The 57,671-nt window shown below is 38.4% G+C and carries 37 protein-coding genes (1 of these 37 running past the window's edge); 22 read left to right on the plus strand and 15 right to left on the minus strand.

The window, feature by feature from the left end; all coding sequences use genetic code 11:
- The coding region (locus C7H19_RS07300; RefSeq protein ID WP_146136497.1) for an RNA-guided endonuclease InsQ/TnpB family protein at nucleotides 1-578 on the minus strand (578 nt) is incomplete at its 3' end.
- Nucleotides 579-889: 311 nt separating this feature from the next.
- Between C7H19_RS07300 and alaS the strand changes: the two genes are divergently transcribed.
- The 4 genes from alaS (at nucleotide 890) to C7H19_RS07320 (ending at nucleotide 6,021) form a co-directional block, all read left to right on the plus strand.
- Nucleotides 890-3,520 carry an alanine--tRNA ligase gene (gene alaS / locus C7H19_RS07305; RefSeq protein ID WP_106456431.1) on the plus strand — a complete coding sequence of 877 codons (2,631 nt, stop codon included), beginning with the start codon at nucleotides 890-892 and terminating at the stop codon, nucleotides 3,518-3,520.
- A 223-nt stretch (nucleotides 3,521-3,743) separates the two neighbouring features.
- Nucleotides 3,744-4,064: a WGxxGxxG family protein gene (locus C7H19_RS07310; protein ID WP_106456240.1), complete on the plus strand. Its 321-nt coding sequence runs from the start codon at nucleotides 3,744-3,746 to the stop codon at nucleotides 4,062-4,064.
- A 58-nt stretch (nucleotides 4,065-4,122) separates the two neighbouring features.
- Nucleotides 4,123-4,842 (plus strand): SRPBCC family protein, encoded by a 720-nt coding sequence (locus tag C7H19_RS07315; RefSeq protein WP_106456241.1) that lies wholly within the window; start codon nucleotides 4,123-4,125, stop codon nucleotides 4,840-4,842.
- A 3-nt stretch (nucleotides 4,843-4,845) separates the two neighbouring features.
- A complete protein-coding gene (locus C7H19_RS07320; protein ID WP_106456242.1) occupies nucleotides 4,846-6,021 on the plus strand; it encodes a zinc-dependent alcohol dehydrogenase in 1,176 nt (391 codons plus the stop codon).
- A 97-nt stretch (nucleotides 6,022-6,118) separates the two neighbouring features.
- On the opposite strand, the gene petG is transcribed toward C7H19_RS07320, so the two are convergent.
- Entirely contained in the window at nucleotides 6,119-6,235 is a 117-nt protein-coding gene (gene petG, locus C7H19_RS07325; RefSeq protein WP_106456432.1) for a cytochrome b6-f complex subunit V, read from the minus strand.
- A 271-nt stretch (nucleotides 6,236-6,506) separates the two neighbouring features.
- Between petG and C7H19_RS07330 the strand changes: the two genes are divergently transcribed.
- Nucleotides 6,507-6,824, plus strand: coding sequence for a c-type cytochrome (locus C7H19_RS07330; RefSeq protein ID WP_106456433.1), 318 nt, complete (start codon nucleotides 6,507-6,509; stop codon nucleotides 6,822-6,824).
- A gap of 75 nt (nucleotides 6,825-6,899) precedes the next feature.
- Complete coding sequence (locus C7H19_RS07335) at nucleotides 6,900-8,036, plus strand: geranylgeranyl reductase family protein (protein ID WP_106456243.1); 1,137 nt, start codon at nucleotides 6,900-6,902, stop codon at nucleotides 8,034-8,036.
- Between the two features lie 155 nt (nucleotides 8,037-8,191).
- Here C7H19_RS07335 and C7H19_RS26205 read toward each other — a convergent pair whose 3' ends face one another.
- Together C7H19_RS26205 and C7H19_RS07345 are read right to left on the minus strand one after the other, a co-directional pair.
- On the minus strand, nucleotides 8,192-9,328 hold the full coding sequence (locus tag C7H19_RS26205) for a hypothetical protein (RefSeq protein WP_219907609.1): 1,137 nt from the start codon (nucleotides 9,326-9,328) through the stop codon (nucleotides 8,192-8,194).
- A 178-nt stretch (nucleotides 9,329-9,506) separates the two neighbouring features.
- Nucleotides 9,507-10,880, minus strand: coding sequence for a flavin monoamine oxidase family protein (locus C7H19_RS07345; protein ID WP_106456244.1), 1,374 nt, complete (start codon nucleotides 10,878-10,880; stop codon nucleotides 9,507-9,509).
- Nucleotides 10,881-11,174: 294 nt separating this feature from the next.
- Between C7H19_RS07345 and C7H19_RS07350 the strand changes: the two genes are divergently transcribed.
- The 3 genes from C7H19_RS07350 (at nucleotide 11,175) to C7H19_RS07415 (ending at nucleotide 33,222) form a co-directional block, all read left to right on the plus strand.
- Nucleotides 11,175-12,587: a sugar porter family MFS transporter gene (locus tag C7H19_RS07350; protein WP_106456245.1), complete on the plus strand. Its 1,413-nt coding sequence runs from the start codon at nucleotides 11,175-11,177 to the stop codon at nucleotides 12,585-12,587.
- Nucleotides 12,588-13,230: 643 nt separating this feature from the next.
- A complete protein-coding gene (locus tag C7H19_RS26675; protein ID WP_146136498.1) occupies nucleotides 13,231-31,611 on the plus strand; it encodes an SBBP repeat-containing protein in 18,381 nt (6,126 codons plus the stop codon).
- A gap of 534 nt (nucleotides 31,612-32,145) precedes the next feature.
- A complete protein-coding gene (locus C7H19_RS07415; protein ID WP_106456246.1) occupies nucleotides 32,146-33,222 on the plus strand; it encodes an AOC03_06830 family ribosome hibernation factor in 1,077 nt (358 codons plus the stop codon).
- 8 nt (nucleotides 33,223-33,230) lie between these two features.
- On the opposite strand, the gene C7H19_RS07420 is transcribed toward C7H19_RS07415, so the two are convergent.
- Nucleotides 33,231-34,148: a transglutaminase family protein gene (locus C7H19_RS07420; RefSeq protein WP_106456247.1), complete on the minus strand. Its 918-nt coding sequence runs from the start codon at nucleotides 34,146-34,148 to the stop codon at nucleotides 33,231-33,233.
- Between the two features lie 259 nt (nucleotides 34,149-34,407).
- On the opposite strand from C7H19_RS07420, the gene gltS reads away from it, so the two are divergent.
- Complete coding sequence (gltS, locus tag C7H19_RS07425; protein WP_106456248.1) at nucleotides 34,408-35,616, plus strand: sodium/glutamate symporter; 1,209 nt, start codon at nucleotides 34,408-34,410, stop codon at nucleotides 35,614-35,616.
- Nucleotides 35,617-35,632: 16 nt separating this feature from the next.
- Here the strand turns inward: gltS and C7H19_RS07430 are convergent, their stop codons facing one another.
- Both C7H19_RS07430 and C7H19_RS07435 read right to left on the minus strand, forming a co-directional pair.
- On the minus strand, nucleotides 35,633-36,538 hold the full coding sequence (locus C7H19_RS07430) for a sulfotransferase family protein (RefSeq protein ID WP_106456249.1): 906 nt from the start codon (nucleotides 36,536-36,538) through the stop codon (nucleotides 35,633-35,635).
- A gap of 26 nt (nucleotides 36,539-36,564) precedes the next feature.
- On the minus strand, nucleotides 36,565-37,533 hold the full coding sequence (locus C7H19_RS07435; RefSeq protein ID WP_106456250.1) for a glycosyltransferase: 969 nt from the start codon (nucleotides 37,531-37,533) through the stop codon (nucleotides 36,565-36,567).
- A gap of 94 nt (nucleotides 37,534-37,627) precedes the next feature.
- Between C7H19_RS07435 and C7H19_RS07440 the strand changes: the two genes are divergently transcribed.
- Both C7H19_RS07440 and C7H19_RS07445 read left to right on the plus strand, forming a co-directional pair.
- Nucleotides 37,628-38,521: a glycosyltransferase family 2 protein gene (locus C7H19_RS07440; protein WP_106456251.1), complete on the plus strand. Its 894-nt coding sequence runs from the start codon at nucleotides 37,628-37,630 to the stop codon at nucleotides 38,519-38,521.
- An 11-nt stretch (nucleotides 38,522-38,532) separates the two neighbouring features.
- Nucleotides 38,533-40,089: a GMC oxidoreductase gene (locus tag C7H19_RS07445; protein WP_106456252.1), complete on the plus strand. Its 1,557-nt coding sequence runs from the start codon at nucleotides 38,533-38,535 to the stop codon at nucleotides 40,087-40,089.
- A gap of 4 nt (nucleotides 40,090-40,093) precedes the next feature.
- On the opposite strand, the gene C7H19_RS07450 is transcribed toward C7H19_RS07445, so the two are convergent.
- On the minus strand, nucleotides 40,094-41,545 hold the full coding sequence (locus C7H19_RS07450) for a lipopolysaccharide biosynthesis protein (protein ID WP_106456253.1): 1,452 nt from the start codon (nucleotides 41,543-41,545) through the stop codon (nucleotides 40,094-40,096).
- Nucleotides 41,546-41,575: 30 nt separating this feature from the next.
- Complete coding sequence (locus C7H19_RS07455) at nucleotides 41,576-42,838, minus strand: mannosyltransferase family protein (RefSeq protein WP_219907610.1); 1,263 nt, start codon at nucleotides 42,836-42,838, stop codon at nucleotides 41,576-41,578.
- Nucleotides 42,839-43,183: 345 nt separating this feature from the next.
- On the opposite strand from C7H19_RS07455, the gene C7H19_RS07460 reads away from it, so the two are divergent.
- Nucleotides 43,184-44,041: an exosortase-dependent surface protein XDP2 gene (locus tag C7H19_RS07460; RefSeq protein ID WP_106456254.1), complete on the plus strand. Its 858-nt coding sequence runs from the start codon at nucleotides 43,184-43,186 to the stop codon at nucleotides 44,039-44,041.
- A 149-nt stretch (nucleotides 44,042-44,190) separates the two neighbouring features.
- Here the strand turns inward: C7H19_RS07460 and C7H19_RS07465 are convergent, their stop codons facing one another.
- Entirely contained in the window at nucleotides 44,191-46,428 is a 2,238-nt protein-coding gene (locus C7H19_RS07465) for a glycoside hydrolase (protein WP_106456255.1), read from the minus strand.
- Between the two features lie 364 nt (nucleotides 46,429-46,792).
- Between C7H19_RS07465 and C7H19_RS07470 the strand changes: the two genes are divergently transcribed.
- Genes C7H19_RS07470 through C7H19_RS07480 form a run of 3 tightly spaced genes read left to right on the plus strand, consistent with a single transcriptional unit; the run spans nucleotide 46,793 to nucleotide 48,405 of the window.
- Entirely contained in the window at nucleotides 46,793-47,086 is a 294-nt protein-coding gene (locus C7H19_RS07470; RefSeq protein WP_106456256.1) for a hypothetical protein, read from the plus strand.
- 53 nt (nucleotides 47,087-47,139) lie between these two features.
- Nucleotides 47,140-47,994: a M48 family metallopeptidase gene (locus C7H19_RS07475; protein WP_106456257.1), complete on the plus strand. Its 855-nt coding sequence runs from the start codon at nucleotides 47,140-47,142 to the stop codon at nucleotides 47,992-47,994.
- A 9-nt stretch (nucleotides 47,995-48,003) separates the two neighbouring features.
- Nucleotides 48,004-48,405, plus strand: a complete 402-nt coding sequence (locus C7H19_RS07480) for a DUF2721 domain-containing protein (protein ID WP_106456258.1) — start codon at nucleotides 48,004-48,006, stop codon at nucleotides 48,403-48,405.
- A gap of 110 nt (nucleotides 48,406-48,515) precedes the next feature.
- On the opposite strand, the gene C7H19_RS07485 is transcribed toward C7H19_RS07480, so the two are convergent.
- The gene (locus tag C7H19_RS07485) at nucleotides 48,516-48,839 is read right to left on the minus strand and encodes a small RNA NsiR4-regulated ssr1528 family protein (protein ID WP_106456259.1); all 324 of its coding nucleotides are present in this window, start codon (nucleotides 48,837-48,839) and stop codon (nucleotides 48,516-48,518) included.
- Nucleotides 48,840-48,926: 87 nt separating this feature from the next.
- On the opposite strand from C7H19_RS07485, the gene C7H19_RS07490 reads away from it, so the two are divergent.
- Genes C7H19_RS07490 through C7H19_RS07505 form a run of 4 tightly spaced genes read left to right on the plus strand, consistent with a single transcriptional unit; the run spans nucleotide 48,927 to nucleotide 51,954 of the window.
- Nucleotides 48,927-49,346, plus strand: coding sequence for a BlaI/MecI/CopY family transcriptional regulator (locus C7H19_RS07490; protein ID WP_106456260.1), 420 nt, complete (start codon nucleotides 48,927-48,929; stop codon nucleotides 49,344-49,346).
- Between the two features lies 1 nt (nucleotide 49,347).
- Nucleotides 49,348-50,199, plus strand: a complete 852-nt coding sequence (locus C7H19_RS07495; protein WP_106456261.1) for a M56 family metallopeptidase — start codon at nucleotides 49,348-49,350, stop codon at nucleotides 50,197-50,199.
- 1 nt (nucleotide 50,200) lies between these two features.
- Nucleotides 50,201-50,671, plus strand: a complete 471-nt coding sequence (bcp, locus tag C7H19_RS07500) for a thioredoxin-dependent thiol peroxidase (RefSeq protein WP_106456262.1) — start codon at nucleotides 50,201-50,203, stop codon at nucleotides 50,669-50,671.
- A complete protein-coding gene (locus C7H19_RS07505) occupies nucleotides 50,671-51,954 on the plus strand; it encodes an MFS transporter (protein WP_106456263.1) in 1,284 nt (427 codons plus the stop codon). The genes bcp and C7H19_RS07505 overlap by 1 nt, the downstream gene beginning before the upstream one ends.
- A 4-nt stretch (nucleotides 51,955-51,958) precedes the next feature.
- On the opposite strand, the gene C7H19_RS07510 is transcribed toward C7H19_RS07505, so the two are convergent.
- Complete coding sequence (locus tag C7H19_RS07510) at nucleotides 51,959-52,336, minus strand: phage holin family protein (RefSeq protein ID WP_106456264.1); 378 nt, start codon at nucleotides 52,334-52,336, stop codon at nucleotides 51,959-51,961.
- 208 nt (nucleotides 52,337-52,544) lie between these two features.
- Here C7H19_RS07510 and C7H19_RS07515 point away from each other — a divergent pair, with 208 nt between their 5' ends.
- Nucleotides 52,545-52,718 (plus strand): YqaE/Pmp3 family membrane protein, encoded by a 174-nt coding sequence (locus tag C7H19_RS07515; protein WP_106456265.1) that lies wholly within the window; start codon nucleotides 52,545-52,547, stop codon nucleotides 52,716-52,718.
- Between the two features lie 54 nt (nucleotides 52,719-52,772).
- Here C7H19_RS07515 and C7H19_RS07520 read toward each other — a convergent pair whose 3' ends face one another.
- Entirely contained in the window at nucleotides 52,773-53,606 is an 834-nt protein-coding gene (locus tag C7H19_RS07520) for a histidine kinase (protein ID WP_106456436.1), read from the minus strand.
- Nucleotides 53,607-53,718: 112 nt separating this feature from the next.
- Nucleotides 53,719-54,684, minus strand: a complete 966-nt coding sequence (locus C7H19_RS07525) for an ADP-ribosylglycohydrolase family protein (protein ID WP_106456266.1) — start codon at nucleotides 54,682-54,684, stop codon at nucleotides 53,719-53,721.
- A gap of 353 nt (nucleotides 54,685-55,037) precedes the next feature.
- On the opposite strand from C7H19_RS07525, the gene C7H19_RS07530 reads away from it, so the two are divergent.
- Nucleotides 55,038-57,242: a DUF2828 family protein gene (locus tag C7H19_RS07530; protein ID WP_106456267.1), complete on the plus strand. Its 2,205-nt coding sequence runs from the start codon at nucleotides 55,038-55,040 to the stop codon at nucleotides 57,240-57,242.
- A 139-nt stretch (nucleotides 57,243-57,381) separates the two neighbouring features.
- On the opposite strand, the gene C7H19_RS07535 is transcribed toward C7H19_RS07530, so the two are convergent.
- Nucleotides 57,382-57,671, minus strand: the 3' end of a protein-coding gene (locus tag C7H19_RS07535; protein ID WP_245927366.1) for an ATP-dependent 6-phosphofructokinase. The gene runs 928 nt beyond the window's last position; 290 of the gene's 1,218 nt are visible here — the last part of the coding sequence; its start codon lies off the right edge, out of view; its stop codon occupies nucleotides 57,382-57,384.

Here is a 57,671-nt window from a genome sequence, read left to right on the forward strand (position 1 = left end):
AACGATTCTAAGCCAACGTCTAAACCGATAGCTTTTCCTGTTGGTTCAGTATCGATTTTTAAGTCAACTGATAGAATAAATTGGCAATAGTACCCATCAGCTTTACGGACTAATCTAACTCGCTTAATTGACTCAACTGGATAAAAGTGCAAGTCATGTGAGCCAACAAGCCTAAGCCGTCCGATACTTTTTTTATCAGTAAAGGTGATAGCTTTTCGAGTTTGCTTATCCAGTTGCCAGCCAGTCGTTTTATATTCAACTGATCTACAATTCTTTTTAAAAACTGGATATCCTTTCTTGCCTGGAACTTTCTTCTTGCAGTTATCATAAAACCTAGAAATAGCTGACCATGCTCTTTCTGCACTTGATTGTCTAGCTTGAGAGTTTAGTCTGTTAGCAAAGTCAAAGTCGTGAGCTAATACACGACAATATTTATTAAGGTCATACTTGTTGATTTCTTTGTTGTCCATCCAATATAGTAAACACTTATTTTGGATGAACTGAGCCGTCCTGATCGCCTCGTCTATTGCTGTGTATTGATGTTTTTTTGCTCTGACTTTAAACTCTAAGACTAACATTTATGCTAACCTCCTCAGCATAGACTTAGTTTAGCACAAAACTATTTAAGTAGCACGATCTTAAAAGATATTGCTACGCTGTTAATATGTTGGTCGGGTTTCAACGAATCCGTCAATTTTAGTTAGTATCTTTATAGAAAAATTTGACGGGGGTATTCACCCGACATTCTAGATAAATCTTACAGTCAGTACACTTTTCTCTAGCATATACCTAAAAATCAACTTAGATTCACAATCCGTTGTGACTCGCGGTAAACTCCTTAAAAATGCCAGAATAAGAAGAGACGATCGCTAATTATATGGAAACTCCTATGTCATTAAACGCCCCATCCCTAAGCGGAGACGAAATACGCCAAAAATTCTTAGACTTTTTTAGCAAACGACAACATCAAATCTTACCCAGTGCCTCACTCGTACCAGAAGACCCGACCGTATTACTCACTATAGCGGGAATGCTGCCCTTTAAACCCATTTTCCTCGGACAGAAAAAAGCCGACTATCCTCGCGCTACCACATCTCAAAAGTGTATCCGTACTAATGATATTGAAAATGTTGGACGCACTGCTAGACATCATACCTTTTTCGAGATGTTGGGTAATTTTAGCTTTGGAGACTATTTTAAAGAACAAGCGATCGCATGGGCGTGGGAACTTTCTACCAAAACCTTTGGACTACCCCCAGAACGCATTATAGTTAGTGTGTTTGAAAACGACGATGATGCTTTTGCCATTTGGCGAGATAAAATCGGTATAAGCGCCCATCGAATACAACGTATGGGTGAAGATGATAACTTTTGGGTATCTGGTCCGACGGGTCCTTGTGGCCCATGTTCGGAATTATACTATGATTTCCATCCCGAACTCGGAGACGAAAAAATCGATCTAGAAGATGATAGTCGTTTTATTGAGTTCTATAACTTGGTTTTCATGCAGTATAACCGAGATATCGACGGTAATTTAACTCCTTTGGCTAATCAAAATATTGATACAGGAATGGGGTTAGAACGGATGGCGCAAATCCTCCAAAAAGTCCCGAATAACTACGAAACTGATCTTATTTACCCGATTATCCAAACAGCAGCCGAAATAGCAGGAATAGACTACAGCAAAGCTGACGAAAAAACCAAAATATCATTAAAAGTCATTGGGGATCATGTTCGTTCAGTAGTTCATATGCTCGCTGATGGAATTACAGCCTCTAACTTCGGACGGGGTTATATTTTGCGTCGTCTCATTCGTCGCGTCATCCGTCATGGTCGCTTACTGGGAATAGAAGGGGTTTTTACACCAAAAGTTGCCGAAACAGCGATCGCACTTGCCGAGAAAATCTATCCAAATGTTAGAGCAAAAGAGATTAATATTATCGCAGACTTGCAACGGGAAGAAGAAGCTTTCTTAAAAACCCTCGAACGTGGGGAAAAACTTCTCGCAGAAATTATCGAGAAAAGCCAAAATAAACAGATTTCTGGTGTAGATGCTTTTACCCTTTATGATACCTTTGGTTTTCCATTGGAACTGACCCAAGAAATCGCTTCAGAACAGGGTATAACGGTCGATACGGTAGCCTTCGACGAAGAAATGAAAAAACAGCAGGAAAGATCAAAAGCGGCTCACGAGACGATAGATTTGACCGTACAAGGCAGCTTGGATCAACTAGCAGAACATATTCAAGCAACCGAATTTTTAGGTTATGACACAGCACAAACTCAAGCTAGAATTGAAGTCCTCTTAGTAGAAGGAAAAACGGTAGAATCAGCCGAAGCGGGAGAAAAAGTCCAAGTTATCTTAAATAAAACCCCATTTTATGCCGAATCTGGCGGGCAAATCGGCGATAAAGGTTATTTGACGGGAGATAATCTCTTAATTCGAGTTGAAGATGTAAAAAAAGAATCTAGCTTTTTTGTGCATTTTGGACGTATTGAAAGAGGAACTGTAACTCAAGGTGATATCGTTAGCGCACAAATAGATCGCGCTTGTCGTCGTCGCTTACAAGCCCATCATACCGCAACACATCTATTACAAGCCGCACTAAAAAAAATTGTTGATGAGTCGATTTCTCAAGCAGGTTCTTTAGTCGATTTTGACCGTCTAAGATTTGATTTTAACTGTTCGCGTCCCGTTACCGCACAAGAATTACAACAAATCGAAGAACAGATTAATACATGGATTGCTGAAGCTTATGATACCCATATTTCTACTATGGCACTAGAGGACGCAAAAGCCAAAGGTGCAGTAGCTATGTTTGGTGAAAAGTATAGCGCGGAAGTTCGGGTAATTGATGTTCCTGGTGTATCGATGGAGTTGTGTGGGGGAACTCACGTCAAAAATACCGCCGAAATTGGACTATTTAAGATTATGTCAGAAGCGGGTATATCTTCGGGTGTACGACGCATTGAAGCAGTTGCAGGGCCAGCTATTTTAGAATATCTCAATGTACGCGAAGTAGTAGTGAAAGATTTGTGCGATCGCTTTAAAGTCAAACCCGAAGAAATCAGCGATCGAATTACTACTTTACAGTCTGAACTCAAAACCACACAAAAGCAAGCCGAAACCTTGAAACAAGAATTAGCGATCGCACTTTCAGAACAACTTTTAGAACAAGCTGAAACAGTGGGAGAATTTAAAGTATTAGTCTCTCAAATAGATGGGGCTGATGCTAATTCTCTCATGAGTGCTGCCGAAAGATTACAACAAAAAATCGGCGAAGGTGGCGTAATTTTAGGATCTGCTGTAGACGGTAAAGTTAGTTTAGTCGCTGCATTTAGTCCAAAAATAGTCAAAGACAAAAAATTACAAGCAGGTAAATTTATTGGTGAAATCGCTAAAATTTGTGGTGGTGGTGGCGGTGGTCGTCCTAATTTAGCACAAGCCGGCGGACGCGATCCAAGTAAATTAAAAGAAGCTTTAACAACTGCCAAAAAACAGTTATTAGAAAGCTTGTAGAATTACCTAATATTGTAGGGGAACGGGTTCAGTATGAAAGTTGATATGACTGTTTTACTGTTTACTGTTTACTAAACCAAACCCCTACTTTCCCATCAAAAATTCTCATCTAAAAGAACTACACACTAATCAAACTAAAGTGAGAGCCATAATTCCAGACGATCGCTCAAACTAAGGAATAAGTGCAAAACGACTAACTAAATTTTAGATGAGGTAAGCGATCATGAAATCTTCAAAATTATCCAAATCTTTACGCATCGGTGTAGTTGCAACTGCTATTTCTACTTTACCGATGATTATGCCTGTATCTGCTCAAACTTCCCCTACTGTACCCGATAGCAATACACCAGGGGCGACAAACGATACCACCACAGATACCACGACTACAAACACCTATCGTGACGATGATGGTTTTGACTGGGGTTGGTTAGGTTTACTGGGTCTAATTGGTTTAGCAGGACTCAAACGCAAACCCGAAGATAACACCTCTCGCCGTGATTATACAACCGATCCCACCACAACGACTCGTACTGATTATCGATAGACTATTTTCCGATAAAAAAAATAGTTCGTATGCGAAATAAATTAAGGAGTCTTTAATAATGGAAATTACGACCAATAAAGACAATTTCCCCGTACCAGAAAAAGTGGGACAAATGGGTGAGACTGAGCGCTGGAGTTCTTTAATTACGGGTGGTAGTCTTGTACTACTCGGATTAAAACAAGGTTCTCTAAGAGGTGCATTAATGGCCTTGGCAGGTGGTGGCTTAGTTTATCATGGTACTGCGGGACAAAAAGGCATCAAAGATCAAATTACTGATTCTAATGAGTCTGGAAGTATTAAAGTTGAAAAAACTGTAACCATCTTTAATAAATCGCCAGAAGAACTTTATCAAGTGTGGCGTAACTTTGAAAACCTACCCAATTTTATGAAATATCTAAAATCGGTACAGGTTATTGATGGAACTCGTTCCCACTGGGTAGCAGATGCACCACTTGATCAGAGCGTCGAATGGGATGCCGAAATGATTCAAGATCGGCCAAATGAACTAATTGCCTGGTCTTCAGTAGAAGGCGCGGACGTTGAAAACTCAGGGTTTGTTCGCTTTCAAAAAGGGCCACAAGGTCGAGGAACTGAAGTCAAAGTTGTTATGGAATATAATCCCCCAGGTGGTGTTATTGGTGCAAACTTGGCAAAATTATTCGGCAAAGAACCTGAACAGTTAATTGGTGCTTCATTAAGACATTTCAAAATGTTGATGGAAGCGGGTGAAATAGCCACAACCGAGGGACAACCTTCGGGTCGCCAAGGAGACAAATAAACAATGAAAGCTGTATGCTGGCATGGCGCGATGGATATGCGGGTGGAAACTGTACCCGATCCAACCATTCTTAACCCACGAGATGCCATTATTAAGATTACATCTACCGCAATTTGTGGCTCAGATCTACACATCTATGATGGCTTTATTCCATCCATGAAAGCTGGTGATATTATGGGTCACGAGTTTATGGGTGAAGTGGTAGAAGTGGGGCCGAAGGTAAACAACCTGAAAAAAGGCGATCGCGTCGTGGTTCCTTTTCCCATCTCTTGTGGACAATGTTTCTTTTGTAACCGAGATTTATGGTCATTGTGCGATAATTCTAATCCTGCTAGTAATGCTGGTGTAATTGAAAAGCTCTATGGCCATTCTCCGGCGGCACTCTTTGGCTATTCTCACTTTTTCGGGGGATATGCGGGTGGACAAGCTGAGTATGCACGTGTACCCTTTGCTGATGTTGGCCCGATTAAAGTTCCTGATGGACTCACTGACGATCAAGTGCTATTCTTGAGTGATATTTTGCCTACGGGTTATATGGCAGCCGAAAACTGCAATATTCAGCCCGGAGATATTGTAGCCATTTGGGGTTGCGGCCCAGTGGGTCAGTTTGCCATTAAGAGTGCATTTTTACTCGGTGCAGAAAGGGTTATTGCTATCGATCGTTTTCCCGAACGTCTCAAAATGGCTCAGGAAATGAGCGGAGCAGAAATCCTAAACTATGAAGAAATAGACGTGGGAGAAGCTTTAAGGGAAATGACCGGAGGACGCGGACCGGATGCTTGTCTTGATGCCGTAGGTCTCGAAGCTCATGGCATGGGTCTAGAAGGATTATATGATAAAGTGATGCAAGCTGTACGCATGGAAACCGATCGCCCTAATGTGTTGCGTCAAGCGATCGTCGCCTGTCGTAAGGGTGGAACCGTTTCCTTAGCGGGGGTTTATGGCGGGTTTATCGACAAAGTACCAATGGGTGCAGCGTTTAATAAAGGTTTAACCCTGAAAATGGGACAGACGCACGTTCATAAATATTTGCGTCCTTTATTAGAAAAAATCCAAAACGGCGATATCGATCCGTCTTATATTATTTCCCATCGTCTACCTCTTGAAGATGCCCCAAGAGCCTATGACATCTTTAAAAATAAAAAAGAAAACTGTACAAAAGTCGTTCTTAAACCTTGACAAAACATTAAAGACGTGCTAAAGAGGGTTTTTGAGAAACGAAATATTGTAAATGACCCACACTGAAGACAGAACCGCCAGTGTGGGATAATTTTAATTAATCGATTCCGAGTCGCTTGCCTCGCTTGTACTGCATATATGCAGCAAAGAATAAGCCAGTCAGGGTAATAAAGATTAAGCCTAAAGCAATCCCCAGGGTTAAGGGTTCAATCATGATCGTGTCTCCTTGTTGCTCAAACATCAGTCCTGTATTTTATCCTACTGGACAACGCCCCCAAAACAAAAATTTAAAGTAACGATTTTGAGATAAATCTACACAAAAATATGATCTTTGAGACAAAACTGTAACATCAAATTAATGAAACTAGATTTTTACGCCCTTATCGTTGCAAAATGTAAAGAGATCATGATTAAACGTTAAATAATCTGTGGATAGTCAGCTAACTGGATCTAAAATAGTACTGCATCGTCTTCTTTTGGGGGTGATGACAGCTTTGTTACTCACCTTTACCATTGCTTTAGTTTTATATTTCCATCAAATTTCCGATCCTTATATTCGAGAAGTATTATCTTTATCTGGAGATATAGAGCGAGGTTCCGACATTTTTCAGATTAACTGTGCTGTTTGTCATGGGATCAAAGCTGATGGTAGTGTTGGCCCTAGTCTACACCACGTCTCAAAACGAAAATCGAGAGTTAGTCTGATTAATCAAGTCGTTAGCGGGAAAACGCCACCGATGCCTAAATTTCAGCCCACTTCTCAAGATATGACAGATTTATTAAGTTACTTGGAAAATTTATAAATCCTCAAATGGGATCTGGAAAAAAGATCGCAACTGTGCCTATAATTATCCAGAACTTTGTCACAAAAGTACCCCATGTTAGATTGTATTATTATTGGTGCTGGCCCTGCTGGAGCAACCGCAGCATATCACTTAGCTAAAAAAGGACGTTCTGTAATCGTTTTAGATAAAGCAAGTCTACCCCGTCATAAACCTTGTGGTGGCGGTGTTTCACCTGCAATTAAAAAATGGTTTGACTTTGATTTTACGCCCGTTATTAGTAATACAATCAATACAGTTCGCTACACTTGGAAACATGGCGATCCCGTTGATGCCGATTTGAGTATGCTAGATCCCATGTGGATGGTAAAACGAGATGAGTTTGATCAATTTTTGTGTCAGCAAGCTCAATCAGTAGGCGCACAGATCAAAGATAATACAGAAGTAACAGCGATCGCTTTTCAAGGTGATCACTGGCAAGTTACCACCCCCAACGAAATCTATCAAACAAAATATCTCATTGCTGCCGATGGAGTAAAAGGAAAAACCGCGCAATGGTTAGGGTTTCCTTCAAGAGAAAATAGTATAGGGGCAACACTAGAAGTTAAAACCGCTATACCTGAAACTAAACTGCATACGGCTTCTTTTGATTTTGGTTCCCTCAAAAATGGCTATATTTGGAACTTTCCTAAAGCGGATGGTTATACAATTAGCGCAGCACATTTTAAAGGAAAAGTCAAGACTGAAGAACTTAAAAAACAACTTTTTAATTATGCGTCGGCATCGGGTATCGATACATCTAACGCGCAATATTACGAATATCCTCTAGCAGTTTGGACAGAAAAACCAATCCTACACACGCGTCAAGCATTAGTAGCCGGTGAAGCAGCAGGAATTTTAGATCCTCTGATTGGAGAAGGGATCAGACCGTCTATTCTAACAGGAGTGAGAGCCGCCGAAGCGATCGATCAAGCTTTAGCTGGAGATGCAAAAGCCTTAGCTAGATACACCGATATTATTGATGCTGACTGGGGCGTAGATATGGTTTTAGCGCAACGTCTAGCAGGATTATTCTATCAGTTTACCCAGATTGCCTACAAAGTTGGGGTCAAGCGTCCCGCAGCCGGGCAAATTATGGGTAAAATTCTGTGTGGAAAACTACGATATAGTGATGTCGTCGAACAAGCCATGCAAAGACTAAAAAAATCTTTAATACCCGGTTTTGGTCGATAACAAAGGGCTGTGGAGGCGACTGGCGAACCGCCTATAAGCCCTAGTTGTAAAAAACGCCAGTGAAGACGGGGTAAGACACAGGAGCAACCCAAGCACTTGGAAAGTGAAATAGAAATCTCGTGACTGAGCGTCATGAGAGGTTCAAGATAACTAGCTTATCCAGCCTCTTCTTTAGCTTTTTTTTCAAAGACATTAATTCCTGCTCCTTCTAACTCTACTATTCCATCAGGGGCGATCGCTACGATTTTTCCAGACAAGACAGCTATCCAACTAGAAAAACTCTCCATTTTTTCGACTTGTTTGGTTAGGTTTTTCCGAGCAATTTGAGCTTTAACAACGATGCCGTTTTCTCCAGTTATTTGAAGATTAACGGTTTTTCCTATATTAGATATTTCTGGCTTTTCGCTAAATTTGATAGTGAGTTCGGGGGTTTTACCATTGAGCATGATGATTTGCTCCTCAACTTGGGTTGTGATTGACTGCTCGGACTTTTTAAATGATTTAGAAGCTTGCTCCGGCTTTTGGGCGGTTTCTTCTAGGGGAACCTTACAAGGTTTGCGATAATGAGGGATCTTCTCAGTCGGAGAAGCGAGATCCTCTTTCCACAAAAAACAGTTTCTTACAGAGTCAAACTTAAATAATCCTTGTATAAAATACCGTTTCCCTTGTTCAGTCGCTTTAGGATTAAACCTAAAAGGCTTATAATCCTCGCGCTTCATGAGAATGGGCAGGTGAGTCGCCTTGTATTTACCCGTTGGATCATTGGCGATGTAATTTCGATATACCGTGATCACTGGGGCTTTTGATTGAGGGACAAATTGCCACACTCCCTTAAGCGTAAATTGGTTGACTTTTTCGGTTGGTGGTAGATCTTTTCTCCAAGCGATAATCTGCCATCCTTGTAAGGCTAAAGGATGTTGAGGTGACATAAATGTTTTTGGGTAAACCTTGAGATAGATTGACCCTTCTTTGTGTTCCTCTAAAAACCGCATGAAGGAACGAAACTGCTTTGGTTCCACCCATCCTCTATATTCTTGAGATGAGTCTTCGGCCGCACCACGTGCCTTTGGCAAGGTAATGACGAGTCTTTTATCCACCAGCTTAACTGTATCCGCTTCGATCATGCCGATCGCCTGAAAAAATACAGGTTGTTCTTCTCCCGTTGTTTCGGGTTCAGATGCAGTTTGGGGCGGGGCTTCATCTTGGGGCTTTGTAACTATTTCCTCTTTGGGTTCTACCTGAACAGGTTCAACTGCTTTCTGTTTTTTAACTGAGACAATTTTCAATGACATTGTTGTCCATTGGTCATGGGTGAAGTTAATTCTATTGAATTCTACTGAATTAATGAGATCTTAGCTGACAACTCCCTCTGTTAGCTCAGGTTTTTCATAATTTTTCAAAACTGAGGTTTCACGATCGCATTTCCATTTCCTCAATTGGTGCTTCAACGCACTCAGATGTTATTGTCGCTTACAGGAAACTCATAATCGCTTTAGCCGCCGCTTCGCCCGTCCGTACTGCACCGTCGAAAAAACCAGGCCAACGCTCGGCCATCTCTGTACCTGCCCAGTAAATACGTCCTACTGGGGCTGTAAGGGCTTCACCGAAGCTTGTCCATACACCCGGTGGCATAAAGGCTGCATATCCTCCACCTGCCCAAGGATCGCTAGGCCAGTCAACTTCATCATAGGTAGATGGGGACAAAGCCTCATCACCGAAATAGATTGCTAAATCGGAAAGGACAGCCGCACGACGATCGCTATCACTCATTGATCGCCAATCTCTATAGCGATCGCCTACGACAAAAGTGGCAATTACTCCCACCCCAGTTTCGGGATCAGAACTATCGGCACAAAGTTCTATCCATTTACAGTTACCTAGACCAATTCCTGCAAGTCCCTTATCTCGCCAGAATGGACGATCGTAAGAAATCAAAATTTTAGCACAGCATCCCATCGGGACTCGTTGGGTGAGTTGTTCTCGTAAAGGTGGCATCGGCGGATCGTAGATAATTCGACCTGCAAGATGTGGCGGCATCGCAACAATAGTAAACTTTGCAGTAAAGCGGCTTTTGAGTGTTTCAACTTCGACCCCTGCTTGATCGTGACAAATGCGTAAGACTGGTTCTCTTAAACGAATTCGAGTCCCCAACTCAGTAGCGATCTTTTCTGGTATTTGCCCGGCCCCACCATGCAGCAGTTCTGCTTCAGGATGTTCCGACTGCGGGGCACAGTTATTTCCCCAGAGAACGTGCAACAACGAGACTTGACTAGGTTCTGCTGGCCCAAGGTAGCCAACTGCGCGACTCATGTATGAAAAGTACCAGCGTCCGAAAGCGGTAAGAGTGTTTTCCTCGATCCATTGGATGAATGTTTGGCTGTCTAGTTTTTGATTTTGGCGATCGCGGCGTGGGTGTCCAGATGGCAACTCTTTTGTTAGTGTCTCAAAACGCTCCCAAGCATCCATTGCATCGCGCCATTCTTCCTCACTGATACTAGGGGGCTCACCTTCGGGGAAGCCTTGGAAAAAACCATCGAACTCGTAGCGTTTTCCATCGAATATCAGCACTTTTCGTCCTTCGGCTGGAGAGGGAAAGCGACGCACTCCATACTCGTCGAGTAGAGCGAGGAAACGATCTTGAGTCGGGCCAACCCATTGACCACCCCTGTCGATCCACTGCTTGGATGGTAGATACTGACCGTACATCCGTCCCCCAAAGCGATCTTGTGCTTCGATGACCAAAACATTGTGACCCGATCGATGTATATTACGTGCTGCAACGAGTCCAGCTAGTCCCGCACCGACGACTATGCAATCATAAACAATTGGGTTTGAAATTGACATAATTAAAGTTTTTATTGTTAACTTTTAAATTTTAAAAAAATATAATTAATGACGAGCGTGGAATTGTCAGATTAACTTTTTAGGTAGGTAAAACGATTGTAGTATACCTAAAAATTACATCAAATAACAATAATTATTGTAAAGAACGATTTGTAAAGCTTTACTTGCAAATTAATCAGTCAACGCTAATATTAAATAATTAATTGATCTCTTATTGTTAGATAATTTTAATAAAACAAATAGTAATAGCACGAATCACAGTAAATATTAATGGAATAAAAAGGACATAAAAACGTGAGTTATAATTATCAAAAACAAGCAGACACAAGTAAAGTTAATATTTCTTTTATTATTTTGATTGCTGGTGCGGCTGCTTTGGGAGGCTTTTTATTCGGTTTTGATACCGCTATTGTTAACGGTGCAGTCCAAGCTATACAGGTCGCATTTCAGGCTAGTCCTCTCTTAGTTGGCTTGGCCATTTCGGGTGCTTTGCTCGGCTCGGCGATCGGTGCTTTCTTCGCTGGACAACTGGCCGATCGCTTCGGACGAATCAAAGTTATGTTAATAGCGGCGATTTTTTTTGCTCTAAGTTCTGTTGGCTCTGGTTTCCCCTTTACCATCTATGATTTTATCGCTTGGCGTTTGCTAGGAGGATTAGGGGTAGGTCTTGCCAGTGTCATCGCACCCGCTTATATTGCCGAATGCTCTCCGGCTGATCTACGAGGAAGATTAGGCTCACTTCAGCAGTTGGCGATCGTGGTGGGAATTTTTGTGGCTTTGCTCTGTAGCTTTTTTATTACGGTGGCGGCGGGTTCAGCAGAAAACCCTTGGCTATTAGGTATTCCTGCCTGGCGTTGGATGTTTTTAACAGAAGCTCTGCCATCTGTACTATATGGAATAGCGGCTCTGAACATTCCCGAATCACCTCGCTACTTAATCGCGCAGGGTCGAGACTCTGAAGCTGAGGCTGTTTTGAGCAAGATTGAAGGCGGAGATCTTGGAGCTAGAGTAGAAGAGATTCGACAAACAACGCTAATGGGTCACAAACCCCGATTTTCCGATCTTTTGAGCAGAAGAAGCGGACTATTACCGATCGTCTGGGTGGGTATGGGGTTATCTGCCCTACAACAGTTTGTCGGTATTAATGTGATCTTTTATTACAGTAGTGTTTTATGGCGCTCGGTCGGATTTTCTGAAGAGGATTCCCTTATTATTACGGTGATTACAGGTGTTATTAACATTTTTACGACCTTAATTGCGATCGCCTATGTCGATAAGTTTGGTCGCAAACCCTTACTTCTCATTGGCTCAATTGGCATGACGATTACTTTGGGAACACTGGCGGTGATGTTTGGCAATGCGCCCCTCGATGCTAATGGTAATCCAAATTTGACGGGATCTAATGGAATAATCGCACTAATAGCGGCTAATCTCTTTGTTTTTTGCTATGGTTTCTCTTGGGGTCCAGTCGTTTGGGTCATGTTGGGTGAAATGTTTAATAACAAGATCCGAGCAGTTGCCCTTTCTGTTGCGGCCGCCGTTCAATGGGTCGCAAATTTTCTTATCTCTACCTCTTTCCCTCCCCTACTTGCAACTTTTGGGCTAGGTGCTGCCTATGGACTTTATACGATCGCGGCGGCAATATCGATATTTTTTGTCGTTTTGTTGGTTAAAGAAACTAAAGGTAAAACCCTAGAACAAATGTAAATCTTTAAGGGATCGTAACAAATCGAACTTTGATTCATTAATCTCTTTTCTGTAATTGAGCAAATATTTTCCGATTGATATGCAATTATTATTAATCTTAGCTAAAATTATCCAATAATACGATTAAGTATTATAAAAAAACCGTGTAATTACGGTTGACAAAATTTGTTTAAACTTATCATATCTTTTTACAAAAGTAGAGACGCTTTAAAAGCACGCCTCTACATGGCTAACTAAAATATGACTTTTTCCAGACTTTTCCAGACTTTTCCAGACTTTTTTAAGTGAGCAACCAAGTATATTATTGATCACAGCAATATGGTGCGACTAATACCAAATCCGTTATGAATATCCCTCTAAAAATGTTGTAGGGGCTTGGTTGCCAAGCCCTCATCTAGAAAGGGTTTGGAGACCAAACCCCTACACCTCGTCAATCATAGTCTTATTAAATCGGATTTGGTATAATCTTCGCTTTGATGCCAAAGAGAAAACTTATATTAAATTTTATTGGCAAACCTAGACAAAGATTTTTCATCTATGCTTTAATGAGCTTTACTATTATTAGAATACACAATTGAACAATTAATAGTCTTAAGCCAATTGTGTGCCGATTTTATTATCCAAGGAAAGGGATGAGGGGACAATGAGCAAAGCGAATCAGGTTGACTACAATTTTTGGATGACGGAAACTGACTTAGCACCTTCTACCTTAAAAGAAGCTTTTTTAAGCGTACAAGAACAATTACAAATCTTTGCTAACTCCTCAAATTTTGAGGAAACAATAAAAACAAGTTTTGGCAATAATTTTCAACAAGCAGAAATTGAGAGTATTCATCAAGCTTGGCAAACAAATGATTTTCGAGAAATACCAACGATTGCGATCGCTAATTCTACGCAATTAGGAGGTGCAAAAGGAGTTTATATAAGCGAAACCGATCAGATTTTTTTGGCTAGGGAATTTATTAACTCCGCCTCTCTTGAAGAAATTGCTAGTGTTTTATTAGAAGAAATTGGTCACGGTATTGATCATAAAATTAATCTTGCAGATACTCAAGGAGATGAGGGAGAACTTTTTGCAGCTTTAATACAAGGTAAAACTTTAGATCAAGCAACCTTAGATCGCTTAAAACAAGAAGATGATACCGCAACAGTTAGTTTAAATGGACAGATTTACAAAATTGAACAGTCGGCAGGAAATTGGGATCTAAATGCTTTAAAAGCGACTTTAACGGGTTTAGATAATTCTTTAGCTAAATTACAAGAGTCTTTGAGTAATCAACTTCTCAATAATAGCTTTTTAAATGATCTAATTGGCGATCGTTTAAACACCAATCAAGGGATAGCATTACTCGATAATATTCGTGGAGTAATTCGTAACGTACTAAATACTACAACATTAGTTACACCGCAACAGTTATGTACAAATCTTAATACAGCACTACTTAATAAAGGTTTACAGGGAATAAATTTTACATTTACTTCCCAAAATAGTACAGAAGCTCGTTATAGTTTAAATCTCAACTCTACTATTTCTAATACTTTTAATATAGATACAGATTTAGGACTACCTAGACTAGGTTTCAATCTTAATGGTTCAGTTAAAGCGGATGTCGTTTTTAACAGTATACTCAATTTTGGCATAAATTTACAAAATGATAGTTTTTTCTTAGATACGAGTAATCCTGATGAACTTAAAGTTAGTGTAAATGTTAGTAATCAAAATGCTTTATCAGGACAATTAGGATTTTTATCATTAAATGCTTTGGATTCTGGAGCGAATAAAGCTTTCAAAACTAGCTTAGATTTTAAATTAGATTTAACAGATAGTGATAATCGTTTAAATCTTTCTGAATTAAATGGTGCCAGTTTCAATCCTAGCTTATTTGGTAATATTAACATCAATCCTAACATCAAATTAGGAAGTAATTCTCTTTCTTATTTACCAAAATTCAATACAGATCTATCTTTTAATAGTAGCTATAATTTCTCAACTCAACAGTATAATAGTTCAGGTTTACAATTTAATAACGTGGGAATAGATTTATCTTCTATTCTAGGTCCCATCAATAGTTATGTTAGTAAAATTAAAGCATTTACCGATCCATTTAAACCCATTCTTGATTTTCTTAATAAACCTTTACCCGTTTTAGATAAATTTGGTCTGCAATATACAATTCTTGATCTGATTCCTGTTCTAGCAGCAGCATCAGGGCGCAAAGTAACGATTAACACAGATTTTATTAAAAGTTTAAATACGATAAATCAAATTATCAACACCTTAAATAGTATTGGTAATACAGGAATAGTTAGTTTAGGACAATTTAATGTTAATGCTAGTAATTTCGATATTAATAGCTTGAATGGTTTAAATACCAGTGGTTTTATTAACGGTGTAAACCAAGCACAAAATTTATTTGGTAATGCTACTCAAAACAACCCATCTACAGTTAATATTTTTGCTGGTGCAACAGGGGGAGTATCTTTTGATCCAGTTATCCTAAAAAATCCTACTTCTGCCTTTGGTTTACTGCTAGGAAATCCCAATGTAGATTTATTTAATTTTACCTTACCTGGTTATACAGTTAGTGGGGGAGGTTTATTAACTTTTCCCATTTGGGCAACTCCACCTGTTAGCATAGGTTTTGGCGGCGAGATTAGTGCATCCATATCTCCTACTATCTACGGTTATGATGCTACAGGTTTACTAAAATATGCGAATACGGGAAACTATGAAAACATCTTTGATGGACTATATCTAAATAGCATTAATAAACCAGGATTCTATCTAGATTCTAAATTATTTGTCGATATCAACGCAGGAATTAGAGGTATCGCCAGTGTGGGAGGTGAAGCTTATATAAAAGGAGATTTGGATTTCATAATTAACGATCCTAACCTAGATGGTAAAATTCGTTGGTTAGAATTCAAAGATAACTTTAATAAAGGTTTGTCTTCCGTTTTTAATGTATCTGGTGGAGTTTCTGCGGGAGCAAATATTTATATAGAATACCTCTCCTTTAATCCAGGTAGTTGGTTATCAGGAGATGTATTTGAGCGTGAAAATATAGTTAGTTTCGGCCCTATTCCAATTCCAGGGTTAGAGTTTGCAACTGGGCCAAAACCCACCAATCCACCACCACCACCGCCAAACTTAGCTTTTTTGGGTAGTGGCGTATTAAAACTTAATGTAGGAATATTAGCGATCGCCCGAACCAATCAAAAAGAAGATGTAGGAGAAAATTACGAACTCAGTGGCAATAGCGCACAAGTCACAGTTAAAGGAGCAATCCAAGGACAATATACCGAAACTTTTGCCGGTGTCAATCAAGTAGTTGGAAATAGTGGACTTGGGAACGATCGTCTAATTGCCACTAATTTAGCTGTTTCAGTGAATTTTAGAGGAGGATTTGGGGACGATGTTCTTAGTGGTGGCTCTGCCAATGATACCCTTAGTGGTGAGGATGGTAACGATACCTTAACTGGAAATGCTGGCAATGATTACCTTTCTGGGGGAGATGGCAATAATTTATTAGAAGGAGGGGATGGCAATGATACCCTTAATGCAGCAGGTGGAACAGATACCCTAAGAGGCGGCAATGGAAATGATAACTTAATAGCTGGAATCGGCTATGATAGCCTTTCTGGTGGACTAGGAGACGATACCTTAGATGGTGGAAATGATACCGATACCCTACAAGGTGATGATGGCAATGATAGCTTAATTGGTGGCTCTGGCGATGACCAGTTATTCGGCGGTGTTGGAAATGATACCCTTTTGGGAAGTTTTGGAAATGATAATCTTTCTGGAGGCGATGGAAATGATACCCTAGAAGGCGGTTTAGGGAATGATACTCTATCTAGTGGTCTTGGTAATAATCTTCTTAAAGGTGACGAGGATAATGATTTACTAATTTCAGATTCTGGTATAGATAGTCTAGAAGGTGGTACAGGAGATGATACACTAATTGCGGGAAATGCAGGAAATCTCTTACAAGGCGGTTTTGGAAATGATAGTCTAATTGGTGGTAGCGGGAACGATACCCTTAGAGGAAATGAAGGCGACGACATCCTAACTGGTGGTGAAGGTATTAACTCTCTAGACGGGGGAGATGGCAACGATAGTTTAGTTGGTGGTAATAATAATGACACCCTTATTGGCGGCACAGATAATGATTATTTAGTTGGTGGTGAAGGGATTAACTCTCTAGATGGGGGAGATGGCAACGATTATTTAGTTGGTGGTAATAATGATGATACCCTTATTGGCGGCTTTGGTGATGATGTTCTCATCAGTAATGATGGACTTAATCTTCTAATTGCTGGAGACGGAAACGATAATTTAGTCGGTAATAATAATAAAGATACTCTCATAGGAGATGCGGGGAATGATACCCTCATTGGGCAAGGAGGAAATGATTCCTTAGTAGGTGGTACTGGTACAGACTATCTAAGCGGAGATGATGGCATAGATAACCTCAGTGGAGGTTCAGATAATGATACCCTCATTGGTGGCAGTGGTGACGATAATCTATTAGGGGATGATGGAGACGATAACCTATTAGGTGGAATAGGACAAGATAAATTAACAGGAAGTACAGGTAATGATTACTTAGCAGGAGACGAGGGTAATGATACTCTTGAAGGGGGTACAGGTTTTAATACTTTACAAGGTGGTATAGGAAACGATGTTCTCATTGGTGGAGATTTATCCGATACCTTGCTAGGTGGTTCAGAAAATGACTCATTAAAAGGAGAGGGGGGAAGTGATCAACTTTATGGTGGGTTTGATCAAGATACTATAGAAGGTGGTCTAGGTAGTGATCAACTTTATGGAGAAGAAGGGAATGATTACCTATTGGGTGGTGCAGACAACGATACCTTAGAGGGTAGTTTTGGAAATGACACCCTTTTTGGAGACGCAGGAGATGATAAGCTTTTCGGCGGTGATTTAGACGATAAATTAGAAGGTGGTGATGGTAACGATGAACTCAAAGGAGATGCCGGCAATGATACAGTATTAGGCAATTTAGGACAAGATACTATATATGGTGGTGCTGATAGCGATTCTTTAGTTGGTGGAAATGAAAATGATACCCTGTATGGCGGTAATAATACGACTGATGCCGATGGTAATGATACACTAATTGGGGGCTCAGGGCTTGATTTTCTGGATGGGGATTTAGGAGATGATTCTCTGCAAGGGGAAGCCGATAACGATATCCTAGAAGGTGATGAAGGTAATGATACCCTAGAAGGCGGTTTAGGCGCGGATGATTTAAAAGGTGGTAAAGGAAATGATCTCCTCAGAGGGCATACAATTGTACTTAATACCCAAACTCCTAACGGTGACGGCAATGATAATTTAGATGGGGGTGAAGGTGACGATGAACTTTGGGGAAGTGACGGCAATGATACCCTCATTGGTGACGCAGGCAACGATACTTTAGTCGGTGATGATACAGATAATCCGATCGCTTCGACTTTAAAAGGAGGAAATGACAGCTTAGAAGCTGGCGCGGGTAATGATTATCTCTATGGTGGAATAGGAGATGATGTTCTTAAAGCTGGTTCAGGGTTCGATCGACTTTATGGCGGTATTGGGAATGATACTCTGTATGGTTATAAAGGGGAACCAGAAGATCCCGAAAAAGACGGGGTAGTGTATGTTTTAGCTCCTGGCTCTGGTACAGATACTATATATAATTTTGATGGCAAAAAAGATGTCATTTTTCTCACAGGTGGATTAAGTTTTAGTTTTATTGAGATAGCACAAGATATTAAACCCGATGGCAAAATCTTTACAAAAATTATTGATCTCGATACCCAACAGATCTTAGCCGAATTTATTGAGATTACTAAAGATCAAATTAATCGTTCTAATATTGATGAACAGAATGTATCCCCGGATAGGCTAGAATTTCAGAGTAAAAAGCCTATTTATGCTAGAGAAGAAACAATTAGTTTAGTCGATGCTCAGGTACGAGATCCTAATGGTGCTGATGACCTTGAAAAAATCGACTTTTGGTTAAAAAATCCTGATGGAACTTGGCGAGATTTCCGAGATGTGGGGATAACTGGCGTTAAGTTTGGAAATGCCGACTGGGGAGATTTTGATAACGATGGCGATTTAGATATCTTAGTAACAGGTTATAGTTCAGCCCAAAGAGCAGATGGACAAGGGGATCAAATATTTGATTTAGTTCCTGTCAGTAAATTATACCGTTTTGATAAGCCTAGTAATCAATTTATCGAAGTTTTGGATCTCAGCAATGTACAAGCTTCTTTTGATTTAGTACAAGGAGGACTTCCAGCGATCGCTCAATTGTTTAATAGTACAGTGATCTGGAAAGATATTAATAATGATGGACTCTTAGATATCTTGCAAACGGGAAGCATTCAAAAAGGATGGAATGCAATTCTTAATATTTATTTACAAACTAGCACAGGTAACTTTACTGCTCCCCAACAACTCCAACTACAGCAAACCGCCAGTACAGAAGTCAATTGGTTCAGACTAAATGCCGATAATACCCTCGATTTGACGATGGGAAGAGGTATATTTCTTCTCAATAACACTAATAATGTTTTTAGTATTACTCAGCGCTTATCCAATGCTTTTAAGCAACAATTAGGTTCTAATCAAGATGATATTTCTAACGACCTAACAAGAGATCAAGCAGGAAATCTTTATATTACGGGCTATACAGAAGGTTCTCTAGATGATGATACTACTAATCCTAATCAAGGTGAAAATGATGCTTTCATTGCCAAATATGCACCAGATGGTACTTTATTGTGGAAGCATCAGCTTGGTACTAATAATAGCGATTCTGCGAATAGTATTACTACAGATGGGGCAGGAAATCTTTATATTACGGGCTACACAGAAGGTTCTCTAGATGATGATACTACTAATTTTAATCAAGGTGGTAGTGATGCTTTCATTGCCAAATATGCACCAGATGGTACTTTATTGTGGAAGCATCAGCTTGGCACTAATACTTACGATTTTGCTAGTAGTATTACTACAGATGGGGCAGGAAATCTTTATATTACGGGCTCCACTTTCGGTTCTCTAGATGATGATACTACTAATCTTAATCAAGGTGGTAGTGATGCTTTCATTGCCAAATATTCACCCAATGGGACTTTATTGTGGAAGCATCAGCTTGGCACTGATTATGACGATTTTGCTAGTAGTATTACTACAGATGGGGCAGGAAATCTTTATATTACGGGCAACACTTACGGTTCTCTAGATGATGATACTACTAATCCTAATCAAGGTGGTAGTGATGCTTTCATTGCCAAATATGGCCCCAATGGTAATTTATTGTGGAAGCATCAGCTTGGCACTGATTATGACGATTCTGCTAACAGTATTACTACAGATGGAGCGGGAAATCTTTATATCACCGGCAATACTCGCGGTTCTCTAGATGATGATACTACTAATCCTAATCAAGGTGGTAGTGATGTTTTCATTGCCAAATATGCACCAGATGGGACTTTATTGTGGACTCGTCAGCTTGGCACTGATGGTAACGATTATGCGAATAGTATTACTACAGATGCAGTGGGAAATCTGTATATTACGGGCAACACTTACGGTTCTCTAGGTGGTCCTAATCAAGGTAATCTTGATGCTTTCATCGCCAAATATGCACCAGATGGGACATTATTGTGGATTCGTCAGTATGGCACTGATAATTACGATTATGCTAGTAGTATTATTGTAAATGAAGCGAACAATCTTTATATTACGGGCTACACTGAGGGTTCTCTAGATGGTACTAATCAAGGTGGTAGTGATGCTTTCCTCCTCAAGATAGATTTAGGAACAGTAACCTCTTCAGAATGGACAGATTTGAACGGCGATGGCATACAAGATCGTTTGCTACAAACGACTTATGATAATCAAAACAGAGGTTATACTCGCATCTATCAAAATGACAATGGTACTCTTACTCTTCTTAATACTAATTTAGCACGAGTTTTGGATGGGTCTGCCGTCTGGGGCGACTACGACAAAGATGGTCAACAAGATGATATTCTGCTAACAGGAATAGATAACACTACTCAACTGACAATTACCAAAATATATACATTCAATAATACGACTAATGCTTTTAAAGAAATTCCTTTAAAACTAGCCATTGATGCTAACAATAACGGAATACTTGACGGAACAGAGGCAAATAATTTAACGACCATTACAGGTATTTTTAAAGGCGATATTGTCTGGGCAGATTTTGACAAAGATGGTAAATTAGATATTCTATTAACAGGATTTGGCGATCAAACTCGCCGTACTGCTGATGGCTCAAGAGTTCCCGTTCCTATTACTAAACTTTATCGCTTAGTCGATGCTAATCAAGGGATTTATTTTGATGCCAATATCGGCTTAAGCGGTGTTGCAAATAGTTCGGTAGAAGCAAAAGATTATGATAATGATGGTGATTTAGATTTACTGATTACTGGTGAAGATATTTTTGTCAGACCCGAATCTGAGGGAAATGTTTCGATTCCTGAACTGGAGGGAGGAAATCCCACAACAACCATTTATCGGAATGATTCTTTTAATAATTCAGGTCAGTTTACAGGCTTTAAATTCACTAATCCTATCTTTGATGTTAATGAAAACGATCGCCGTTGGGCAGAATTTGTTTATCAATTCCAAAGTAGTAGTCTACAACCCGGAGTTTATGAACTCAAAGGCATTGCTTCAGATCATGGTACATCAGGAATAGAATTAGTACCAGGCTATGGTGAGGATAGTAATAGTTATGTCGCCGTTTTTGATGGAAATGATTATATACAAATAGGTGATAAACCAGAACTTGTTCTTACTAATAATTTTACCCTAGAAGCCCGAATCAAGCCTAACAGTAATGCTAACTATTCTACAGAATTTGGCGGCATAATCCTTAACAAAGAAGACGAATATGAATTTGCCATTTTTGGAGACGGAACTCTGGGATTAGCTTTTGCAAATACTGTTCCAGGCTTTAATTGGATTTATACTAATTATTTTGTTCCTACTAATAAATTTACTCAGATCACTATTACCTATGAATCAGGTATTATTAAAACTTATGCAGATGGTGTTTTAGTTCATACCTATAATGGCTCTGGAACGGTGGGTGATATTGGCCCACAGTGGAATGATTTTCGTATTGGTGGGAGACAAAGCAATCCTGGCGAATACCTTTTTCAAGGTCAAATAGATGAAGTGCGGGTTTGGAATACAGTAAGAACTTCTGAACAAATCGTGGAAGCTTATGACACCAACCTAGTAGGAAATGAAGCGGGATTAGTCGGCTATTGGAACTTTGATCAAAATCCTTCTAGTCTAGTTGAAGATGTTAGCAATAATAACAATAGTGGTAGTTTAATAGGATCAACATTAGCCCGTACTTTTATCGGTACACAAAAGCAAAATATCTTCGTTATTGGAGATAAAGACCAAAATTTCTATAATGAAACTATTATTATTCAAGACTTTAACCCTAATCTAGATCTAATCTTGCTTTATGGCAATCAAGATGACTATTCACTGAGTAAGGAAGGGGAAAATACTCGCATTACTCATAATAATTCATCTTTAAACATCCTGATTGTCGGAGTCATTTTGAAGGACAAGGATTTAAGCACTGATTTAATTCAAGGTGTGGTAATTTTTGCCTCTGCTCAACAAGATAATACTGAAACCGTTAGCTTTGTCGTTACTGAGCAAGGGGGTAATGGCGATGATTATTTAGATCCTAATACTAATCTAGATCCTGGACAAACTTCACCAGATACTAGCAAAGATGGTACTATTGTTGACCAAACTCAATTAATCGAAAGTGCCGACGGACTACTCAAAATACTACCCGATGTATTTGGTGCTTTAGCTGGAGGAAGTGGAAACGATACCTTAATCGGTAGTCAAAATAAAACAGAGCGTTTAGCACCAAATGTATTTGTTACCTATCTTGACGGTGGTGCGGGTAATGATGTGCTTAAAGGTAGCAAACTTAATAGCCAAACAGACTTACTATTAGGTTGGGAAGGAGACGACAAACTAGACGGTTTATTAGGACGCAATTACCTTTCTGGTGGTAGTGGAAATGATACTTTAATCGGTAATATTAATAGTGACACTTTAGAAGGTGGTGCAGGCAACGATACAATTAATGGCGGGGGAAACAATGACGGTGATACTGTTGTATATAGTAATTCTCCAGCAGGGGTGAAAGTTAATCTCAGTTTAGCAATAGCTTCTAACGATGGTTATGGTGGAAAAGATACCTTTGTTGCCGCAAGTATTGAAAACATAATCGGTTCTAACTTCAACGATTCTTTAATAGGAGACACACAAAATAATCAAATTTTTGGTAATGCAGGAAATGATACTATCAATGGTGATTTAGGCAATGACCTTCTTAACGGTGATAGTGGTAATGATAAACTGCAAGGAGGCAATGGGTTTGATACTCTGATTGGTGGTGGGGGCAAAGATACTCTTATCGGTGGTATGGGAGTAGATACCTACTTGCTGTATGCACCTTTACTAACTCTCGAACAAGCTTTTACAGCCTTGGGAGGGGATGTCAAAAATCGGGGTACTATAACAGCTAATGGGATCACTGTTTCTTGGGAAACTTTCCGACTGTGGGCAGATAAGAGCCGTTGGAACGGTCAAGTACAGTGGCAGAAATACCAAGAAATCGGACTAGAACCCGATGAACAACAGTATAACAAAATCGGTAGTAACCCGAAACAAGGCTGGCTAAGACAGACGATCGCTGGAACTCAAATCATCGAGGAAAATAGTGAAGAAGATACTTTAATATTCTATGCTGATGCGCCTCTTTCTAGAACAGGGTTAAATACTGGAAGAGTCGGCTTTTTGCAAACAGGCAATGATTTAATTATCGACATCAATAAAGACGGAGTGGCTGAAACTGACCAAGATTTAACGATCAAAGACTTCTTTAATGGTAATCAAGGCGGTGCGGGTAGTATTAGCACCCTGCGTTTGTTAGGATTAGAAGCAACTTACTACAAAAATAAGAATTTTATCGATCCCGTTCTCAATCGCATCGATCGTAATATAGATTTTAATTGGGGAAATGGTGCGCCTAACCCCCTAGGAAATAAAACCGACGAATTTTCTATTATTTGGCAAGGATACATTAAGCCTACTGTAACAGGCGTTTATGACATTAAGCTAGACAAAGATTTAGATGCCAATGCACGCTTATTTATCGAAAGTTGGAAAGTTATCGGTAGTGTGCGACAAAAAATCTTAAAAGAAATAGTTGGGGGTGAGGGTTTTGTTTCCCTCGATGCTGGACAAGAACATTTTTTGCGTCTTGAGTATACTGAAAATACTGGAGATGCCAAAGTTCAACTCATGTGGAAATTGAACACGGAACCTGTAGCAGCTTATCGCCCCATTGCTGAAGAACAATTACTGTCGCCTCAAACAATTACGGCTGCTGATATTCTTAATACTAATAAAGACTTAAGTGCAAATTTCCGAGTCGATTTTGGCCAGTTAGAAAGTAAAGGTTGGCGTAGTTCATCTACTTGGGGAGACTTTAACAACGATCGCAAATTAGACTTTTTACTAATTGGACAAGATGATTATGGTAATGGAATCGCCAGAGTTTATCGTAATACGGGGACAGGATTTACCCAAATAAATTTAGGTGGCTTTGAGCGGTTTGATACAGCAATCTGGATCGACTACAACAATGATGGTTATTTAGATATTTTAGCCACAGGAGTTAACAAAAATTCTCAAAATCAAGCGGAGTATCGAGTTAAAGTTCTCTTAAATCAACAAGGACCAAATTTTGTTGAATTAATTTCTAATCGTTTATCCGAGGTATACGAAAATTCAATCCAAGCGACTGCTACTGATTTAGATAATGATGGCAAATTGGATATTATTATTACTAAAGACAATCAAATTAAATTGCTTTTTGGTAATGGGAATAACCAAACCTTAAATTCTGTAGTTGTTGATGCGAGTATTACTACAGTTGATTTGAATGGAGATGGTTATAAAGAAATTATTTTAACAAGTAAAAATAACAATCAACAAGGACAACAAGGAGGAGCTTTATATGGACAATTAACTACTTCTGATAATTCCATCAATGGAAAATATTATGAAGAAATAAATTTATCAAGTTTAATTTCTATTTTAACGGATGGTTTAGTATATGAAATTAGTTTAAAATCTAATGATTTTGATGCTTATTTAGAAATTATTGATCCTAGTAAAAATAATAGTGTTGTTGCCTTTGATGATGATAGTGGTGAAGGATTAAATTCTTTCCTGAATTTTACCTATACTTCTAATAGTTTTAATAATTTTATTATTCGAGTGACAACCTATAGATCTGATGAAACTGGAAATTTTGAATTGAAGGTAAAACCTGTTATCAATAACATTGCGGTTTTCCAAAATAGCAATAGTGGTCAAACATTCACACAATTAACTCAACAGCAATTAGGGATAACTGGCTTAGATGCTGTTGCGATCGCGGACTATGATTTAGATGGAAAATCGGATCTATTAATTACGGGGCAAGATATCACCAGAACCTATATAAACAACAGTAGTAATAACGATATTGTATTCACGGAAGCCAAAGGTTATCGACGCAAAGAAACTTTAACTAATAACAAACTTAATCCTTTACGGACTGGTTCTTATTATTTCGCTTACCAATTAGCTACTTTAGTTAGTAATCCAGATCAAGAACAGTTAATAGAGATTCGTCTTAATAGCACCGTTTTTGATCCCTATTTACAAATAGTTATACCTAATAACGTTAATCCTAATCAATTTGAACTCATTACCTATGATGACAGTAATGGAGGAGGTTCAAACTCATTAATTAGCTTTAACTATACCCCTGATTTTAGAGATGCTCAAGTCTGGGTTACTACTTATAATCCTAATAAGACGGGTAAATTTGAATTAGCTGTAACGGGTGTAGGTTTACCAGGTAGTATAAATGGTTCTGCCGCTTGGGGCGATTTTAATAATGATGGGGATCTAGACGTTGTATTAACAGGCACTAACGCAGAAGGCAACTTTTCTAAAGTTTTTCTTAATCCTGCCATCGGCAATACTCAAAGCAAAATTTTTGTAGAACAGTCTACCCTTCTTCCTGGATTACAAAACGGATCAGCCACTTGGGGCGACTATGATAATGATGGAGATTTAGATTTATTTCTCACTGGTGGGTTAGGTAGTAGTGGTCAACCTTTTGCTCAACTCTACACTAATAATACTTATAACAATGGTTCAGGAACAGCTAATCAACGTCCTCCTAAACCAACAGGATTAACTCAAACGGGGACTGGAAAAGGCATTACTTTAGCTTGGGATAGTATTATTTCTGCTACTGAACCCCAGACTACCTACAATATTAGAATTGGTACAACTTCAGAAGGAATTGACGTACTTTCTCCCCTTGCAGATAATTTGGGGAATAGAAAAGTTGCCGACATCGGTAATGCAGGATATGAGCCCAGTAAAATTGTGCATTTAGCCAAAGGTATAACGTACTACTGGAGCGTGCAGTCCATTGATAATGGTTTTTTAGGCTCACCTTTTGCCACAGAAAAACAGTTTACCACTAATCCTTTTAGCACAACTTTACAGCAACAACTCGGTACAACGTCGCTCGATCAGGCTTATGATCTAACAAGAGATCAATCAGGACATCTTTATATCACAGGACGCACTAAAGGTTCTCTAGGTGGTATCAATGAAGGTGGTTTTGATGCTTTTATTGCCAAATATGCAAACGATGGTACTTTATTGTGGACACGTCAGCTTGGTACTCCTAGTGATGATTCTGCTAATAGTATTACTAGCGATGGTGCAGGAAATCTTTATATTGCGGGCGAGACTAAAGGTTCTCTAGAGAATAATACTAATCAAGATAATTCCGATGCTTTCATTGCCAAATATGCAAACGATGGTAGTTTATTGTGGACACGTCAACTTGGTACTCCTAGTGATGATTCTGCTAATAGTATTATTAGCGATGGTGCAGGAAATCTTTATATTGCGGGCGAGACTAAAGGTTCTCTAGAGGATACGAGTAAAGGACTTACCGATGCTTTTATTGCCAAATATGCAAACGATGGCTCTTTATTGTGGAAGCGTCAGCTTGGTACTCCTGGTGATGATTTTGCGAGAAGTATTACTAGCGATGGTGCAGGAAATCTTTATATTGCGGGCGAGACTAAAGGTTCTCTAGAGAATAATACTACTCAAGATAATTCCGATGCTTTCATTGCCAAATATGCAAACGATGGGTCATTATTGTGGACGCGTCAGCTTGGTACTGCTAGTGATGATACTACGAGAAGTATAAAGAGCGATGGTGCGGGAAATCTTTATATTGCGGTCAATACGAAAGGTTCTTTAGGGGGTACTAATCAAGGACTTACCGATGTTTTCGTTGCCAAATATGCAATAGATGGTACATTATTGTGGTCTCATCAGCTTGGCACTCCTAGTGATGATTTTGCCAATAGTATTATTACAGATGAAGCAGGAAATCTTTATCTCACGGGTTCCACTGACGGTTCTTTAGCAAGTCCCAATAAAGGTCAGCGCGATGCTTTCGTTGCCAAATATGCACCAGATGGAAAATTATTATGGACTCGTCAGCTTGGCACTTCTAACGCTGACGCATCTAGAGATATTGTCAGCGACGGTGCGGGTAGTCTCTTTATTGCGGGCTTCACCGACGGCTCTCTAGGCGGTACAACTAAAGGTAATACTGATGCTTTTCTACTACAAATTATTGGCCCCGATTTAGTAGCCCCTGTTCTCGTTACTAATAACACCATTACAGCAGATTATGATCATGATGGTAGACTCGATAAAGCCGTTTTAGCAGGAAATACCCTAACTATTTCTCGTGGTACGGGCAGTGGTTTTGAAGCCTATGCCGATCAAATTCCTCTCAATGGGACTTATAATACTCTCACCCATAGTGATGTTGATGAAGATGGGGATTTAGATATTATCCTACTTAACACCAGTAATGGAGCCTCTCAAACCCTCCATAATGAAGCAGCCCGAAGCAATCAAGCACCTCTTACCCCTATCTTGGCGCAAAGCTTTGTTAATGGATCTAATGTTATCTTTACTTGGTCACCAGGCAGCGATAACCTAACTGCATCAGATGCTTTAACCTACAGATTAACCTACAGAACAAGCACTAATGTTAATCAAACTATTCTTATTTCACCCAATCCAGCTTTAGTCCCGTCCCAAACTAGCCAAGTTAACCAAAAATCTATTAATACCGATGGTAAATTTACATGGACGTTAAATAATCTCGCTCCAGGTACTTATGACTGGAGTATTCAAACTTTAGATGGTAGTCTCTTTGCTTCTCCAAGTTTCACAGAGCAATCATTTACTATTCTTCCCCCTCCTCCTGTTCTTCCAAACATTAACTTTAACAGTACATCCTTCAACATCACCGAAGGGGATTTAGGAGATAAATTATTAGAAGTAACACTAATTCTTTCTCAAGCTAGTCTCGAAACCGTTACAGTAGACTTCAGTGCGTATAAAGATACAACTGATACAGCTTCAGAAAATATAGATTTTCAACCTTTAATTGGTACAGTTACCTTTGCACCAGGTCAAACCAGCAAGACTTTTACTATACCCATCAAAGGCGATATATTACCTGAATCGACGGAAACCTTTACTATCTCTTTACAAAGCCCTAGTAATGCTTTAATTAACACTAATAAGGCTAAAGTTTCTATTCAAAGTGAATCTAATGATGGGGTTGTTCTTCTCCCAGATTTACGGTTAACTAATTTGGTTAGTTCTAGTTACGCTATACAACTACAAACTATTGATTTATCTTGGACAGTTCGTAATATCGGACTTGGTGGTAACAATTCATCCCAGTATCCTACTTATATTTATCTTTCTGATGATAATCAATTAAGTGCGGACGATCGCCAACTCGATTTAATTTGGCCATCTCTACCGAATCCTAACGAAACTCAAACCTTAAGTTTACCGGTTACGATTCCAAATAATCTTAGTGGTATTAAATATCTTTTGGTGTCTGCGAATCCGACGCAAGATCCCCAAGAAACCGATAGCAGTAATAACATCCTCTCACAACCGATAACGATCGTACCTCGTCTTTTACCAGATTTGACCTTTGGTCAAGTTAGCGCACCCATCTCCGCTACCGTACCTGCTACTATTCAAGTTATAGCCAATATCAGCAATCTTGGACAAGGAACAGCCCTAGCGGGTTGGAAAATACAGGTTTACCTATCAAAAGATAATACACTGGATCAAGATACTCTACTCGCTACTACCGAATCTAATTTACCGCTCCTCAGTGGCTTTGAGACCAGTGTGACGATACAAGTTCCCCTTCCGCCATCAGGTTTCAATACTTCTAACTTGCTCTTGGTGGCTGTTCCTGCTGGTACTGATACGGATGCCGATACACGAAACAATACCATAACCAAAGCGATCTCACTCCAGTTTCCGACTCCCCAAGTTTCTCTATCCCTCACTCCTACTTCGACACCCGAAAATAGCACAACAAATACCCTGGTCTATACTTTCACCCGCAATGGCTCTTTAACTAATCCTCTTACTGTTAACTTTAATGTAGGTGGTACAGCCCAATTTAATACAGATTACACTCAAACTGGCGCTGCTTCTTTTTCTACAACTACTGGTAGCATTACTTTTGCGGCTAACTCAGCTACGGCTATTCTCACTCTTACCCCCAAAGACGACGCTATTTCAGAAGCCAATGAAACGGTAAGTATTACCTTAAAAAATAATAGCCTTTACGATCGCCTTACTACTACTTCTGTAATTGGCACAATTTCTAACGATGATTATGGCATACCATTAAATGACAATTTTATCAATGCTACAGTCTTAAATAATTCAACCTTAATGGTATTGGGTGCAAATGTCAAAGCAACTAAAGAATCAGGGGAAACAGGGCTATTTAATGATCTTACAGTTAACTCGGTCTGGTGGTACTGGACAGCCCCCACTACTAAACAAGTCACTTTTTCCACGAATGGTAGTAATTTCGATACGATTTTAGGAGTATTTACAGGAACAACATTAGCTAACTTAACTCCTGTTGCTCAAAATGATGATGGTGGTGATGGAGTACAAAGCATAGTTACCTTTAATGCAGTGGCAGGAACTCGTTATGCGATCGCTGTCGATGGAGCAGGTGGCAGTACTGGTGATATAGTGCTTAATCTACCTTTACTATATAGTCTACCGAGTTTGAGTATAGCTGATCTTAATGTAATAGAAGGAAATAATACTACTCAGGCTCAGTTGACAGTTACCTTAGATCAGGCTTCGCAACAAACAGTTACAGTAAAATACACGACTAACAACGGTACAGCCATTTCGGGTTCTGATTATACCTCTAAGTCTGGCCTTCTTACATTTAACCCAGGAGAAACCAGCAAAACTTTTACTATTCCTATTCTTGGGGATACCTTACTAGAAACAGAGGAAACTTTTACCGTCACCTTATCCGATGCTACTAACGCGAATATTGGTTTAGTTAATGCGGAAGTGAGTATCGCCGATAATGACAGCATTTCTGGTAACGATACACTAATTGGAACTTCAGAAAACGATACTCTTAATGGCGGTGCAGGAGATGATGTCCTTACGGGAGGGGAAGGCAATGATAAACTGGTTGGTGGCAATGGAAGCGATCGTCTGATTGAAATAGGAGATGTTAACTTTATTCTGACGAATAGTAGTTTAACAGGTAAAGGGACGGATACTTTAAGCACTATTGAAGAAGCTCAATTAACGGGAGGGATCAGCAACAACACCCTAGATGCTTTTGGGTTTAGCGGAAAAGTCACCCTAGAAGGAGGACTAGGCATAGATATTTTAATTGGTGGAGCTAATGATGATACTTATATTGTTGATAGTACCACTGATACGATTACTGAGTCAGCAGGCAGAGGCAATGATACGGTTAATTCTTCTGTGACTTTCAGCTTGGCTAACTTGGCTAATGTAGAGAATATTAACCTTTTGGGTACAGAGCCTCTCAGTGCGATCGGTAATAATAGTCAAAATAAACTGATAGGTAATTTAGGTAACAACCGACTCACGGGCGCACAGGGTAATGATATTTTAGATGGCTCTGGTGGTACAGATACTCTAGTTGAGTCAGGTAATGTCAATTTTGTTCTAACTAATGTACAACTCACTGGTAACGGCACAGATACTTTAATCAATATTGAACAAGCTCAACTTACAGGTGGTGCAGGAAATAATACTCTAAATGCTTCTAATTTTAGCGGGTCAGTAACTCTACAAGGAGGAGCAGGAATAGATACTTTAATTGGTGGAACTAATGATGATACTTATATTGTTGATAGTACCACTGATACGATTACTGAGTCAGCAGGTAAAGGTAATGATAGTATTATCTCCAGCGTTACTTTTAGTCTTGTTAACCTCGCCAATGTGGAAAATATAACCTTAACAGGAAATAGTTCCATCAAAGCTACAGGTAATAATAACAATAACCTTCTAGTCGGTAATTCTGGTAATAATACACTGATTGGCAATGGAGGTGATGATATTTTAGTAGGAATGACAGGTAATGATACCCTGACTGGTGGTTCTGGTAAAGATAATTTTGTCTTTAATGCTCCGAGTGAAAGAATTGATACCATTACTGATTTTAATGTGGCTAATGATACCATCAGCATTGCTTCTAATGGTTTCGAGGGTCAGTTATCGGTAGGTAGCTACATTACTACGGCTCAGTTTACGATCGGTACAACTGCCACAACGACCAACCATCGATTTATCTATAATTCTACTAATGGTGCTTTATTCTTTGACCAAGATGGTAGTAATAATGCTAACGCACCCATTCAATTTGCAACTCTTAATTCTGGATTAGCTATGTCTAATTTAGATATATTTGTATTAGTTTAATGGGATTATGTTTGGCGAAGTGGGTAGTTTAGCAAAAATGTTAAATTTTAATAACTAACCCTCTTCTGTCACCAAGAAGGAAACCTTGATCATTTCTCAATTTTATACCAATTCACTTTTCCAATGCTACAGGTTTTGATCCTCCCGCCTGCGGTTGGGGGGATCGCTAATCAGGATCTGTAGCCAAATTTTTTAGAATTGGTTTTAGAACTCTTATGTAGTGCGCGATCGCTTGATTATTTTCTAATTTAAAAAAAACAAGCTAGAAAAAAATCAAATTACTTGAAGCTAATTATACTTTTTCTTAAAAATTTTATACAGTTTTTCTCTATTTTCCAATTCTATTATTTAATTAAATAAATACCAAATCTATTATTAATAGAAAATAAGCAATTAATTGTTACTTTTTGTTGTACTATGTATCTTTATTAATAAGGTTTGTAGCGATAATTTATTAATACTTGACTTAGCTAGTCGTCGTCCTTTAGTGTAATAGTCTGCGCTCTATTAACAAAGTTAATTAGGTAAATATTTATGATTAATCGTCAAGAACTGAAACAATTACAATCTTTGACCAGTGTACCTGCTCTCTCTATTTTATTGCCGACACATCGCACTTCACCTGATAATAAACAAGATCCAATCCTCGTAAAAAATTTAGTAAACGAGGCAACAGAACGGCTAAGGGAAGAATTTTCTAATCGTGAGTTAGCACCATTACTTAATAATTTAGACAAACTGGTTAACGAGATCGATTATCCTCACACTCTTGATGGGTTAGCCCTGTATGTTAGCCACGATTTCGCCAAACTCTATTACTTACCTTTTTCTGTACCTGCGCGGGTTATTATCGATCAGACTTTTGCTACACGCGATTTGGTCTATGGAATGCACCGATCGCTACGTTATTGGGTCTTATTACTCTCTCAAGCGTCTACTCGCTTATTAGCTGGAACCGCAGAAACATTAGAAGAAGTTCAAGATAAAAACTTTCCAATGGAAATGACAGGGCCTGGAGGTACTGCACCCCTTCCCTATCATGCTGATTCTAGCTATCTAGACGATCGCCATCGTCGTTTTTTTCAACAGGTTGATAGTGCATTGACCTACTATGATGATCAAGAGTTTTTACCGTTGGTTGTAGGAGGAGTTGATCGACAAGTCTCTTTCTTTCAAGAGGTTACACAATATCCTCAATCGATCACAGGTATCATAACCGGAAATTTCGATAAAGCGACCCTCCCTGAATTAGCCCCGCAGGTGTGGTCAGCAATACAACCCGTTCGGGAAACGCAACGACAAGATGCACTTCAGGAATTAGAGAACGCGGTAAACGCTCAAATGGTCGTTTCTACTATTGGGGAAGTGTGGCGATTAGCTAATGAAGGGCGCGGAAAATTGCTTTTAGTTGAAAAAAACTATCATGTACCAGCGATCGTCACGGAAGATCAGCACCTTCAGTTAGTCGATGAACCAGGGGGAACCGAGGTAATGGATGATGCAGTCGATGAAATTATAGAAGCTGTTTTAGCCAAAGGAGGAAATGTTGTTATGGTAGACGATGGGTCATTATCGCTCTATCAACAAATTGCTCTAATTTTGCGCTACTGATACCCAATCTATAACGCTACTGACTTTGATTCAAACTCAGGTAGATTGGCAAGTTTGCGAATCAAGACTTTTACATTCATCCCTAAATAGTCTTGAGTCTCACCAAACCAAAAACCAGATAGAGGCATCACTTGGCTAGGATGACGAGCGATCGCTACTGGAATCAAATCAAAACCCGTTGTAATCTGATTCGTTGGGTCATAATTCCGCCATCCTGCACCAGGTAGATAGACTTGAAGCCAAGCATGGGTTGCACCTGAACCAATCATACCGACCTCACCGCCATCTAATGCCCCGTCATAAAGATAACCACTGACAAAGCGACAGGCTAACCCCAGTCGTCGCAAGGATTCAATCATCAGCCAGGCATAATCCCGGCAGGTTCCCGACTTTAAGCGCAGGGTTTCCCCCGGTGATTGAGTTCCTTCTGTTTCTCGTGATTGATAACTCAAGGTGTTCTTGATCGTATCCATCATCCTTTGCAACACGTCGAGGGTATGATCTTGGTCACCTGCAACAAAGTATTTAGCCCATGTAGCAACACTGCTATCGGGATCTTCAGCATGAGGACGCATGAACACGGAAAGATCGCTCCACTCATCGGGTGTGTACTGCACTGGAATTTCTAAAGCACGAGGATCTAAGGGAAATTCTGCGATCGCTTTTAAGCCAAAATGTTCAGCCCGTAACCGACAAGTGACGATTAACTCTTTAGCTGGTTCGCTGAATTCCAGTTCCGCTACATTGTTAGAAAGTGTATCCATAATCCATCGAATTTTACAAGGTACATTAGTTTCTACCAAGTAACTCAAAATCCGCTCACGATGAGTGGCACTGGGCAAAAAGACGGCGCGATGTTTCCCGAAAGTCACTGGATTACGATAGCTGTATGTGGTGATATGTTCAAGGTCATAAATAACGCTCATCGTTACTGTCCCTTATATTTTCTGTACCCATTGAAATTTTACATCCGAGGTATTAAAACGACTTTTAAACGCTTACAAAAATTAATTTAAAGTCGCCAAGTATTAACTTTAACAAGGTTTTTGTTGGTTTTATGCTTATTAAATATATACATTTCTTATAACTTACATCGTCAGAATAGAGAAATTTATTGATTCAATAACGCCTAAAATAGTTACTCTAAAAATGGTATTGAAAAACTAGAGGATAAAATTTTAGATTATGGATATCCGTCAATTCAACATACGCCAAACGATTATTGTGGCTATTTTAGTTTTGTATTTCGGTAAATACTTAACCAAACGGATTAAGTTTTTACAGAACTTTAATATCCCTGATGCTGTCTCAGGCGGTGTATTAGCCTCATTAATTCTTTGGTTCTGTTATGCTGTGTTTAAGTTTCAGATAGAATTCGATCTCGATATCCGCAATGCCCTCTTAATTATCTTCTTTACAACCATTGGACTTTCTTCTAAGCTGGAAACGCTGTTGCAAGGTGGAAAACCTCTACTAATTTTGTTGACTACTGCTGTAATCTATCTCTTTTTGCAAAATCTGACGGGGATAGGGATTGCTGCATTGATGGGTTTAGATTTGCCAATTGGCTTGATCTCAGGGTCGGTGTCTCTCAGTGGTGGACTCGGAACGGTGATCGCTTGGTCGCCGATTTTTAGGGACACATACGGAATTACTAATGCTTCAGAAATTGGGATTGCTAGTGCTACATTAGGTTTGGTTTTAGGTGGTATTGTTGGTGGCCCAGTCGCTAAATTATTGATTGTCAGGAATCAACTTGAATCGAACTATCAAGAAAAAGAACTAACCATCGGAATCAAGCACGGACAAAAGAATGTAACGATTGATTACAATACTATGCTAAATTCCTTTTTAGTGATAGGTTTTGCGATCGGTTTGGGAATTGAGCTTAATTATATAGTCGCTGCGATCGGTTTAAGATTACCAGATTTTGTGACCTGTTTATTGGCAGGGATATTCTTGACTAATACAACGCCTTATATTTTCAGACGCTTTCCTTGGCCTGCTAATACGCCTTCTCTTGCTTTAATTTCTGATGTCAGTCTTGGTTTGTTTCTAGCGATGTCGTTGATGAGTTTGCAGTTATGGACATTGGCAGGTATGGGCGGCCCGATCGCTGTTTTGCTGTTGGTACAATTTATAGTTAGTACGCTTTATACGATTTTTGTTGTCTTTCCCGTCATGGGCAGAACTTATAATGCGGCGGTCATTTCGGCAGGATATTCGGGGTTAACTTTGGGCGCGACACCAACAGCGATCGCTAATATGACTGCTGTTACCGAACGATTTGGGGCTTCTCCTCAAGCGTTTATTATTGTGCCTTTAGTGGGAGCTTTTTTTATCGATCTTGCCAATGCCTTTGTTATTCAGAAGTTTCTAAATTTTCTGAATTAATCATAGTTATAAAAAATTATTTCAGCCAATGAGATAAATCTCTTTGAATTAAATCTTGCAATGAAAGAATATCTTCTCGATAGGTTTCAATCAGTTGTAAGCGAATTTCTGGAGACATTTGCGGTTTTTCTAAATTATTATTTTGAATCGAAAAATATAAGTAATCGCGCAATTTTTCTGGTAACAATGGTCGAATGGCTTGCCGAATCGGTTTTGAAAGGCGAATCAGTTTTTGCACAGATGTGTTTTTTGGAAAACCTGTCACTTGATATTTAGTAGATGTATCAGGAACAAAATTACTATCAACGTCTAAAAACTGAAAGATAGATGATAAAGTTTTTTGAGGATGATTCTGGAAATCTTCATAAAGATGAATTTGTATTTGTTCTCGATCAAAAAGTTGGAAATATTTTTTAAGATATCGATAATAAAATCCTTTATATTGATAAAAAAATAGAGGAGATTCGCCAGCTTGTATCCGTTCTGGCTCTGCATCTAAAGCTAACTTAAAACATTGAATAGTTTCTTGTCCGTCACGTATGGCATGAAGAAAATTAGAATAAGCTCGCTCTACGGGATGACGAAGAATAGCAATTAGTTTAACATTCGGAATATGATGTTTAATGCGGGTAGGTGCGAAAAAACTAAATAAATACATAACTGAAGCTTCACCGATCGCTACTTCATCTTTAACGTTTTGAAATAGTGCTTGATAGCTAGTTAAATCCTGAATCCATTCATTAAGATTATTCTTTAGCCAAGGAATTTCAGGTGCATTAACCGAATTATTCTCAGTAGGGGAAGCAAAAAACCTAGGCTCTTTAATCGGACTCATATAAATCTGAGGATGCTGTTTAAGGTAATGATAAAGAGAGGTAGTCCCTGATTTTGTCGCACCGATGATTAAAAAATTGGGTAACATTTTCTGATACTGTTTATTAAAAAAACTCAAGTGTTGACAGGGCTATGGGAATAACGATCGCGGTGAAATTCAAACTTTGATAATTTTTCCATCGCATTACCGCCCCCAACCCCATAGCCGATCCCTTGTCCAATACCATCGACAACCAATCCCAGAATTAAGGTTAATAATAATTTTAGGGATAATAGAGATTGTAGCTGACGTTCTTGTAAGTGTTGCCAGATTCGACTTAAACGCATGAGAGGGATAAGCGGTGAGGCTACCACATAAAGTAATCTTTTTGAGAGAGACCACTGCTCATTAACACAGCGAGCGCCAGCAAAAAGTCTTCCGCAATAAAATTGTACCCGAAGCCAAACCAACAATTGTCCAAAATTGGTATGAGAAGCTTTTGCTAATGGTTCTAAATAAAGTTGATACCCTTTTGCTCGTAAATCCCAGTGTAAGATAGTTTCTGCTTCCATCATGGCTTCTAATTGGCTACCATAAATTAGTAGGATTTCCCGTTTGTAGCTACTATTATGCCCTGGAAGAAAGTCCACTATTCCCGCAGAAGTTGGCTCTAACCAAGGAGCATAAGCAATCAGCATATCTGCCCAACTCACCGAACTTTCTGGATTTCCATTGCGTAAAACAGGTCCTACTACCGCCCAAGGTTGTTGATGAGCTTGGATCAAATGTTCTGCCCAATCGGGATCAGGAAAGCAATGATCCTCTGCTAATGCGACAATTGGGGAAGTCGCTTGATGTATTCCGGCGGCGTATGCTGAAGCGAGCGAGTGCATATCTGGAATAGCGATCGTTTTTATTTGATAGAATTCTCTAAATTGCTCTACTTGCGGTGCTATTTCATTGACAGAGGGAGCAACAATAATAATTTCTAAGCTTTCTTTAACCGTTTGTTTTCGTAAATAGCTTAAGGTTTTAGCGATCGTCTCATAGGTGTCAGGAGTTGGTAAAATAACTGACATTTTAGATAAATTTTGCTCAAGCATAGGATTAAATCCGATCAAAATCTTGTTTAATGGTAAGACATAAACTATATTTTTAGACAAATAATTTTATTTCCCAGTAAATTATGCTGTAATAATGGAATTTATCGATTTTTCTATCATTATTGCTACCTACAATCGTCCAATCCAACTAACAAGTTGTCTAGAGGCGTTGACCCAAATTGACTACAGGGAATTTGAAGTGATTGTTGTCGATGATGGTAGCTCTGAATCTTTACAACCAATTATTTTACCTTTCCAATCACGATTAAAATTAACCCTAATTGAACAAAAAAATCAAGGCCCTGCGGCGGCGCGTAATGCTGGTGCGAAAATTGCTACAGGAGATTATATTGTATTTACAGATGATGATTGTATTCCTCAGTCAACTTGGTTAACTGCATTGGCAAAAAGCTTACAAGTTAATCCTAATAATCTTGTTGGTGGCAAAATCTTAAATGCTTTGCCTGATAATCCCTATGCGAGTACATCTCAAGGAATTATTGATGTGGTGTATGACTACTATCATACAGTTTCAAAACCATTACGTTTTTTTGCTTCTAATAACTTTGCCCTTTCCCGTGAGGCTTTCAACGATTTAGGCGGATTTAACGAGACATTTTGGGCTTCAGAAGATCGGGAATTTTGCGATCGCTGGCTTCAAGCGGGTTATTCTCTTACTTATATTCCTGAAGCAATTATTTTTCATGCCCATGACTTAAATTTAAGCAGTTTTTGGCAACAACATTTTAATTATGGACGAGGAGCCTATCGATTTTACCAAATTCGGGCCAAACGAGGCTCAGAGGGGTTGAAAGTTGAACCGCAGTTTTATCGAAATCTTGTACTCTATCCTTTTTCTTTTCCTTCGGTGAATCAGTTTTTTGTGTCATTTTGGCTAAACCTATTTATTGCTCAATTAGCTAATTTATTCGGTTATTTCTGGGAAAAAAGACAATTTATAACCAAAAAATCTAAATTATTCTATTAGAGTCATCGAATATGCTCATTAATGGAGAAACCCTCAAAGCAAGAGAAACCTTAACCGCCGACGTTTGTATTGTTGGTGCTGGTGCGGCTGGTTTAACACTAGCACAAGCTTTTGATGCTGCATCCTTCTCAGTATTATTGCTTGAAAGTGGTAGCTTTCGGACTGACTCAGTAACTCAAACTCTAGCTGATGGAACAACCGAGGGCGAATCATATCCCTTCACAGAAGCACGCGCCCGTTGTTTTGGCGGTTCGACTACGCGCTGGAGTGGTGTTTGCATACCTCTAGATCGATCGGATTTTCAGAGACGAGAATGGATGCCTTACAGTGGTTGGGCTTTTGAGTTATCCCATTTAGAGCCTTACTATCAACAGGCACAAACTATTTTAGGTTTATCAGAGGACATCCCGCAAGCATTGAAAACATCGCCCTTTCACGTTCCACCTCTTGAAACCAAAATTATGCAGTTTAGTCGCCCCCTCGATCTGGGACGCAAATATAAACAACAGATTATACAGTCGCGTAATATAACTTTAGTCACCCATGCAAATGTCTCTCAACTGATACCAGATGCAGAGGGAAAGCGCATCGAACGGTTAAAAGTACAGGGACTTTCTGGAAATAAATTTGAGGTGGAGTCTCGCACAGTTATTTTAGCCACCGGTGGTATTGAAAATGCGCGGTTGTTACTCGCGTCTAATACTCACTATCCCGAAGGTTTGGGCAACAGCTACGATTTAGTAGGGCGTTTTTTTATGGAACACTACTTTAAGGTTGTTGGTATTTTGCCGCTTCATCAACGCCAACAGGATGCAAGATTTTTTACTAATCTTAGTCCTTTGGGTCAAACCTATACTCAAGGTACATTTGGTTTAACAGACGATCTGCGTCATCAGCAACAACTTTTTAATCTGCATATCCGTTTCTATCGCTACAATCTACTTGAAGATACAAAGGCTGTCATTGCCGCTAAACAATTGCAAAAAAGTCTACGTGACGATCGTAATCTTAATCTAATCCCATCACAATTGAAACAATTATTACATGATCACTCTTTCGTATTACCGCGCTATTTTTTCTGGCATTTTTGGAATAAGTTAAATCCTTCAGCTTATTTCGATCATGTGCGATTATTGGCTTCTGTTGAGCAAGAACCTGATCCTAATAATCGGATTACCCTGTCATCAAAACTTGATTATTTGGGGCAACCCCAGGCACATTTAACCTTAAATTTTAGTAAGAAAATGTGGCAAAGTGTCGATCGTTCACTCGAATATATTAATAAAACATTGCTTGAGCGAGGCTTTGAGCGATTACAATACGATGCTGCTCGTCTTAAACATCTTACTCCATATAATAAGATCGGTTTGCATCATATGGGAACTACTCGTATGCACCATGATCCACGTCACGGCGTTGTTGATTCTAACTGTAAAGTTCATAATTTGGCTAATCTATATATTGCTGGAAGTTCTGTATTTCCAACTGGAGGATCGGCTAATCCAACGTTTACGATCGTTGCTTTAGCATTGCGTTTAGCTAATCATATTCACCGTATTTATTCGTGATTTCTTACTTCATACTTGGTCGTAATAACGTAGCAAAAGCCCAGATTTGCTTAAATAAAGTGGGAAATAATTTTGCTAGTGTCAAGCTATAAACAACTATTCCAATCATTGAGCAGATTACTAATCTACCTGAAGGGTTAAGATAATAAGTTAGTATTTTTTGAGTGAATAACAGAGTTAAAACCATAATTGAAGTGCAAATAACAGGGGCGAGGAACTGAGCTAAATAGGTTTTAAATTTAATTGAAATTAATTGACTTAAAAGCCATTGACTAAAGGGAAAAACAAGGTAATCACTAATTACATACGCCACAGCTACCGCCCTTATTCCCCACTGCACCGCAACACCACAAGCTATCAGGTTAAATATAGCATTGATTAAACCCAATTTAAAATTTAATAAAGGTTGACCCAATGCCATAAAAGCCGAGCGTTGATAAAAAGAAATAGAGCGAAGTATTCCCGCAAATGATAAAATTTGCATGATTGGTATAGCATTATGCCATTTTTCACCAAATAAAGTAATGACTAATTCTGGAGCAAGAATAATCACCGCAAAAAATACAGGAAATGCGAATATACTGGTTAATTGAGTAGCACGATAAAAAGCCTCTATAAAGCGTTTAGAATCACTTTGTAAACGGGAAAAAGTCGGTAAAGCAACTTGATTTAGAGTACCAATTAATAATTGTGTCATTACCTGTAAAATACGATGAGCGATCGCATAATATCCTAACGCGACTTCCCCTAAAAAATAACCAATTAATAAATTATCGGTGCGTTGATTAAAAAAATTAACTAATTGAAATCCTAATAAATTTAAACTAAAATTCATTAAATCTGCTAGATGTGACCAAGAAAATTGTAGTTTAGGTCGCCAATCACTCGCATTCCATAATACGAAAACACCCACAATTTCATAAGATAATTGTTGTCCAACTATACTCCAAACCCCATAACCTAAAAACGACATAACAACGCCGATAATTCCACCAATTGTAATTCCTAATAAAGTACGCATTGCAGTTACTTTAAAAGCAAAATTACGTTTTAATAAGGCGATCTGGATTTGAATCAAAGAATTAATAAAAAAAAGAATAGAAAAACATTGAAGAATAGGTGCTAACTGAGATATCTTAAAGTAATTCGCTATTTGATTAGCAGTAAGCCAACTAATAATAGTCAGGATAATTCCGAGAATAATTTGTGTCCAAAAAGCTGTATTAATATGTTGTTCGTCGATATTTTCTCGTTGAATTAATACTTGTGCAAAGCCTTGTTCTAAAAAGATTTGCATAAAGTTAATAAAAACATTTGCCAAAGCGACTAAACCAAAAGCTTCGGGGGTTAATAAACGAGCTAAAATTAAAAATACAATTAATGAGCCAGTTTGACCCCCCCAATTTTGAATAGCTGACCAAAATATCCCTTGAATAGTTTGTTTTTTAAGGCTCATTTTGATAATTTTTTAACTCGAAAAAACGTTTTACCCTGCCCAGAGTTGCTGAGAAAATCTCACCGCCAGACTAGCAAGTAAAAAGCCAAAAAGTATGAGTACTGGATATCCCCAACGCGGATATTGTTCTAGCAATAAACCGAGGGCAATGCTAACCGAAATGATTGCATAAGTATAACGTTCCGCAGAAGTAGCACGACCGCTACTAAAAATAATCCCAAAACTGCAAAAGCCATAAGTAGCGAGTAAATTAAGTTGAGCGCGAAAGTGCCAAATTAAATAAACACCGCCTAAAATTGTTACTGTATTAATTAGAGGACTACCTGCTAAAAGCCACAGGATAATCGCCAAAATGCAATAACCAAACTGAGTTTTATTTTGTCCTAACTTTAAATGCGATCGCCACAGCAAATAAGCCCCTAAGCAAATAAGCAGAACAATAATTATATGCAAAGGATCTACTATCTTACCAGCCTTCCAATTCCGAGAACCTACTAACACTTGCATGAACATTTTTAACCAATCTTGACCCCAAAAATCTTGGGCAGGTTGCCAGGCTTTTTGTGCTTTTAGAAAGGCTAAAGGTTCTCCAAATTTCATACCACAGTATAGGCTATATAGAAATAGTCCCCCTCCAGAACACAAACTGGCAATATAAGCAATAAGCGATCGTTTTTCTCGCCAAGATACAATGAGAAATGTAAACATAATTGCTAAACCCGGAAGACGAGTAGCTGTCGCTAATGCTCCCCAAATTGCTGCCCAAAAATGTTGTTTTTTTTGAAAAGCTCGTAACGCCGCCGTACTGAAAAGTAAAAATAAACCCTCGGTATAAATAACAGTACCAAATAATGAATAAGGACACCAAACTAAAACAGCCGTTGCCCAGCGAGCCGCCTTGATGCTATAAAGTTCTTTAACCCAATTATAAACCAGCAATACTGCGCCCAAAAAGGCTAAATTATTAATCAAAAATCCCGCTATTTCAAACGGTAAACCTAAAAACATTACTGCTTTAATTAATAAAGGAAGTAAAGGGAAAAAAGCCACTAAATATTCATTTCGTGAAAAGTCGTAACTATATCCGTTAATCACAATATTTCGATATAAATCGCTATCCCATGCCGCAAAAGTTCCCCATCCGAAAGTAGGCGCAATTCCTTCGGGTGGTGCAGGTGATACGAGAACACTTATCATCATAGCCAGCACGATTACTAGCCGACTTGACAACCACATTGTTACAGCAAAAGCGTAACCTTCAATTAATGGATTTGTATGTTTATTAATTATCATTATTGTGACTGAGATCTCATTAAATTATAGCTGAACATTTGGCTATAGTCCGATGAGCTTTTGTTGAAAACGAGTCTGTACAAACTCTTGAGAAAGAATTATACAATCTACTTCAGCCCGCAATATTTCTTAAAAAAACAAAATATAGCTTAATTGGATGATCTTAAAGTAACAGTCAATTCATCCTAATCACACCTGTTTTACTTCTCATTAAAATTTGATGACAACAATAATAACTTTTACATTAAGTCTAACTCTTGTGGAAATAACTTATACATGATCTATAACATAGGTCTGCAACAATAAAATCAACTCTTAGATAAAACTATGATATTAAGCAATCTCATGAACAAATTTTCTGTCTTAAACCTCTCTTTTAGTGCATTAGCTTTTGGCTTTGGAATGAATGCTGCGCCTGCTTTTGCCGCCAGTTTCACTGGGTATACTTCTTCCCCGACGGGTCATACCCTTTCTCCTAATGTTGGTGTTGTCAGTGGTGTAACGGATGCGACCAAAGCTGATATACGGCTAGATTCAGTAACAAAAGGTTCCACAACTTATACTAATTTCTTTTACGTTACTGGAGCCACAATTATTACTAATGATAATGCTACTTTAGGTCCAGGAAGCTCCGATCGCGGTGATCAAACAGCACTCGATCCATTTTTGACTCAAGGTCCTGTTGCAGAAACACCTAATGCAAGTCAGGTTGTCCAAAGCTTAGGTAATAATAACTTGAATAGTATCATTGACACAGAAGATAATTTAGGCACTTCCATTTTTGATGTTTATTTTTCTAACCCAACTGACACTTTTGCTTTTTGGGAAAGAGGAAAAAATAGCAGGCTTAAAGTTACAGCGATCGTAGCGGGCTCGGCTGGTAATCTAAATCCCACTTTAGGTGGTTCTTTTACAATTACCCAGAGTCTTTGGGCAAATACTGGTATCATGACAACTTTATCAATTGATACAACAGAAATCGGGGGAGCGCAAGAATTAGGTACTTATGGTCTGACTTATGATAGTGCTATTGTTGGACTTCGTTTAGAAAGTACAGACGGTTTTAATGGCCCTGACTACAAAGTTGTTGGTATCAATGCGGTTCCTGAACCTCTAACAATTTTGGGTGCAGGTACAGCCGTTGCTTTTGGTGGCTTTTTCAAACGTAAACTTGCTAAAAGTAATGAAAATAAGAAAGCTTAATTAACATAGTACTATTTTTCTTTTTTTCATTTCTAGAAGGAGAAAGGCGATGGACGATTATAGAGTCAAAAATCGCTTTTTTTTTGTAAAATCTTTTTCCATTGTTCTTTTCCCCTTCGGATTTTTTCAAAGATCAACTTTTATTACATTTAGGGCATTTGCAAAGTAATTAACTGATTTTCCAGCAAAACGTCACGAAACTGTCCATAATCGGCTAATATAGCGATCATGTGTAAATGTGTATCGGGTTCTATTTGTAAATCTGCCCAAGGTACAGCGATTTCTAAGCATTGATTTAAGGCGACTAACGTCCGACTAGCGCGTGGATGCCACACCTGATAGCCTTGCGCTTCTTCTAGCCAAACCGACTCAGTAACTAAATTAATTCCTAAATGATGATGAAAATAATAATTTAGTGGGGCTTTTTCGGGTAAATCTGATAAAGGTGCGGGGCTATTAGTGCGACAATTTCCGGGATAGTACCACAATAAATGTAACTCTCTGGGTAAATCTTTTCTAGGTTGTACGCCCTTTTTAAAATCTAAACGCAGATAAAAATTGAGGTGATCCCAACCGTAAAACATTCGCTGCACTAAACTCGCTCTGTGCATTGTACCTTTTGCACCACCAATATCATAACGTCCCGCTTTATCCCAGTCTTGTTCGTCGCCAAAACCATCAATAATGGGATGAATATAACTCGATGGACGATGAGCGGGTTTTTTGTAATGATCTTCTAAAGGATGGCGTAAATAGGGCGGTATTGGTTCATTTAATGCCTGATAGATGGCGGCGATATGTTCTCGAAATAGTTGATCAAACATGGCATCTTGGTTAGAAGTATGTCCCTCACCAAACCACCAAAACCAGTCAGAACCCTCGGCTGCATACAAAGCTTCCCAAACTTCGGGGTTATTTTCTTGTGTTGCTTCGGGATGGGTGGCTAAAACTTCTCTTGCGATCGTCAGATAATCCCATGCTTTATTCTTGACAGGATCGCCGATCCATGTATTAAAACTGGCATCGATCCAAGATCCACTATGTAATTGTTTATTAGATAAAGTTTTTGTCGGTGGAAACTGATCGATAAATTCAGAAACGGTAACTAACTTAATATCTTGGTGATGACTCAAACGGCGATAGAGTTCTTCTAAAAAGAATAGACCATCTTTGGGGTAATGTTCCCAGCAGTTTTCGCCATCTAATGCGATCGTTACTAACCAAGGTTCATTTAAGCTTGTTCCTTCCCTTTGACGGTGTAATAGAGAACGATAAATGGCTTCTAAGTGTCCTATTAGATCCATTGCAGCATGATGACTATCCATCGAACCATAGGTAAACCCAATAAGATCCGACAAACGATGATCCCGAAAGACGATCGCTAAATCTCCATTTTGGGTTGAGAGTCGATAAGGACGATAGAGATATTCTGGATCATAAACGTTACCCGTTTCATCTCGATGGAAAAAGTGATTTAAGCTAGATCCTAATACGCCTTCATCAGAACAGATCCAGTTAAAACCCTGTTTAGCAATATAGGGCAAAATTTCGGGGCTAACAGACTGTTCAGATGGCCATAACCCACGTGGGGTACAATCAAAGCGAGAGGTATAAATATCCCAAGCTTTTTGTAAATGAAGAGAAATATCTTGAGGCCATTGAAAGTGTAGCTGAGGTAGAGTCATTTTGGGAATGGCGATTCGTCCCGCATTTGTATCAGCTAATAGGGGTAAAATGGGATGGGTATAGGGACTGGTGGTAATTTCAATCTGTCCGCTTTGTTGCATCTGTTGATGAGTCGGAAGGATGCGGCGTATGATTTGACGCTGTTTGGAGATGATACGCTGGCGATCGCTTAATGTAAAGTCTTTGCCTTTTTGTAACCAAACGGCAATTTCTGGATCGTCCCAAAAAATCGGATCGATCCATGCTAAATTATGCCATGCGAGTAAATCACTGTAATCTTGTTGTGTCCAATTTTCTAAACACCAGGCGACTCCATAATCTTTTCGTTGATCGTAAAGTTGGCTATAACGAGGATGTGGCGCAATAAGTGTATGATGATTTGCATCGAAAAAATGTTCAATAATATAATGTTTCTGCGCGAGATTTAACCGATCTTCTGGTGTTAAAGTCAGTGCCATATAGGGATCAATGGCTGTCCCTTTGGCGTAGTCTTCGAGTTGTAAAATGAGCGAAGGAACGAGATTAATCGTTTGGTGTAGATTTGGATAGCGCTCTTTAATCAGAATTAAATCTAAATAATCTTTTGTTCCGTGTAGTCTAACCCAAGGAAGGCGATATTGTCCTGATGCTGCTGCTTCTCTTGATTTATATAGAGGTTGGTGTTGATGCCAAATAAAAGCCACGTACAAAGGATGAGCCATATGATTCCGTTAAACACAAAAAGCTTAGATTTATCCTACCGCTTATAGGCATTTATCGTATGTAATCTGTTTTCGTTCGTCATTTAACTGGTATAATTCCATACAATATAAAATTTAGGAAAGTTTAGTTTACTTTAATTGATAAATAACTTTAATTAATGTTACCTAAACATTAACCCTCAAACCTGCTCTGTTCCTCATTTTTCGATTTATTCTTAATACCACGTTACGGATGTTTACCAAGAATTTTAATGTTTATTTAAGATTTTTGACATTTTTGGCCAATTGTCTTTCTGATAGATATCTTATAAACAAGCGAACCTCCTAAAAATCTTTAGGACAATTCATCCGTACTAACTTGGTGATGAACATGGTTATCAGTCTGCTTCGTTCCCTCCTATTTTCGACAGTTCTTAGTTTTGTTGTTCCTATTTTTGCAGTTGGTGGCGTTTTTGCCACTTTATGTACTGTAAGTTATGTTCCAGGTATTGCCAGTGTTGGGCAAATCGGTGCATCTTCTATTGTCGGTTTTCTCTCAGTTTTTGGGAGTGGCTATCCTATTCAAGGCATCCTCATTATCGGTGGAACTTTTGCCGTTGCAGGTAGTTTATTCGATTTATTTAATTTTTACGTTAATCAAGGTAGTAGAGGACATTAGAAACGAACTTTTTTTAAAATAGAGAAAATAAAATCTATTCGTTTCGATTATTTATGTCACAGCGCTCGTCGCCCTGGTGGGCTTTTTGGTACTCTAAGGGATCGTATCTTCTAGTCATTCTACTGGTGGCAGTCACGATTATTCTCTCTACACCTCAAATCAGTCAAGGGCGTTCTTGGTTCGATTTATTACGTCAAAGCATCCAAGTTATTCAACTGTCTAACTTATCCGATAATCAAGAAGTTCAATTCGGACAACAAATTAATCAGACACTTCTCAAACAGGGCAAAGTAAAAATTTCTCGAAATGAGGCCATAAATCGTTACATTACGAAAATTGGTCAAAGATTAGCCCAAAGTAGCGATCGTCCTAACATTCCTTATAGGTTTCAAGTCGTTAATAATAACAGTATTAACGCTTTTGCCACAATGGGGGGTTTTGTATATGTGCATACTGGACTAATCAAAAAAGTATCGAATGAAGCAGAATTAGCCAGCGTCATCGCCCATGAAATTGGTCATATTGTGGGCCGACACGCCATCGAAAATATGAAAAAAACAGCCATTACTCAAGGTTTATTAACGGCTGCTGGACTCGATAGCCAATCTTTTGTTCAATTAGGGGTACAACTGGTTTATAACCTGCCTAACAGCCGAAGTGCGGAACTTGAAGCCGATCAAATTGGACTACAAAACTTAGAACAAGCTGGCTATGCACCGATTGGAATGTTAAGCTTTATGGAAAAACTGCTCAAATATAGTAGTGCAGCCCCCGAATTTTTAAGCACTCATCCCGCAACAGGCGATCGTATTGAAGCCTTAAAAGCGTCAATTGATCCAGCAACAGCAAATAAAGGCGATGGACTCAACGAAAAAGCATACTCTACTAAAATTAGAGCTTTATTATAGGTAAAAAAAATGTCTCGGATAGCTGATCTTACATTAACAACCCCAGCATTACTGTTTCCAGCTATCTCGCTTTTATTGCTGGCTTATACCAATCGTTTTTTAGTAATAGCCCAATTAATTAGAGAATTGAATAAACGGTCTAAAGATGTTCAAGCAGACTTAACCCGTAGACAAATTCGCAATCTTAGAATGAGAGTTCAACTCATTAAATGGATGCAGTTTGTTGGCGTTCTTAGTTTTCTCTTATGTACCGTGTCGATGGCTTGTCTTTTTTTTACTTATGAAAAAGCGGGCGAGCTTGCTTTCGGGTTCAGTTTAATGGCAATGGTTACATCTTTAGTACTTTCGTTGTATGAAATTTCCATCTCGGTTAATGCGCTCAATATTGAGTTAGAACATATGGAGCGGTGAACTGTTAGATCAGCAAATTAATCTGGAGAAAAATACAACTTTAATGGCATTATTAAACACTTTAAATACTTGATGGGGAGACGCAAAAAATCACGTCTCTACACCGAATTTTACCTACTGTAGTAGAAAGCAATTTCTTTTTCTTTTAAGGGTGCAAAACCAGCATCAGCCAACATTTGATTTAATTCATCTTGAGGAATATGTTTAGCACCAATGCGAACAATTCGAGAACGCATCGTATTACTGACACCACTACGCTGACGTTGCGCTTCGAGTGACATTACTTTATGATAGAGATCGACTTTAGCGGTGGGAATCGGTGTCCCATCAAAATCCATTCCTTGCGCGATCGCTACATCAACTGCATCTGCACCCGAAGAATCTTTTAAAGTCGTTGTTGCACTAAGAATAGTGGTTGATTGCTCTTGATTCATTTCAACACTTAGAATAAGTAAAGTTGTCTTTTGAATATTTTATCAAGTTCTGTCTTTACATTTTTTTAATCTTTCACTTATGGAATTATGACTCCTTTACCGAATTATCGACCACAACAACTATCACTGGGTCCCTTAGAATCAGAAATTTTGCATATTGTCTGGGAAAAAGGCGAAGTGAGTGTTAAAGATGTTCATGAACAGATTTTATCTGATCCTGATCGAGAATTGGCTTATACTTCAGTAACAACGGTTTTACGTCGTCTGACGAATAAAGGATGGTTAAGCTGTTATAAACAAGGACGGGTTTTCTATTGGGTTCCTTTAGTATCCCGCGAACAAGGCGAAGCGATCAAATCTTATGAACAATTACATCGTTTTCTGTCCATTAGTAATCCTGAAGTTGTGGCCTCATTTGCTGATAGTCTGGATACAGCAAGTGTAGAACAACTCAAAGCGATCGCATCTCGAATTGAATCGGTTCGTCGTCAACGGGAGAACAAATAAGATGCACAGTTTAATGATGCTATTTGCCCTGGCTATTGCTTGTGGGATTAGATTCAGTATACCTCCAACCTCCCAAAAAAATTGGGCTAGATCTTTATTTTTCTTTCTCTTTCCTCCCCTCATTTTATTAATGACATCTCTGGCAGTTCTTTGTATGGGATATCGCGGGGAAATGCTCGGTTTAAAAGCGAGTTGGTTTAGCTATTTCTTTGCCATTATTTTCTTATTTTTTGCGAGTTTTAGACTCATTCAAATGTTTTCTCAAGCCTGGTTAGCGCAACAAGAAATACAGAAATATCCACAAAAATTAGTAGTTGCTCAACTTGCGAGAATTATTGATACAGAATTTCCTTATAGTGCAAGAATTGGCTTTTGGAATTCTGAATTAATCATCACTCAAGGATTAATCGATCTCCTCGAACCCGAACACTTAAACGCCGTATTAGCTCACGAAAAAGCTCATTACAATTATCGTGATACATTTTGGTTTTTCTGGTTAGAGTGGCTACGTTCTATAACTTCTTGGCTACCGAATACAAAAACTTTATGGCAAGAATTATTATTTTTAAGAGAAATTCGCGCTGATCAAAGGGCTTCAAAATCAGTCGATTCTTTACTTCTTGCTGAATCTTTATTACAAGTGGCTCAACAAGTCAATCTGGTTTCACCCTTCAATTTTAGAGAGCGAATTTGTGTTGCTTTTCATGAAGTTTCTGCTCAAAACCGCTTGCTAGAAAGAGTTAATTTGATTTTAGATGAGCCTGAATCTTCATCTTTTGAATTCAGTTGGTATCATTGGACGATTCTTTTATGTTCTCTCATGCCGTTTTTTACTTTACCTTTACACGATTAACATGATTGAACTCGGACAGCAAGCCCCAGATTTTTCGCTTTCTAACCAAGATGGTAAGTTAGTTAGTTTAAATGATTTCTTATCCTCTTGGTTAATTCTTTATTTTTATCCCAAAGATGATACACCAGGTTGTACAACCGAAGCAAAAGACTTTACCGAATTAACACCAGATTTTAACCGACTGGGTGCAAAAATTATCGGAATTAGTCCAGATTCAGAAAAATCTCATTGTCGTTTTATTGAAAAACATAGCCTATCGATTCAATTACTCAGTGATCCTGAGCATAAAATTGCTGAAATTTATGGAGTTTGGGGATTAAAAAAGTTTATGGGCAAAGAATATATGGGGATTATTCGTTCAACTTTTTTGCTCGATCCTAATGGTTGCGTAGCATATATTTGGAAAAATGTCAAGACAAAAGGTCACGCGGCAAATGTTCTAAAAATCTTAAAGGATCAAAATTATAAATAATGGGTAGTTTTGTCTTAATCTGGTGTGGGCAGCTTGTATCGTTAATTGGTTCAGCATTGACGAGTTTTGCTTTGGGAGTATGGCTTTATCAACACACAGGCTCAACGACACTTTTCTCTTTATTTTATCTATTTGTCTCCCTTCCTTTCACTTTAGCTTCGCCCATTGCGGGTGTTTTAGTAGATCGTTGGGATCGTCGTCTGGTTATGATTGTAAGCGATTCGGGCGCGGCTTTGTGTACTGTTGCGATCGCTTTTTTTTTATTAAACAATCATCTTAATATTTGGTTAATTTATCCCCTCACAGCATTAATCTCTATTTTTGGAGCGTTTCAGGTTCCAGCTTACATAGCAGCGACGACGCAATTAGTCCCAAAACAATCGTTAGATCGAGCTAATGGGATGATTGAATTAGCTGATGCTGTTTCTAGTTTAATTGCACCGATTTTAGCGGGATATTTACTTGGAATTATCCAATTATCGGGGATAATTATAATTGATTTTGTGAGCTTTTTTATATCAATTTTAACCTTATCGATGGTTTCTATTCCAAGACTCAAAACTGTCAGCGAAACCAGTTTAGATCAAAATACATTTATTCAAGAAGCCTTAGATGGTTGGAATTATATTGCATCTCGCCCAGGTTTATTAGGTCTATTACTATACATGATGTGCAATAATTTCATCATCGGTCTTGTCTTAATTCTGTTGACTCCCCTTGTTCTTTCTTTTTCGTCTGCAGAAAGTTTAGGAACGATCTCATCAATGGGGGGTATAGGGATGTTGTTAGGAGGAATTTTATTTAGTCTTAAAGGTGGCTCACAACGTCAAATATATGCACTTTTTACCTTTGTTTTTTTAGGCGGATTATCGATCTTAATTGGGGGTTTACGAGCTTCTGTATTATTAATTGGTTTTGCTTCGTTTTTGGGCTTTTTTGGGATTCCCATTATTAATAGTGCATCTCAAGTAATCTTTCAAAAAAAATCGCCTTTACATTTGCAAGGTCGTATCTTTTCTTTTTATCAAATGGGTGAGACCATCGCTTTACCTGTTGCGGCTATTATAGCTGGGCCATTAGCCGATCAAATTTTTGAACCTTTAATGACTCAAGATGGAGTTTTAGCAAATAGCATCGGTCAAATCATTGGTTTAGGGAAAGGTCGCGGCATAGGATTATTATTTATCGTTATGGGTTTATTAATGATGCTAATAACACTTTTAGCCTATTGCTACCGTCCTTTGCGGTTGGTAGAAGATGATTTACCCGATGCTATTAACTAGACGTTTATTCTGATACTTCAGCCGGTGGAAGTGATGGATATTTTTCAGCAAAGTATTTTGTTAAAAAAGTATTAACGGCTGATAAAATCACAGGAGCGAACAGAAAGGCTAATACTCCATGTACCGCAAAACCCGGAACTAAAAATGCAGCCAATGCCAAACAGATACCATTAATAACTAAGGTAAATGCGCCTAAAGTGACTAAGTTTAAAGGAAGAGATAAAACTGAAATTACAGGTTTAACAAAAGCGTTAACCAGTCCAATAACTGCACCTGAAATCAACGCAACGGGAAAACTGGTAATCACTATTCCTTTAAAAAGAATGTCTACTACTAATAGACTGATGGCAGTGACCAATATGGATAAGAAAACTCCAATCATGATTCTACTCCTTTATTCTCTCAGAGTTGTTAATATTCTAGCTCAATTATTTTCTCAGACTCATCTCTCGATAGTAAGAGTGCAATCATTGAAGCTATGTTAAAATCGAATTGACGAAGCCCGCGTGACAGAGATAAAAAGACTACTTAATTGATCTGGTGGGCGACCAAAAAATTTTTAAGGTTAAAAACTTAGGAGGAAAAGATTTATGCTTTTAAAAATCATTATAGCGATCCTATTACCCCCTTTAAGCGTTTTTCTGACGACGGGTATTAGTACTGCTTTTTTAATTAATATTGTCTTGACGTTTATTGGTTGGTTTCCAGGCGTTGTTCATGCTCTTTGGATTATCAATAAACAGTCTGAACAAAGAAATACTTAAACCCATCATCAAATGATTTTCGTTTCTTAGTAAAGAATCTTCCGCTCTATCCCACTATTTCAGCAAATCTGGCTCGTCGGAAGGTTCTTGCTTTTCTACTTCTCCTGGGAGAGCTTTAGGTGTGTTTTTTTCCTGAAAAATTTCGCTGATTGATTTCCACAAATCTTGGAGAATGTGTTTAATTTCTTGTTCTTTTCGAGCAACAGTTGAACCAGCTTTGCTTAATTTATCTTCAAATTCTTTTTGTTTTTGCTGAATTTGAGAATTAAATTGATCAGGGTTTTCTTTAGTTTTTTCGTACCAAATTTTCGCTTCTTCTAAATACTTCTTAACATCGCCACCTTGATCCCCGTATTTTTCAGCAAGATTGGCTTGTAATACAGCGAGTTGAGATTTTAGTTGAGCGTAGCTTTTCTGTAAGATAGCAAGTTCTTCACTATTTTTGAAGTTTTCCACCACAGAATCAATAGTTTTTTTAATTTCTATCGGTTGCTGATTGCTGGTTTGTTGAACTTCGTCTAAAATAACTTCTACTTCTTTTTGAATGGCGATTTCTTCAGCATCAATCTGGGATTCAAGCTGTTTAATTTCGTCTTGGGTTTGAGCGATCGTTTGACGTTTTGATGAGTTGATTCCACGAATAATACCTTCGATAGATGCGGTAATTTCGTCTTTTAGTTCGTTTCCTTTTCCTTTGTAACTATCAATCACAGCAGAAAGTGAATCAGTCACCAGTGTTTTTACTTCGCTTGAACCTTCTTTAACTTCTAATTTCGCTTGTGCAACTGCATTTTGAATAATTTCTCGAATTTTTTCGGTTCGGAGTTTTCCCTCAGCTTTGGCTTTTTCTAAGGCTTCCGTAATTTCTTCTTTAGTAGTATTCGCCATAATTTTTTTATCTCCTACTTCGTCCATTACTTTTTATGGTACTGCAACTGGAATGAGATGAAACGTCGGATAACCGTACCTAAATATCTCATAAACCCAATAGGAATTAATGCTAGTAACCTTGTGTAAGTTTAGTTGACAAATCTTGCGTTAACTTAATAATATCTTGCTGTCGGGGAAGTTGTTCTAACCAATGTTGAGGAATGCTTTCTAAGCCATAATAAATTCCTGCTAAACCTCCTGTAACGGCTGCTGTTGTATCGGTATCATCTCCTAAATTAACTGCTTTTAAAACGGCTTCTGCATAATTTTGACTATTTATTAAACACCAAAGTGAGGCTTCAAGTGTATGAATAACATAGCCACTAGAAGAAAGATCATTAATACTAAGTTGCTCTATTTTTCCAGTGGTAATTCTTGAAAAATGTTGTAATTCAACAACATAAGGCGGTTTATTATAGATTTTTTTAATGGCTTCTAATCCTTGAAGATAGGATTTTTTGACGGAATTACCAGCTAATAAACCTAGAGCAATACTAATATAAAATCCACAAGCCATTTGAGAACGTAAATGAGCATGAGTAATTGCTGAGGTGAGATGAGTTAGTTTAATTAATTCAGGAAACGTTAATAAATGATGGCAAAATGCAAGAGGTAATATTCTCATTAACGAACCATTTCCATTACTTTTCTCGCTGGTTGCTCCTGAGTGTTTTAATGAGACTCCATTAAGAAGATGATTAATTGATTGCTCGGTTGTTCCACCAATATCAAATGCTTTATTAAAAGGTGTCCAAAAACCGTCAGTATACCAACGACAAAAATTAGTAGAAACGGTAGTGAGTAGTTTTTCAGTATTACTGGGGGAAACTTCAGTCAGTGCATCCGCTAGACAAAGTGTTAAGGACGCATCATCTGACCATGTTCCAGGGGGTTGATGATATGTCCCATAACCAATCATATCAGATATCGGCGATCGCTCTCTTTCGGAACGCTGGATAAATTGAACGGGTAAACCTAACGCATCTCCTACACAAACCCCTAAAATTCCTGCCGTGACAAGTGAGTGATTAGACATATTTTAAACAGACTCCAACAATAACCATACGTTATTTTTTTGTTTTTTATAAAGGGGGCTTAATCGATGTTTGGGCGTTTAATTTAAGTTTTTTAACAATATTTTCAGTTTTTTAAAAAGCTTAATTTTTCTAAACACTATTTATCTTAAATCACACATTAAACATCAAGACATAGATATGAGAATATTAACGATTTATTCCAAAAACTGCAAGGATAATACAATACGAGCGCTTGACGATCCTCATTTTCGGATTATAATAAATACATCTATACTATAAAGGATGCTGATTTAACTTGCAGTGAGAAAAAAATAATTATTATTTACGTTCTTTCAACATAGGAGGATTTGTAATGAATCAATTTTTCCAGTCTTTATCAACATCCAATAAAGCTTTAACTCAAAATAACGCAGTTAGTCATTACTCAACTCTTAGCCCTTGTCTGAATTTTTTTGCACAAGGTGGAAGTCTTCGCAATCAAAGCCCTAGCTATATTCATAACCTTTTTTCATTAGCTTGGCAAGAAAATCCGCAACTCGCTATACAGATTATGGCTTGGATTTATGATTGTCGGGGAGGTTGTGGAGAAAGAGACGTTTTTTATTATTTATTTGTTTGGTTAGCTAATCATCATCTTGAAACAGCCAAATCTAATTTGTTTTTAATCCCAGAGTTTGGACGTTGGGATATGTTAATAAGATTACTGGATATTCCCACATTACAAGAATCCATTTTAGCTTTAATCCGAAAGCAACTCAATGATGATTTAAGCCATATGGAAAAAAATTTATCAATTTCTTTGTGTGCTAAATGGCTACCCCGTGAAGGTAAACAAAATGAGGATAAAGCGAAACTTATTCAAAACAAATTAAATTTATCTCCGAAAAATTATCGCCGTTTGCTGGCTTCTTTAGGACAATATATCAAAATTGTTGAACAAAAAATGTGCGCTCAAGAATGGAAAACGATTAATTATGCTCAGGTTCCCTCTAGAGCAAGTATGATTTATCGTCATGCTTTTGGTAAACACGATCAGACTCGATATCAACAATATCTAAATGATGTGGCTGCTGGAAAAGCTGAGATTAAAGCCGCTCAATTATATCCTTATGATATTATCAGAAACTACTTAAATAATCAACCCGAAGATTTAACTTTAGAATTGCAATGGAAAGCTTTACCTAATCCATTTGATCAAGGAGATTTAAGAGCTATTTTACCAGTAGTTGACGTTTCTGGCTCAATGTACACATCAAATAAAATACGTCCTATTGATGTTTCAATTAGTTTAGGTATTTTCTTTGCTGAAAAAAATCCGAGTATTTGGGGCGGGAGTTTTATTACTTTTTCTGGTAGCCCAGTTTTTGAACAATTAAAAGGTAAATCTTTAAGAGAGAAAGTTAATAATTTGCGTCGTGCGAGTTGGGCAATGAATACCAATATTCAAGCGGTTTTTGATTTAATTTTAAATAAAGCAAAACAAAACGGTCTTTCTAACTCAGAACTCCCCGAAATGGTTCTAATTATCTCTGATATGGAGTTCGATCAAGCTCAATCAGGAAAGACAAATTATCAAGCAATTGATGATAAATTTAAAGCCGCAGGTTATACTCGCCCTGTGTTAGTTTTTTGGAATGTGGATGCAAAATCTCATCAATTTCCCGTGACGAAGAATGACGATCGCGTTATTTTATTATCTGGATTTTCTCCCAATGTTTTTACATCCCTAATGAGTGGAAAAATAATCAACCCAACCGAAGCAATGTTAGCTACAATAGATATAGAGAAATATCGCCGTTGGCAAGCTTTATCTAGTTATAACCCAACTCAAGACAGTACAAGTCAAGACAGTACAACTAAAGACAGTATGATTAAATCTTATTCTGCTCACACTAAAGATTTATCCAAAGACGAAATAAAATCGATTAAACAAGCTTTGCAAGGAACATCGCAAGAAGCAGCCGAAGTCACCGAAAAAAATGTCATTAAAAATCGCTCTACTGCTCTAAAAAAAGTCGATTTTTCTAAACTTAAATTAGGCGATTATCTTTTTGATATTCAATATTATAAGGTAGTTGAAGTCAACCCTAAATCAATAGCCGTCATTAACGAAAGAGGATTCGGCTCAGAAATTGATAAAGATATTATTGAAGAGGGAATGTATTCTGCTAGTCAATATGAATTTGAGAAAATTGTCTCTCGTACGGAAATTTGTGAAATATTAGAACAAGCTGGAAATTATATATTTACAGTCAACTTTAATAAGCAAATTCGAGAGAAAGATCTTAAAGATAAATTATTGGCGGCTATTAAGGATAAAAAAGGCAATCCTCTTAGTCATTTAGAAATAGAAAAAGCACTCTCTAAAGTGAGTCAGGAAGCGATACAAGGAGAAGAACGAACCCTCGTTGGTTATTTACTAAAAGTCGAACCTAAAATGGGTCGTAGTACAGTTATCGATATAGAATGTCCTGTTGAGCGAAATCGGATTCGTTTGGTCGATCATCGTACCATTAATTGGCTAATTTTAAGAAATGTTAAATATGTGGTGCAGTAACACAATTTAATTTTAAAGACTTGCCAAGACAAGTTGAGTAGATTAGAATGGAAACAAGGCTGGTAACTGCAACAAATATACTTAGTTCTATTGAACATCAAAGTAAAACCCCAGCCTGTTCTTTTATACATCGAATAGATTAGACAAATACGGGTAAATGTTCAAAATTAAACGTATTTGGGAGAATACAGGAATTTGTTTCACCTAAGTAAATACCTAGCGATCGCGCAGTTTTAACCATAAATCCATCGGGATCAACGGGATAAGCACAGCGATTTTCTGCATGACATTTCTTAATAATATTAATAATAGGTTTAAGTGAGACACTTTGTACTTGACCTTCGCGCCAGACGACAACTTGATCGTATTTTTCTTGTTCGATTAATTCGACGGCTTTAATACCAAATACGGTAGCTAAAAGACGATCTA

The organism is Aphanothece hegewaldii CCALA 016 (assembly GCF_003007785.1).
In the GTDB taxonomy this organism is placed as follows: domain Bacteria; phylum Cyanobacteriota; class Cyanobacteriia; order Cyanobacteriales; family Microcystaceae; genus Chroococcus; species Chroococcus hegewaldii.

Coding starts and splice junctions, on each gene's coding strand:
- C7H19_RS07520 (WP_106456436.1), bottom strand. CDS start 53,606: ATGGCGAATACTACTAAAGAAGAAATTACGGAAGCCTTAGAAAAAGCC.
- C7H19_RS07485 (WP_106456259.1), bottom strand. CDS start 48,839: ATGAATCAAGAGCAATCAACCACTATTCTTAGTGCAACAACGACTTTA.
- C7H19_RS26205 (WP_219907609.1), bottom strand. CDS start 9,328: ATGTCATTGAAAATTGTCTCAGTTAAAAAACAGAAAGCAGTTGAACCT.
- C7H19_RS07345 (WP_106456244.1), bottom strand. CDS start 10,880: ATGTCAATTTCAAACCCAATTGTTTATGATTGCATAGTCGTCGGTGCG.
- C7H19_RS07480 (WP_106456258.1), top strand. CDS start 48,004: ATGTCTCGGATAGCTGATCTTACATTAACAACCCCAGCATTACTGTTT.
- C7H19_RS07445 (WP_106456252.1), top strand. CDS start 38,533: ATGCTCATTAATGGAGAAACCCTCAAAGCAAGAGAAACCTTAACCGCC.
- C7H19_RS07475 (WP_106456257.1), top strand. CDS start 47,140: ATGTCACAGCGCTCGTCGCCCTGGTGGGCTTTTTGGTACTCTAAGGGA.
- C7H19_RS07420 (WP_106456247.1), bottom strand. CDS start 34,148: ATGAGCGTTATTTATGACCTTGAACATATCACCACATACAGCTATCGT.
- C7H19_RS07505 (WP_106456263.1), top strand. CDS start 50,671: ATGGGTAGTTTTGTCTTAATCTGGTGTGGGCAGCTTGTATCGTTAATT.
- C7H19_RS07315 (WP_106456241.1), top strand. CDS start 4,123: ATGGAAATTACGACCAATAAAGACAATTTCCCCGTACCAGAAAAAGTG.
- C7H19_RS07460 (WP_106456254.1), top strand. CDS start 43,184: ATGAACAAATTTTCTGTCTTAAACCTCTCTTTTAGTGCATTAGCTTTT.
- gltS (WP_106456248.1), top strand. CDS start 34,408: ATGGATATCCGTCAATTCAACATACGCCAAACGATTATTGTGGCTATT.
- C7H19_RS07310 (WP_106456240.1), top strand. CDS start 3,744: ATGAAATCTTCAAAATTATCCAAATCTTTACGCATCGGTGTAGTTGCA.
- petG (WP_106456432.1), bottom strand. CDS start 6,235: ATGATTGAACCCTTAACCCTGGGGATTGCTTTAGGCTTAATCTTTATT.
- C7H19_RS07515 (WP_106456265.1), top strand. CDS start 52,545: ATGCTTTTAAAAATCATTATAGCGATCCTATTACCCCCTTTAAGCGTT.
- C7H19_RS07495 (WP_106456261.1), top strand. CDS start 49,348: ATGCACAGTTTAATGATGCTATTTGCCCTGGCTATTGCTTGTGGGATT.
- C7H19_RS07415 (WP_106456246.1), top strand. CDS start 32,146: ATGATTAATCGTCAAGAACTGAAACAATTACAATCTTTGACCAGTGTA.
- C7H19_RS07455 (WP_219907610.1), bottom strand. CDS start 42,838: ATGATAATTAATAAACATACAAATCCATTAATTGAAGGTTACGCTTTT.
- C7H19_RS07450 (WP_106456253.1), bottom strand. CDS start 41,545: ATGAGCCTTAAAAAACAAACTATTCAAGGGATATTTTGGTCAGCTATT.
- C7H19_RS07465 (WP_106456255.1), bottom strand. CDS start 46,428: ATGGCTCATCCTTTGTACGTGGCTTTTATTTGGCATCAACACCAACCT.
- C7H19_RS07335 (WP_106456243.1), top strand. CDS start 6,900: ATGTTAGATTGTATTATTATTGGTGCTGGCCCTGCTGGAGCAACCGCA.
- C7H19_RS07435 (WP_106456250.1), bottom strand. CDS start 37,533: ATGCTTGAGCAAAATTTATCTAAAATGTCAGTTATTTTACCAACTCCT.
- C7H19_RS07330 (WP_106456433.1), top strand. CDS start 6,507: ATGACAGCTTTGTTACTCACCTTTACCATTGCTTTAGTTTTATATTTC.
- C7H19_RS07510 (WP_106456264.1), bottom strand. CDS start 52,336: ATGATTGGAGTTTTCTTATCCATATTGGTCACTGCCATCAGTCTATTA.
- C7H19_RS07320 (WP_106456242.1), top strand. CDS start 4,846: ATGAAAGCTGTATGCTGGCATGGCGCGATGGATATGCGGGTGGAAACT.
- C7H19_RS26675 (WP_146136498.1), top strand. CDS start 13,231: ATGAGCAAAGCGAATCAGGTTGACTACAATTTTTGGATGACGGAAACT.
- C7H19_RS07430 (WP_106456249.1), bottom strand. CDS start 36,538: ATGTTACCCAATTTTTTAATCATCGGTGCGACAAAATCAGGGACTACC.
- C7H19_RS07490 (WP_106456260.1), top strand. CDS start 48,927: ATGACTCCTTTACCGAATTATCGACCACAACAACTATCACTGGGTCCC.
- alaS (WP_106456431.1), top strand. CDS start 890: ATGTCATTAAACGCCCCATCCCTAAGCGGAGACGAAATACGCCAAAAA.
- C7H19_RS07525 (WP_106456266.1), bottom strand. CDS start 54,684: ATGTCTAATCACTCACTTGTCACGGCAGGAATTTTAGGGGTTTGTGTA.
- C7H19_RS07440 (WP_106456251.1), top strand. CDS start 37,628: ATGGAATTTATCGATTTTTCTATCATTATTGCTACCTACAATCGTCCA.
- bcp (WP_106456262.1), top strand. CDS start 50,201: ATGATTGAACTCGGACAGCAAGCCCCAGATTTTTCGCTTTCTAACCAA.
- C7H19_RS07530 (WP_106456267.1), top strand. CDS start 55,038: ATGAATCAATTTTTCCAGTCTTTATCAACATCCAATAAAGCTTTAACT.
- C7H19_RS07470 (WP_106456256.1), top strand. CDS start 46,793: ATGAACATGGTTATCAGTCTGCTTCGTTCCCTCCTATTTTCGACAGTT.